We start from the raw sequence: 55735 nt of genomic DNA on the forward strand, positions 1-55735 counted from the left end.
TAATCCCGTTCCTTCTCGTATCTCTCCTGAAGGTATTCGAGAATAAGCCCCAGCGCTTTCTGGTCGGGGTCCTTCCGACTCATCCGTTCCAGCCAATCGATAATCGGCATTCCAAGTCGATCCAGCAGCTTTTCAACGATCGTGATGTGCGGGAAATAGTCCTCATTTTCAATCCGTGAGATCATACTGCGGGTACAAATGCCCTCGGAAAGCTCCTTTTGCAGCATCGGGACGGCTTCGCGTCTGGAGCGAACGAGCTGTCCGAAATGATCCAGGTTCATAGCAAGCTTCCCTCCTTATCCGCTCCGATCATCCATAGATTGCTGCAGTACGATTTGGTGATCCAATCGAGCTTGGCATACGTCTCTTGAGAGACATGACGGCTTCGCGCGCCGGTCATGGATCGGATCTTCAGCCCACAGTCCAAGAGCAGCCGATGCAGCTCGACCGGCATCAGCATATTGTAATTAGTCGGCTCGCCCCGCAGACGCTTCAGCGCATCTTCGTGCGGCAAATTGCCGGGACCCAAACAAGCGATAACTATGCCGCCTCCCGGCTTGATCACCCGGGCCATTTCGCGAATCATTCCGTACGGATTCCGCACCCACTCCACCACCGTGCAGCAGAAAACATAGTCGAAAGTCTCGTCTTCCTCAGGAATCGGGTCGCAATCTGATAAATACGCCTCGACCTGCCTTGCCTTGGCACTTTCGACCATGGCCGGAGAAATGTCAATGCCCGTCGCGAGAAAGCCCATCTCGTTCAAGCGCTTCGTACCGATCCCCGGCCCACAGCCGACGTCAAGCACGCGCCGCCCTCCATCCCGGACCGCAAATTTCGCAAAATATTTCAGCAGCAGGCTTCGGCTGCCGTTATCCCACAAGTCTTCATTCGAAAAGAAGGCGCTAAATTCGTCCCACCACGCTCCACTATATACGTCAACCGTCATTAGGCGTATCCTCTCTTTTCCCCAGATCATCGCTCCATCCGGCTTCGGACCGAGCCGTTCCTATGCCAAAACATGGCATAAAGTCGCTTGAAGTTCAGCATGGACTCTTGTACACTGTAGCTTTGGAGCAAATAGCCTGCTTTGGTTACGTGCAGTCCACTATCTCTAACACTACCAAAGTCTAGGCTTCTTTGCCATGATTGCTTGAACGAAACGTAGTGATGGATTAGAGCGTTTGTTGAAAAGCAGAAAAAAATTGAATATGGCATAAGGAAGTGCAACGTGGAGCATCTTGGTCTTTTTACTGTTTTATGCTTAATGTCAAACCATTGGATTTATTGTTCTGCAGCCTGGCTTTACCGTTCTTTGCTTCTTTCTTTTTTTCAGGCTTCGACTAATGCATGCCCTTCTAGTCACTCTCATTATTTATTTGTATACAATCACCTCCGAGATGTTGCTATATGTTTTGGGAGGCCGTTTTCATATCGAAACCATAATGATATTACTTAAAGAAAGTAAAGTCTTACCTTTTTCTTAAGCAGTTTAAATTTGTCGATAACAGGAATTCTTTTAAATTACGCATCGGCTTTACTTTTATCTCGTTCAATCATAAAAAACGTCATACAAGCAACCGTTTGACTAAAATTTTATTTTTATTACTAAGCGTCGGTCTTATAATAATGATGCTTATTATTTCTTCCGTGTTCTTTTGGGGGACACAAATATTTCCAACTTTTTGGAATTTGAACTATTCTATTAATAGGACTAATACATTACTTGTACGTTAAGGAACTGTCGGAAATGTAGATGTTTCTATCAATCTGATCTCTTTCAAACACAGTTTCAATATATTCACAGATCAATAGTAGTCCAATATTAATATACAAAATTCGACAAATGATGACTTGTTAAGTGGATAAATGTGTAATAAACTATAAGCAAAATAAAGAATTTTTTATAATTAACCAGACAATAATCTGTCGCGACTTTTTATCTATGCCTTAATTACTATTTAATAATTCATAATATACGAAATGAGGCTTAGAGATGAATTTGTTTCTCAAATTTTTATTTTTTTTCCTTGAGTACGGCTCAGTAATTGTTTTGTCTTTGGCTGCTTTTCGTTTAAATATTCGCTATCAGCTTCATAAAATTGCTGTAAGTTCTATTATGATGTCAATCGTCTCTATCTATATAAGAGATTATCTAAATCAAACTACTCTTGCTTTCCTTCCAACATTAGTCGTTGAGATTATTTTTTTTGTAATCCTGTTTCGACTTCCGATTCTTTTTTCATTTCTTATTACTTTATTAGGGACTTTAGCAAGTTCAACATTGGAAATAGCCTCTGGCTGGATACTTAATGAAGCTGCCCTTGTTACATACGAAATGCTTCAAGAAAATCCTATTCCTGTTCAACTATCAACTTTTATTTTAAATCTACTGATCGCCAAATATATTCTGTATAGAAAAATTGGATTTCATTTCACTACCAGAGATTCGCTAAAAGGATATAATTTTTACTTGTCAGCCAGTTTGGTCATTGCAGTTGTTTTACTACAAATTAATATATATTTTATTGAACAGAATTATGTTAATTCGATTATTTTATTAACATCTGCAACTGTGTTATTAATTTGTATATACCTTTCTTATAAACACAATATACGGTTATGGAAAGAAAGACGGGAACGGCTGGAAAAAAGATGAATTTTATTGATAGATCCACCTCATATTTGGTTCGATTTATTAGAAAAAATAATCCTGATGCAGCATCAGAAGCAGTTTTAAAATATTCTCTTTCACTACTAATTAATACTGGTCTTGCGATCTTTCTTTCCCTAAGTATTTGTACAATAACTGGTCATTTTAAAATTGCAGTAATTTCAATAATTTACTTATTAATTCTGAGGTATGTAAGCGGGGGAATTCATCTCTCATCATCTTTAAGTTGTTGTTTACTTACTATATTTATGATAATAACAATCTCCCACTTGAAATATGCTTATTCAACTATCGGAATTGCATTTGATATTTTTTCAGCGATTGTTTTTTTAATAACTGCACCCAATGGGATCAAGGGGCTCAGTTCAATAAAGTCCAATTATTATCCTTTACTAAAAATTTCATCGCTAGTGCTTGTTGCTTCAAATTTTTACGTTCAATCTTCAGTTCTTTCGACCGCTAATATCGTTCAAGCTTTCTGCACTACATCTTTTGCTTACCATTTAAAGGATTTAGCAGAAAGGAGAAAAAAATGAAATCACGCATAGCTTATTTTGCAAATATTTTTTTGGTTTTTTTTGCAACAATGGCTGTTAGTACTAATTCGTTGATGTGGCACCGCCCAGAAACACCAGATGAACTTCTTAAAAAATAACGCCTTAGTTTTCTGGTTTACCCCGGACAAACAATTTTACTTTCCTTCGAGATGCCCCCTCCTCCGATAACGCCCCTGAATTAGCCCAAGATAAACGGACGATTACCAACTTCTCTCTACGAAGCAGACATGTGACCTAATGGCAATCGTCTTTTTAAATTGGACCGCCCTAAAGTCATTCCGGCATGTCATGAGATTCATGGGTACATTTTAAGTTTTCTTTCATGCAACTTTTTTCGCTGTATTTCGTTTATAAAGGAGGATGGAGTCTAACCATATCCATGGAAAGGATTTGAATTATGTCCGTACCGATGCCCGGCAGTCCTCGTACTCAGACGACCGCTGCCGCTGCCGCAAAGAAAAAAAAGAAGCCGGTTAAAAAGAAGAAACGGCGTTCGTCCACCTTGGCTTCAATTACACTTTATACGTTCTTTTTCATGTTTTTGTTCGGAAGTGTGTTCAGCTTGTGGTTTTTTCTAACGGAAACCGGCACGAATCTGCGCTTGATGATGGCTGATACGATCATTTCGACACAGCACCGCGATTGGGCGAAATACCTCATCGGCGAGGAAGAGCTCAAAAAACGGGTTGACCGGTATTGGGCGCAGTTCGACACGTATTCCGAAATCAAGGATAAGGACCTTGTGCGCGTTGACCATAAACCGGCGACAACAGTGGTCGAAAAAAAGCCGCCTGTTGAGGTACAAGACATTGAAGGAAAAAATTTTAAAGGCAAGCTGCTGATCGTGAACGATCCGAAAACGCTGCGTATCGCCGTTCCGGGCACACGCGGCAAGGGAGAAAAGGTTTCCTCGATGGTTAAACGACTGGGGGCCATTGCCGGCGTTAATGCAGGCGGGTTCGTCGATCCGGAATGGAAAGGCAACGGATTTCAGCCGACCGGCCTCGTTATGTCGGGAGGCAAGATCTTCTACAACGACGGCGGCATGAACACGCGCAATCACATCGTAGCCATCGATAAGGAAGGCAAGCTGATCGCGGGTAAATATACGCCGAACGAGCTGATCAAGATGGGCGTTCAGGAAGCGGTCACCTTCGCTCCGAAGTTTATCGTCAACGGCGTGGGCATGATTAAAAATCAGGCTGACGGCTGGGGAATCGCTCCTCGCACCTCGATGGCGCAAAAAGCCGACGGCACCATCATGTTCGCCATCATCGACGGACGCCAGCCGGGATACAGCATCGGGGCGACGTTGTACGATATTCAGAACATTTTTCTGGAGCATGGCGCGGTGACAGCGGCTAATCTGGACGGCGGCTCCTCGACCGTACTGGTCAAGGACAACCAGATCTTGAACAAGCCTTCCAGCGAATACGGCGAACGGTATTTGCCTACCGCCTGGCTGGTGTTCGAAGACCCGGCCAAAGCGAATATTAAAAACATTTGGGAAGGACTCGACCCAAGCAAGATCGATCCGTCCAAATGGTAAGCATCTGCTAAAAACCAAACGGGATCTTGGGCATAGCGCCGAAGATCCCGTTTTTTTTGCAAGTCAAGCTTTAATGCTCCTCGCGTTCGACCGTCGTGGCTGCGATAGACGCTTCGGCTGCGGCCACATCGTCTGTACCGTTTTCCGGTTTGCTGCTTCGCCACGATTTCACTTCCTGACCTACTTGAGCTGCCGCCAGCTTCGCTTTTCCCGCCATCTCCGACGTCGTGCGTCCTATGCTTTCCGCCGCAGTCTGCGCTTTTTCCGATACGGCGGAGACGATCCGCTTCGATTTTTCCGCAACGTCGCCTGCAATTTGCTGCGTCTTCTCGCTCACCTGATGATAGCCCTCTTTCAAGTCGGCGCGCAGCTCGCGTCCGGATTTAGGCGCAAACAGCAGTGCCGTCACCGCGCCAAGCACACCGCCGATTACAGCTCCGACGAGCAAATCCTTATTTCTTTTTTCCGCTGCCATCGTTCTTCACTCCTTTGATTTCATGGGTCTGGAAGCTTGCAGGCGATGCCAGAGCTGCAGGCCAGCGGCTGTCAGCTCCATCAGGTCATTTGCGGCATCCCGATGGCTATGTAACGCTTTGCGCGCCTCAAGTGCCGTGTTCTCAATGGCGAGTGACGCGGACTTCACGATTCGGGATACCCGCTGCACCGCTTCTCCCGTCTCCTCTGCCGCTGCAAACCAAGCGTCGACCGCTTGCATTTTGCCTTGCAGGTCCTGCATGACCTCGGTTGACACCCGAAGCAAGCTTTCGGTGCTCTCTGCAGTTTGCTGTACTTGCTGCTGCATTGTGTCAAGCGCAGTCTCGGCATGCCTTAGGGCACAAATCGCCAAATACGCGAAACGTATAGCCAGCCCGATGAGCACCAGAAAAGCCAAAATACAGACCGCCGCACCCCATTGCCACCACATGACCTTCACCTCCGTCATCCCAGCCGCTTCTAGACGAATGCCTATGAGATAGTACAGTATAAGACGGAGGCGCCCATTTTGACACAACTTCCGAAAAAAAAGGACGAGGAGCTTGGCAATATCGCTGTGCCTTTGACTGCGGTTATCCTCTTTCGCAGTCACTGTCGGGAACGAGATAGCTAATGAAAAGAAGACGACCCCCACCCCATAATTGGGAATGAAGGTCGCGTGCTAACGTTTGTCGCATGAGACTGCTCATAAAAGCTGTAAGTTCTTCAGTGGCCTCACTGCTACAGACTTATTTTTTCTCTTTAAGCTTTGCATAACCTGCAGAACCGGGGCCGCCGCTTAATTGAATATAGTACTCCCCGGTTTGAATGTATAAATCGGTCTGAAGAGACTCTCCGGGTCGCAAAGTGAATTCAAAAATCGTTTTATCGACAAGGTACTTTATGACTCTTACAGTTAATGGTTTGGTGCTATTAGGATCTGTATAAACGGAAAGCGCATAATATCTCCATATATTATTGACTAAAATTCCCGATGCCGTATATTCCTGTTTCGATTCTTTTGTAACAGAAATAGAATTTTCTAGCGATTTGCCCGCCGTAGCAGCATCATTCCATGCCATGCTGTTGATCGGAGCATGATTGGTTCCGGCAAAGCTTGCCGTCGGTGCCAACACGCTTGCTAGTAAAGCTGCTGTAGTACCTAATGCTATAAGTGTTTTCTTCATGCTATGGTTCGGCTCCTCCTTAAGCGTTTTAATTGTGAATTACGGCTGCTCTTGGGCAGTTTTACTAATTTACTTTAATATAATAGACGGCTATGAGCTCTCGGACGTCATCATAAACTTTAACTGTGGCAGATCCCTTGGAAAGTCCCTTAACCTCTCCGTTTTTGCAATCCACTTTGACGACATTTTTATCAGAATTAGTACATTTTGCTCCGGAATCAATGCTGGCTTCCATTCCTACGCCAATACCAAGCATATATTCCGGGGCTTTAGCCAGAGATCCATTGATTGAGTTGGTATGCCCGGACGCTTGCGCTCCGGTGCTCTGAAAGCCCAAAATGAGAGGAAGAGCCAGTGCCGATGCTAAAAGAGTATATTTCAGATTCATAGTATAAAAATACCTCCTTTTTTTTGAGACGCATCCATATGATAAACGAAATATCTTTATGAGTGGTTATTTCAAATAATCCCGCATGAAATCAGCAATATGTTGCACAAAAATTGTCGAATAAAAGCGAATTTTGAAGGGCTATCTTTGGATTCAGCCGTTTTTACGTGTTCAAGAAATGATTTATGTCTTCTATTCGGACGGGTCAGACGTTCTTTTATTGGCTCGTCTCTCCCCTGCGCTTCCCCCAAAATGTCCATCCGGTAAACCTTGTCATAGAGCGCTTGGAATCTACGCTTCTTGTTCTCCTGACCGCATGAGTTAGTTTCTCTTGGTTGTTGAAGTTTTCCTTTGGTGTTGTTTACGGCTTGGCATGTCGCTCGCCCTGTCTCCGGGTATGCAAAGCAGAAAAAAAGCCTGGTTGCCCAGGCTTTAAAGTTCGGCTTAAAACAGCCGTTTCAGCTCTTGTTCGATTCGCTGCACCGCTTCATCCGCATGACGGACGCGGAGTCGGATCGGCTCCGTGGTATAACTTTCTTCCGCGTGCTCGTAGCGCGGATCGTAGTAATATTCGAGCAGCAGCCCCGCGGCTTCCTCAAATTCATGGTTCAGCAGATGCTGTTCGATTTGCGCGGCAACCGGCGTATGAAGCCGGCGGTGAATTTGCCGAAAAGCGGCGAGGCAGGCGTCCGCGTGCTCCTCCGGCCGATATTCCTGCACAATGTGCCGTATCCGTTCTTCCAACGGTACCTCGATCCGGATCGGGATGCCGCTTGTTTTGGCTTCTGCCAAAAAGCCGGGCATCACCACCCGGCCGATTCGGCGGCTTTCGGCCTCCATCAGCACGAAAGGCCGGTCCTGATAGCGCAGCAGCTCGTGGACAAGCAGCGATTCGAACGTCTTTTGGTTGTTCGGCACAAGTCCGATCTGCCCGAAGATGGAGCCGCGGTGTCCAGCCATCTGCTCAAGATCGAGCACAGGGTACCCCCGCTCGGCTAGCTTGTTGAGGATCAGCGACTTGCCGGTGCCGGTATGGCCGGCGATAACGACGACCTTGGGCTTGAGCTCGAACGACTCAAGCGTCTGTACGACCCACTGACGGTAGGCCCGGATGCCTCCGGTTAGCCGATAGGCGCGGATGCCCATGAGCGACAGCAACGTGGCCGACGTCCGGCTTCGCATACCGCCCCGCCAGCAGAAAACGGCTTTGTTCGGACCTAGCGCCTGAAATTCCCTAATGAAGGCCGGCAGCTTGGCAGACACGATCTCAAGCCCTCGCTGCTTGGCTTCTTCGATGCTGATCTGCTTATAGGTTGTGCCGATCTCCGCCCGCTCCCGGTCATCGAAAAGCGGTATGTTCAAGCTGCCGGGGATCGTAAATTCTTTGAATTCTCCCGGAGAACGGACGTCGACAAGCGTCAGCTCCCGTTCCTGATGCAGGCGCAGTAGCTCCTGCACGGTTATGTCTTGTTGCAACGCGTCCTCGCTCCTTTGGCTTCATATGGGGCGTGCTGCGGCATAGCTGCACGTCCTAGGCGGCTGCTTACAGCGATTCCAGGACGCGGATTTCGCCCGGATGGCCGGCGGTCGTCTCGCCGATGATCGCAGCCTCGACGCCTGCGCGGCGCAAGTCGCCCAGCAGGGCGTCTGCTTTGTCCGCGGCGACGGCGATCAGCAGCCCGCCGGAGGTCACAGCGTCGCAGAGAATCCATTGATCAAGCTGATCGATGGATTCGGCGAAAGCCACGGTACCTTCGAGGTGGGCATAATTGTTCTTGGTGCCGCCCGGGACAAAACCCGCCTCGGCCAGCTCACGGACGCGCGGCAACACAGGCACCTGAGTCTTCCCGATGCGCACGCCTACGCCGCTGCCTTTGGCCATCTCGGCCGCGTGGCCGAGCAGTCCGAAGCCGGTCACGTCGGTACAGCCGTGCACGTCGTACGGCTCCATCGTTTCCGCAGCCGTCTTGTTCAACGTGGTCATTACCTTGGTGACCCGTTCGATTTCTTCCTGGCTTAAGGCGTCTTTCTTGATCGAAGTCGTCAAGATGCCGACGCCGATCGGCTTGGTCAGGATCAGCTTGTCCCCTGGTTGGGCCCCTGCATTCGTCTTTGCTTTGGACGGGTGCACCAGTCCGGTGACGGCGAGACCGAACTTCGGCTCGTTATCGTCAATGGAGTGACCTCCTACGAGCGTCGCTCCGGCTTCTTTGACCTTATCGCCCGCGCCGCGCAAGATGTCGGCCAGTACCTGCTTGTCCAGCTTCTTGATCGGAAAGGCCACGATGTTCAGCACCGTCAGCGGCTTCCCGCCCATCGCATAAATGTCGCTGAGCGCATTGGCCGCCGCAACCTGACCGAAAGCGTAAGGATCGTCGACGATAGGCGTAAAGAAATCGACGGTTTGGACCAGCGCCAGCTCGTCCGTCAGCTTGTATACCCCGGCATCGTCGCTCGTATCGAGGCCGACGAGCAGGTTTGGATCGGGCGTCGCCGGAGGAAGGGTCCGGATTACCTGCTGCAGATCTGCCGGACCGATTTTGCAGCCGCACCCGCCTTTCGTAGAGTAAGAGGTTAATTTGATCGGTTCGTTAACACTCATCTTTCGGATCAGCTCCTAAACATGATTTCCATAAAGTACAGGTTAGCACAGTTGGCATTTAAAAAAAAGCAGGTATAATGAAGTCATGAAATGGCGGCCTATCTCTGCGACAACAGGATAAAAGCAGGTCATAACAGGAGGATACAGCGGATGAATCGGGAACAAGGACTACAGTTGATCGAGAAAGTGAAGATCGTCGCCATTGTGCGCGGCGTGGAGGAACGGCATATCGAGGGATTAGCAGATGCGCTGGTCAGCGGTGGAGTGCCGGTCATGGAAGTGACGCTGAATACGCCGGGAGCGCTTGGCATGATCGAACGGCTTCAAGCCCGGTTCGGGGAACGGATGTACATCGGCGCAGGGACCGTCGTGGACGTGGACGACGCGCGGCAAGCGCTGGAAGCCGGAGCGTCGTACTTGGTGACTCCGAACACGGACGAGCAGGTGATCCGTTACGCTGCGGAGCGCGGCGTTCCGATTTTCCCGGGAGCGATGACACCGACGGAAGTTGTAAAAGCATGGAAAGCCGGGGCGACGGCGGTGAAAATATTTCCGGGCGCCAGCCTCGGAATTGGCTATTTCAAGGAATTGATGGGCCCGCTGAATCACATCCCGATGATGGCGGTTGGCGGCGTGAACGAGGATAATATCGCCGAGTTTATGAAGATCGGCTGCTACGGGGTCGGCATCGGCGGCTCACTCGTGAACCTGAAAGAAATCGCCGCCGGTAACTTTGGCTGGGTGCGTGACAAAGCGGCCCGGCTCGTAGAGCGGTCCAGAAGCTGAATCGCATCGGAGAGGAGCCTGCTGACTCATAGCAACATGCGCATTAACCTCATCGGCACTTCCGGCACAAGTGATTAAGGGTTCCTAAGCGATGAAAGTTAGAAATGGCGAGTTGTAGAGTTATAAGCTGCATTAGGCTTTACATGTGGCGAGTGGCAGGTTACAAATTGAAGCGTTAAGCGATGGGTATCACAGCGGACGGTTACAAGTGCCGATCTACAAATGGCGAATTACGAACCGAGAGAGTTATCGGCCGAGAGACGGGATGGCGAGCGGCGGCATGCTCTTGGGCGCATGTAACTTGGCCCCAAGGCAAAATAGCGGAACTGCCGTGCGTTATTCGATTGGATTTCGTCGGCATATCCTCGATAGCGGAACCGGAAGTACCTTAATGCCTTCGTTCTCGGCAGCTTGAACATTTTTCGACAAGGTTAATGCACTTTGAGTTCCGCTATGTACTCGTCAACGGCCCAAAGCATTCAAATAACTCATCCGGGTTCCTCTATTTTTAAGCCCTACCGACAGCCCCCTTGCTGGCATCCCGGATTTCGCATAGTGAGGACAGGTAAAACGTACCCTGTCGTGAAAAGGAAATCAAGCCGATGGCCCGCAGGAAGCCGAAAATGAGCTGCATACTCTAAAAAAACGGCGGCCCTCCATAGCTGGAGGCCGCCTTTTTGCACATTTATGCTTTTAACACGTCATGGTCAACATACCGTTCGCCGTTCAGCTCGCTGATCAAATTGATCGCAACCTTGGCCCCGTCGCCCGCGGTAATGATCGTATGCACGCTCACGCCCGCTGCGGTCCCGGCCGCCCAAATGCCCGGCACGTTCGTCTTCCCCTCCGGGGTAGCGTCGACTACGGTCTTGATCCGCGGCTCGGTTCCCGGCTTCGTATTCACGCCAATCTGCTGTGCCAGCTCGGCGTTCAGCCCCGTGGCGAGCACGACATGCTTCGCTTCGTAGCTTCCGTTCTCCGTCTCCAAGCGGAATCCTTCGCCTTCCTTCGCAACGGCGACGACTTTGCCTTGCACCAGCTCGGCTCCGAACTTGGCCGCCTGCTTCTTCCCAATCTCCACCAGATCCGGCCCGGTAATCTCGGCTACGCCGTAGTGGTTCTCCACCCAAGCGCGCTTCGTAATGCTCTGATCGCTATCAATCACCAGCGTCTTCTTGCCCGCCTTCGCCGTGAAGAGGGCCGCGCTTGCTCCTGCAGGTCCTGCTCCGATAATCGCTACATCGTAAGACATCATTCATCCTCCCTTTCCAGAAAGTGAAAAAGTCGAACGTGCGAATGGATGCGGATTCGCCCCGATCTTTTCCATTATCCCCCATTGGAATCGGGCTTGTCAAATGACGTGCCGGGTGCTTCCGCCCCTTGTGCTTCGGCCTCTTCCAACGGCAACCGGACCGTTACCGTCGTTCCTTCCCCTTCTGCCGAGTCGAGCCGAATCGAGCCTTGGTGCAGGTCAACGATTTCCCGGCAAATGGCGAGTCCGATGCCGGTTCCTTCCGCTTTCGGGTCCGCCTGATAAAACTTCGTTTGGACGTTCCCCAGATGCTCGCGCGATATCCCGATACCGTTATCTGCAATGCGCACGACGGCGTCCCGGTCCTCCCGTTCCAGAAAAATGTCAATGCTTCCGTCCGGCCTGGTAAATTTGATCGCGTTATCGATCAAATTCAAACAAACCTGCTTCAGCCGATTCGTATCCCCGATGACCGTCACAGGTTCGGAAGGTACGCTCAGTCGAAGGTCGATCCGCTTTTGCTCCGCCTTGGAACGCATTTGCAGCACCGCCTCCCCCAGCAGCTCGTTCATCGGCACCCGGGCGAGATCAAGGGTAATGCTTTTCTGGTGCAGCCTGGAGAAGTCAAGCAGCTCCTCGACGAGACCGATCAAGCGGTCGGTTTCCTTCGCGATAATGCCGAGCCCGAGCCGCGTCTCTTCCTTATCGTCCATACCGCCGGTCAGAATCGTTTCGCTCCAGCCCTTAATGCTGCTCAGCGGCGTCCGAATCTCGTGAGAAATCGAAGAAATAAAATCGTTCTTCAGCGCTTCGCTGCGCACGATCTCACGGGCCATATAATTCAGCGTCCCCGCCAGCTCGCCGATCTCATTGTCATACGATTCATTAACCCGTACATCGAAGCGGCCTTTGGCCATCTCGGCAGATGCGGCCGTCATCCGTTTGATCGGCCGGACGATCGAATTGGCGAAGGGAAGGCTGACGAGCAGCACCAGCAGTAGCACGACACCGCCGACGCCGGCCGATACGGCGTAAATCGTGCGCAGCACCCGGTCTACCTCTGTCAAGGAAGTTACATACCGGATCACCGCCAGCGTCTGCCCTTGATAGACGAGCGGATTAGAGACGGCCATCACGCGCTCGTTGGTTACCGCTTGATTCCCGGTCCATACCCCCGTCCGGCCTTCCCAAGCCTCCTTCACATCGCTTGTCCGAATGCTCTCCTGAATGGCAAAGCCGCTGGATGCCGCCAGAACCGTACCATTACGGTCCACAATTTCCAGCTCCGCCGTTTCGTATGCAAAATACTGCACCATGCGGTTCAAATGCTGGCTCAAATTATTGTAAAACAAATCCCCCGCAAAATTGGCGTAAAAGTTCGCCGAGACGACGGCATGGTTGGTCAGCACATTGGCGATGCCGTTATAATAAAACTGGCGGACGGCAAAGAAGAAGACGCCTTCCATCAGAAGGAGCGTCAACAGAACGATCCCCAAAAAGCGCATGACGACCTGCCGCCTCAGACTTCTCCGCAGCTTCATGTCGAGGCGTCCCGCCCTTGCCAGCGGTAGCCGAAGCCCCATACCGTCTCGATAAATTTCGGAGCGGACGGGTCCTCCTCTACTTTTTGACGGAGCCTGCGGATGTTGACATCGACGATTTTCGGATCTCCGATGTATTGGACGCCCCAGATCTCATCGAGCAGATCGTTTCGGCTCAGTGGGGAACCTTCTTTTTCAATTAGACGCTGAATCAAAGCAAACTCGGTCGGAGTCAGATCGATCCGTTCTCCATTCTTGCGGAGCTCGACTTTCTCCGGATGAATTTCGAACGGCCCGGAGCGCAGCGTGCCGCTGTCCTCCCCGCCAGCCGGCTGCCTGCGGACACGGCGTAGCAGCGACCCGATACGCGCCATCAGTTCCCCCGGACTGAACGGCTTGCCGATATGATCGTCCGCTCCGAGCGACAGCCCCATCACTTTGTCCTGCTCCTGTACCTTGGCAGTCAAGAAGATGATGCCGATCCGCTCGTTAAACTCCCGCACCCGACGGCACACCTCGAAGCCATCGATCCCCGGCACCATGACGTCGAGCAGCGCAATATCGAAGCTGTCGTCCTGCTTCAGCAGCGCCAGCGCCTCGTCCCCGGTAACCGCCTCCGTAATGTCGTACCCCTGCCGCCTCAAATTGACAACGACAAAGCTGCGAATCGAATCTTCGTCTTCCAGAATAAGTATTTTACTCATTCGTCAGGCTCCCCCCTCCGGCTCTTGCTTCCGATAACAAGCGGAAAAAGCTTCGATAAGCCGCCCCGTTCGCATCGATGGCATATACTTGATCCATCGTTCGGCTCAACACGATCCATGACTTGTTGTCATCCGTCCATTCCGCCTGCGGGAATACCCGAATCTCGGCCAGCAGCTTCCCGTCTCCGGTATCCACGAAACGAACGGAAGTCTCCGACTTCTTCACTGTAAACCGGCCTTTCCACTCCGGCGGAATATCAAAGGTATACCCGTATTCGCCGCTATAGTAACGTTCCAGCCCCGTCGTAAGTCCCCGTCCGCCATCCCATTTGGCAAAGGTCTCGATCCAAGGGATGTTGGCCATCGCCTCGTTCTCGTAGCCCGGCGGATCGTACATGCCGGATATTTCGATGATGCCGTCACCGTCGGCGTCTTCGCTTTTGCCCGAGTAGGCTTTGTAAGTCGTTTGTGGATTAAGCGCCCGCTTGAGCTTCCCTCCCTCGTACACAAGCAGCTCGGTATACGAGGAATGAGCGCCTACCGAAGCATCGAGCACGACGCCCCGCTTGTCCGCCGACACGCGCCCTCCGAGCACGTTATAATAATCGTTCACGGTCGAATCCAAACGGACGCTTCCCAGCTTGCGAAGCTCGTTATCATATTGGTAGAGGGTTGCGTTGGACGATACTCCCCTGTCGTGTACAATGACCGTTACATCTTTCTTTCCGTCTCCGTTCAGATCGTCGATGACATAGTCCGTATAGGGCAGCTCCACCTTTTTCACCATCCGTCCGGCCTCCCAGGAATAGACCGCCAAGCCTTTGGCCGATTCCGCTCCCGTCGAATAGCCCGCGATAACATCCTTCCGGCCCTTCTGCACCACATCGTCGAACGTCAGCGAATCCAGCTCGAAGCCGGCGCCCTCGAACCGGTCAAGACGCTGCCACGAGCCGTCCTTTATTCTCCATATTTCGCCATTCAGCTGTTCCTTGTTTTTGATCTTATAAAAGAATACCGCTTCCTCGCTGCCGTCACCGTCCAAATCGATCAGCGAGAACGCTCCCTTCTGCTCCGCCTTGCGGGGGCGGATCAACGCCGCGCCTTCCGGCAGCGACCGTTCGATCGTCAGCTTCAGCGCCTCCTGCTCGGCCGGTAGCTTCGGCAGCCGCATATATGCCCCCGGCTGCTCCATGAAGCCGCAGCCCGTACAGCCTAAAACCAGCGCCAGCCAAGCCGCCGCCGCTTTTCTCTTCATTGTCATATGTCACTCCCCAAGCGGTGGTCCGAACGTCGGGTTTCGTTTTTTTTCACATGATAGCCTTTCCTTCTGCAAAAATCAATCGACGTGGCCGGAATACGTGTGATTCGGTACGTGTGATTCGGCTCATTTTAGGGTAAAAAAGAGTACCTCTCCCCATTGTAATCGTTTGTCGAAAGAAGAAGGTAACAAAACGATGACAAAAGAATTGGCGAATTTTTAATATTTTTGTAACCTTTTGCTCCATGTTTTGCGTTATTATGTTAGACAGTGTTTCGAAAGAGCCTTGACAGGAGGTTGAATGATGGTTCCTTCCCGACAAAATCTAACGATCAAACCCCGCAAAACGTTGCGGAATGTCATTATAGGTCTTTCCCTGCTTGGCGCAGGCGCTGTTGCTTACGCCGGGTATCTGCTGCATCAAGCCGACAAGGCGCTTGAAAATATGTCCGTTGCCCCGCCGGTAAAGACGACCCAGCAAGGATTGAACGGTCTGGTTGGTTCTACGGAGAACTTCAAGCCGATGACCTTTTTGCTGACAGGGATCGACAGCCGCGAAGGCAGCGGCGGCACGCTGAACACCGATGTGCTGATGCTTGTCTCGCTGAATCCGGAGACCCGCTCCGCTACAATCGTTTCCATCCCCCGCGATCTGGAGATGAAGCCGAGGGAGTTCGGCCTTTCCAGCCAAAAAGCGAACTACTATTACGCGTACTATTACATACAAGACAAGGACACCGCGATTCAGAAGACGAAAGAGCTGTACGGCAACATGTTCAACGTGCCGATCGATTATATGGCGGCGATCAATTTCGACGGCTTCCGCAATGTCGTCGACGAGCTCGGCGGAATCGAAATGAACGTCGATATGGATATGCGCTACGTCGATGATGAAGACGGTACGGATATCAATCTGAAAAAAGGGTTTCAGACGTTAAACGGCAAGCAAACGCTCGATTTCTTACGTTACCGCAAATCCAACCGGGGCACCGAAGAGTCCTCGGACCTCGCCCGCAACCAGCGCCAGCAGGAAGTGCTCGATAAGCTGCTGCAAAAAATGACGTCGTTCAGCGGGATGACCCAATGGAGCGGATTGCTGAAAATCGCCGGAGAAAGCGTAAAAACGGATATCCCTGCTGACGAGCTTCGCCGGTTTGTGCTCTCCTTCCAAAAGCTGAAGCCCGACCATATCGAGTTCATCCATCTGGACGGACGGTGGGACAGCCCTTTCATTGTCGTAAAAGAAGACGAGCTTACCGCAGCGATCGCCTCTTTGCGGACGCAGCGGGGCCTTCCGGCCGAAATCCCGGGGACTACCGTGACCGGTTCGACCTACAGCTTGTACAGCAAGCGCTTCGGAATCGATCCGGCTCCCATGAAAATCAAAGAAAAGGAAACCGATACGATGACCAAGAACGGCAGGTCCCGCTAACCGCGGCAGACCTGCTGTTTTTTTATCTATTTTCTATAAATTAGGCGCTATGATTATAGAAAACGGAATCCCCGGTGCATAGCTATATAGTATAAATTTACAGGCGTGATAGATGATAGTCAGCCGAAGGGAGGTCCATCCCATGCTAGTCAATTTACTGGTCATCTGCTTAGCGGGAATTTCGATATATGTTCTGCTGAAACCACCGTCCGCGAAGCGGCACAAGCAGTCCGAGCCGTCGGGGATCGTCGCCGATGAACGCCCCGCCTTCGAACTCGCGGCCGTCCATTTGAACGAGCTTTCCGCCGCTCCCTGTCAACAGCTCGGCTCAGAAAGCATTCCGTTGAACAAGTAACCGCCGGAATTCGAACATGCGTTCCAGTACTAGATGAAATTAGTACTTATCCCCTCCCCCCCGTTCCCTTACAATTATTGTAACTAAGTACGGAACACGATATCGGGGGAGGAACGTTAAGCATGAAAGAACGGCTGTGCAGGTTGCCGTCATTTTGGCCCGGAGCCGTGGTGATTCTGGGAGTCTTTCTATACGGGCTCTACCTTACGCTAGGACAAGGGCCTCCGTCGGGTACAGGCATGCTGGCCACTGCGGCAGGGGCCAGCTGGATCGCCTTCAGATGGCGGTTGAGACTCCTCCTGAACGTAGCGCTGCTTGGAGGATGGCCGGCGCTCCTCATTGTAAGCCCCGCCCCGGATGAAGGCTGGATGCTCTGGGCCGGCTTATTGGCATTGAATGCCGTCTATTTTTCCCTCAGTCTCCGGCTCGATTGGAACGAGCTAAAATTCACCGCGTTTGCAGGCACTTGGCTGTTGTATTTCGTATTTTATTTGAAGCTCCAGCCGGACGCCGCCGAAGGCTGGAGCCTTGCGTACCGTTATGCGCTTCTGATTTATATTTTTTACTTTGGCGCCTTGTCTGTATCGATATGGAAGAAACGGGCAGAAGAAGGCACCGACCTGTTCCTGAGTATCGCGAATGCCGCCGTCTTCGGCTTCTGGGCGTTCGTCTTGTGGGAACGGGTTGTGCCGATTGCCTACCCGATGCTGTTCATGGGGATGCTGTACGTCATCCTGGCCTGCCTGATCCGACGCTGGTTACCCGAATTATCTACGATCGTCCTGATGAAGCTGTTCGGCGGGATGATGCTCATCCTCCTCGCATCGCTCCACTTTCTCAAGGAACGGACCTTGGAACCGGTCACCCATGTATTTCTGTGGCTTCCCTCCGCTATCGCCATGTTGGGACTCAGCGCCGTAAAGCGATGGGATGCGCTCCGAGCGGGAGCGGCCGTCGTCTGGCTTGGCGTCTTCGGCTACTGGCTTTTTGGCGCTTGGAACGCTGCTGAGGCGAACCCGTTCGGCAATCCCTCCCCGTTCGCCCACGGGAATATGCCGGCTTGGGCGCTGCTGGCCGCCGTAGGTTTTTATTTGTCGGCCAAAGGACGCTTCGAACGATTGCGGGAAGACGACAACCGGATGCTATCCAACGGCTTCGCCTTCCTCAGCCATCTGGCCGTCGGCGGAGGACTTGCCTGCGGAACATATAGCTTCTTTGCCTATTACGGGCTATCCCCACGGCTTAACCTGCAGCTTATCCTGTCGGCCGTTTGGGGCTTGTATGCGCTATTGCTGCTGCTGTGGGGCGTTTACCGGAAGCGAAAGCCGCTGCAAGCCTTGGGCTCCTTGACGCTGATCTGCCTCGTTGTCAAAACGATACTGTTCGATCTATCCGGAAGCCCGGCTATGGACAAAATTATCGCGTTCTTCCTATTCGGGCTGCTGTCTGCCGGCATTACTTATACGACGAACCTTCGAACGGCCCAAACCAAGCGGCCCAAGCCCGAAAACGAAGCGGCGCCCCCTTCCTGAAACGGCAAAAAACCATCTCTTGCGGAGATCCGGCAGTCATTGCGGAGATCCGGCAGAAGAGATGGTTTTTTATTGGTTTGGCCGAATGGCATACGTACATTTGCCGCCGCCTTTGGCGAGACATTCCGTCCGTTCCACTTCGGCTTCCGGACCGAGCAGACGCTGAAACATCGCGAGCTCGCATTGGCAAGCGTGGTTATATTGATTGGCTACCTGAGAGATCGGGCAATTGTACTCCTTCAGCAGATAACCGCCGTCCTCCGTCGGCTCCAATTCGACCATGTAGCCATTGGCATTCTGAATCTCAGCCAGCTCTTGAACGCGTCCGTCGAACAGCTTGTCTTTCATGCGCTCTCCATAGCGGCCGATCAGCCTCTCCTTGCGCCGCTCGAACAGCAGGTTCACGTTGTTTTCCCCCAGGGAAGCTTCCAGCTCTTCCAGCAGGTCCAACGCGAGATGCTGATACTTTTTAGGAAATAAGTCGTCGGCAACGGGTGTCAGCGAATACAGATGCGAAGGTCGTCCCATCGCCTGCCGCACCAGCTTCGATTCGATCAAATTATCCCGTTCCAGCGTGTTCAGGTGCCGCCGCACCGCCATTTCCGTGATGCCTAGCTGCTTCGACATGTCCCCTACGCTAAGCGCTCCTTTGGTCTTGAGCATCGTGAGGATGACGCGTCGCGTCGATACGTCCGTTTCCTGGTTCATGCGGTCTCACCGTCCTTCTTGTATGCAGGCCGCCTGTTTCATTATGGCGGAAGCTATGCTGTACCGTATGAATAAGCATATTGTATACGAAATGATACGATAAGTAAATTAATATACTACTATGTATGTAAAATACTAACCGAGGAAAAGGCTGGCGGAGAAGAAAACGGAGAAAAATTCGAAGCTGTTCCGCTACGCTGACAATAGGTTGTCAGGGATAACCCGTTAAGCTGGAGCTATATCCTATTCGAAACGAAGAGAGGACGTGCGCGAATGGACAAGCTCGATCTTGCCAAAACGTACAAAACCTATTACAAATCCGGCACGGAGCCGGAGCTTGTTGGCTTCGGCGAAGCGCCGTACTTGACGATTTCCGGGCAAGGCGACCCAAACGGCGAGCGGTTCGCCCAGGCTGCCGCGGCGCTGTACGCAGCCGCTTATGGCGCCAAAGCGCTTGGCAAAGCGCACGGAACCGATTTTACGGTACCGAAGCTGGAAGGGCTGTGGTGGGTGGAATCCGACAAGCCCGTTCTGGAAGTGCCGCGGCAGGAATGGCGCTGGAAGCTGCTCATCCGCATGCCCGACTTCGTCACCAAGGCTCTGGCAGCCAAGGCCAGGGAGAAGACGGCCTTGAAGAAAAAAGAGCTCGCCGGCGACATCGCTCATGTGGCGTACGAGACGATGGCCGAAGGGCTGTGCGTGCAGATGCTTCACGTCGGCCCTTACGAGACAGAACCGGAAACGGCGGAGCGCATGCACGCTTACATGGAGGTACGCAGACTGGTTCAAAACGGTTTGCATCATGAAATTTATTTGACCGATCCCCGAAAAACCCCGCCCTCCGGCTGGAAAACGATTCTGCGCTTCCCGGTAGAACAAAGGGACCTGTCCTGATCCGGACGGTCCCTAATCTGCAGCAGCGCCGCTACAGCATTTCTTTGCGGATAAATGCCGGTACGGCTGCGGCAAAAGCGCTCAGCGCCCCCGGCAGCTTCGCAATCATCGGATGCAGCCCGCTGCGCGGCAGCGTGTTGTACTCCTGCGTCAGCGGACGGCGCAGCTTCACAAGCTCCGTCAGCACGAGCGCAACGTCGGCCCCGAATACGCCTTCGCCGGCGAGGATCTCGACGATATCCTCATAGCTGCTGGCGTCCCTCATCATGAACGCGTCGATCAGCAAGCTGCCGACGTCGGTCACCGTCTCAATCGCCAGATGCAGCGTCCGCTCCTGCGCCAGATGCAGCAGCAGCTCCGAATCCGCTTCCGGGGTCGCCCAAGCGGACTCCAAGGCAGCGCAAGCTTTCAATAAATCCGGCACGAACGCCAGCCGGGCATCGATTTGTTCCTGATTGACATAGTACATATCGCTTATCTCCGTTTCTTCTTTTTCCACTTGGACCATAGCGCGATGGCAGGGAAAAAGGCGATGAGCAGGACGATGAGCAAAACCGCCTGCATCAAGTATTCGTAACTCATGATATAGGATGCTCCTTCGTCTGCTATTCGGCCGTGACGCGCTCGCGCACGTACGCCCAATGGTTTGTCGGACCGTGACCGGCGCCGATGCCGAGCGTATGCCGGATGGCAAGCGTAATAAATTGCTTGGCCGTATGGGCGGCCTCCAGCAGCGTCTTCCCTTTGGCAAGCTCCGCGCAGATAGCCGCGGAGAACGTACAGCCTGTCCCATGCGTATGACGGGTCTCATACCGCTCGGCCGTCAGCAGGTGGAACGCCTCGCCGTCGTACAGCACGTCTGTCGGCTCGCCACTGCGGTGTCCGCCTTTGACGATCGCCGCGCCTGCGCCGAATTCCTTGACGATACGCTGCGCGGCTTCCTTCATGTCCTCTATCGTCGTAATCGAAAGGCCGGTAATAACTTCCGCCTCCGGGATATTAGGCGTCACAAGCGCGGCCAACGGCAGCAGCTTCTCGCGCAGCGCGTTCTGCGCATTGCCGGCGAGCAGGCTGGCTCCGCCCTTGGCGACCATCACCGGGTCGACGACAAGCCGCTTCAGCCCGTGCTTGCGGATGCATCCCGCGACCAGCTCGATAATTTCCGGCTGCGACAGCATGCCGGTTTTGGCCGCGTCCGCTCCGAGATCGGACAACACGGCGTCGATCTGCTTCTCGATCCCCTCCAGCGGGATATCGTAAATGCCGTGAACGCCCAGCGTGTTCTGCGCGGTGATCGCCGTGATCGCGGACATCCCGTACACGTCGAGCATTTGGAACGTTTTCAAATCCGCTTGAATCCCCGCTCCGCCTCCGCTGTCCGAGCCTGCGATGGTCAATGCTTTGAATATCGTCATGCTGCACCTGCCTCCCGAGTCGCTATACCTTCCATAAGTTTAGTCTTCTCCTTCCCGACCGTCAAGAAGCCCGGCAGGGTCGCGGCCCCGGGTTCGTGATCATTTTATGACAAGTGGGACAAACGCTTTGACGCCGCGGAAGCGAAAGCGTTATGATGAAACTACATTTTAATGGAGAAAAGGAAGGTCCGATCCCGTATGTCCCGGAGAACCCATGCGCTGCACGTTATTACGACCGGCCGGCAGGAGCTGGAAGAGGTGGCCGCCATTGTGTCCCGCTGTCCGTTTGAGCTGGTGGACGCGCTGCACATCCGCGAGAAGCACCGCAGCGCCAGCGAGCTGGTGCGCTGGTATGCGCGGCTAAAGCCACTGCTGCAGCACACGGCGGTCCTGTTGAACGACCGCCTGGATGCCGCCTTGTCCGCCGGGGCGGACGGCGTGCAGCTTACCGGCGGCAGCTTGTCGCCGGCCGAGGCGCGGGCCATCGCTCCGCGCGGCATGACGCTCGGCTGCTCCGTCCATTCGGCTGCAGAAGCGGCCGAAGCTGGTCGGCAAGGAGCCGATTACGCGCTCTTCGGCCATGTGTACGCAACCGGCTCGAAGCCGGGCCTGAAGCCGCGCGGCCTGGCCGGACTAACGGAAGCCGTGGAAGCGGCGGACGTGCCCGTGCTGGCCATCGGGGGCATCGAGCCACAGCTCGTGGACGACGTCTTGTCCACCGGCGCAGCCGGCATTGCCGTGTTGTCCTCGGTGCTGCTGCACGCGGACCCGGCGGGACAAATTGCCGCATTCCGGGAAGCTCTCGATCGGACGAAGCATACCCCAAGGAGAGGATTGTCATGAGTACGGAGTCAAGTCATACGGGCACCAAACCGACCGTTATCATCGTCGGCGGCGGCATTATCGGCTGCAGCGCAGCCTACGAGCTTAGCAAGGCCGGCTTTGCCTGTACGCTGATCGAGAAAGGGGCGCTGAATCAGGAGGCGTCCACCGCCGCCGCAGGGATGCTGGGGGCTCAATCCGAAACGCACCAGCCCGGCCCTTACTACGAGCTGTGCCGACTGAGCCAGCAGTTGTACCGCGCTTGGACGGACGAACTGGAGCAAGTCAGCGGCCTTACGGGGCAGTATGTCGCCGAGGGAATCGTCCGCGCGGCCCTTACGGAAGAAGATGAGGCCGAGCTGCGCGGCCGCTTGTCGTGGATTCGGGACGCCGAGTGGGTACAACCTGCGGAGATGCTGAAGCTGGAGCCCGAGCTGACCGCTGCCGTGCGCGGCGGGCTGTATTTGCCTGCCGATCATCATGTGCACCCGGTATGGCTCGCCAAGACGCTGCAAGCCGCGATAGCCAGGCAGGGCTGCACGATCCGCGAGTGGACACCGGTCATCCGGCTGCTGACGGAGCCCGGAAGCGGCCGAATCCGCGGCATACAGACGTCGGAAGGCCCGCTGTACGCGGACCTCGTCGTGCTAGCTGCGGGCGCTTGGAGCCCGGCGTTGACCGAGCCGCTCGGACTGAGCCTGCCTATGTTCCCGGTCAAAGGCCAATGCATCTCGCTTAAAACCGAAGCGCCGCTCATCCGCTCCACCGTCTTCACCAAAGGTTGCTACGTCGTGCCGAAACGGGACGGCAGCTACATTGTCGGCGCCACCCAGACGGAAGCTGGCTTCGACAAGCGGCCGACCGCCAAGGTTATCGGCGAGCTGCACGCCAAAGCGGCGGCGCTGCTGCCACGGCTGGCCGATGCCGAATTCGTCTCCACTTGGGCGGGACTAAGGCCCGGCACGCGGGACGCTCTGCCGTTCCTCGGCACGTGGGACGCTGCGCCCGGCTTGATTTTCGCTACGGGCCATTATCGCAACGGCATTCTGCTCGCGCCGGCCACCGCGCGGATTGTCGCCGAGCTGGCGCAGGGCCGGCCGACTTCGGCGGACTTGGCGCCATTCACGCCCGCCCGGGCCGCCGCAGATACTGCCGCCGTCTTATGATTTCATACGGGCGAGAAGCGCCCAGCGCCGTTCATGGCGCCGCTTGTATTTGGGAAGCCCCCGGTATAGTTCCACCGCTTCGCGGAACGCCCGGCGGGCTTCTTCGTTTCGCCCGAGCCCCCGGTACAGCAGACCGAGCCGGTAGTACGCTTCGCAGGATGAAGAGTTGACTTCCCCGAACCGTTCCAGATACCGGATCGCCTTCTCCGGATCACTTCCTGCGAACGCTTCACCAAGCCGCAAATAAGGCTCGCCGTATTTGACCCGCGGGTTCAGCTCCACCGCACGCAATAAGAGACGCTCTCCCTCCTCCGTCCGTCCCAGCTTCAACTCGCAAATGCCCTGCTCGCTGAGCACGTCCGCTGAATCGTCCATCACTTTCGCCACTTCAACCAACAGTTCGAGCGCCGCGCCGTATTTTTTTTGCTCCATATAAATTCGGGCGATTTCCAGCTTGGTCGACGTATGATGCGGACTGAGCCGCAGCTCATCCTTCAGGCGGGACAGACGCCGCGCCCGCTTCAGCGGCTGGAAAATGCTCGGGGTCAAGCCGACAAACCGGCGGTCAACCATATACAGGATGATCAGCAGCACGAGAAAGGCCACGAACGGATTTCCGGTGACCCACCATAATAAAGAAAAGATGAAAATTTTGCTCACGCCTGGACCTGCCTTTCGCTTGTTCTCCCACCGATTGTACCACAAATTGCCATAAACGGTCAGGCAAAAAATCAGTTGTGAACGTTTCCCGAACAGGCAGGAATTTACCGGCTGCTTCGCGAATGGTTTGTCCATGAAGCAATCGGGGGGAACAACCAGTCCATGAGTACAACAAATGAAGACAAAGCCGCCAAGTGGCAAAAAACGCGGCAGTTGGGCAAAGCGAGATATGTCATGTACTACGGCGTTGCCATGTGGGGGATCTCGCTGGCGGTGCTGTTTACGGCAATCGAATGGCTGACGCAGCAAACGCTTACGCCATCCTGGTTTACGATCCGCATTATCGTATTCGGGATTATCGGCTTCCTTGTCGCGAACTTCCGATGGGACGGCAACGAGCGCAAATATGCGCCGCGCCCGCCGAGCAAGAAACGCTGAACTGCGCAAAAAAAAGAAACAGACGGCCCGCCTCAAGGCGCAGACGTCTGTTTTTTGTTTCCCTGCCGTACGGCTTACACCTTCTGCAGCCGCGCTTCCCCTAGCTTCAGCCGGATCTGCTCCCGAACGTCCCCGAAGCTCAGGACCTGCTCCTTGAACGCTTCCCTCGGATTCCAATGCGTCTCTCCCGCTTCGTCCGCAAACAGCTTCTCCGTGACATCGACGTATGCGGCATGCAAATCGTTGTCGTACCAATCGATATCGCGGTCCGTGTCTTTTTCCAGCACCATCACCATATCGTAATCGTTATCCTGCGACTCCGCGAACAACACCACCAGATGGTTGTCCCGCCCTTTAACACGAACTTCGACATCCGCGCATAGCTGGTCGCCGCGCTCCAACACCCGGCGGCATACCGCATGTTCAATCGGATTCATAACCATTCTTCCTTTCGTCACTTCGCTGCAGTTAGCTTCCCACTTCCGGAAACCGGCTATACCTTTTTATTTTAAAATTAAAATAACACTTGACTTTAGTAAGTTACATGTTTTATTATACTTACATAAAGTAAGTTATTAATTTTGATTGACCTTATCCCTTTTTCGTCAAATTAAAGGAGGCTTTATTTTCATGTCCAACGTACTGTTCATTAAAGCAAACGACCGCCCGGCCGATCAGGCGGTTAGCGTAAAGCTGTATGACGAATTCCTGAAATCGTACCGCGAAACGCATCCGCAAGACCAAATTACCGAGCTCGACCTGTTTGCAGCCAACCCGCCTTATTACAATTCCGTCATGATGACCGGCTTGTTCAAGCAAGGTAAAGGCATGGAGCTGACGGCGGAAGAAAAAGCGGCAGCCGATGTCGCCAACGCTTATCTGGATCAATTCCTGGCTGCGGACAAAGTCGTCTTCGCGTTCCCGCTCTGGAACTTCACGATTCCGGCTCAATTGACAACTTACCTGTACTACCTCTGCCAAGCCGGCAAAACATTTAAATATACGGAGCAAGGGCCAAAAGGTCTCGTAACCGATAAAAAGGTCGCTCTGCTGAACGCGCGCGGCAGCGTTTATTCCGAAGGACCAATGGCGTCCATTGAAATGTCGTTGAATTATGTGAAAACGATTATGGGCTTCATCGGCGTAACGGATCTGACTACGGTCGTTGTCGAAGGCCATAACCAATTCCCGGATCGTAACGCAGAAATCGTGGAAACTGGTCTTCGTCAAGCTGCACAAGCCGCATCCACGTTCTAATTTCATCGCTGCCATACACCGTCGGCCCCTGCTCAAGGGGCCGATTTTTTTGGCTTTGAGCCTAAGTTGCGCTCCAGGCGAATAGGATGTCCTATGGGACAAATCAGAAAATTTCCTCAATTTTTTGTACCTTTTCGCAAACTCGTATATGATAATGATGGGGCCTTCTTGCCCTCCTTCCACAACTTCACATTGTTTCGCGAATCTGAATGAGAACTAAGGTGCGTGAAAAACTATGTCTGAAGCCAACCCCAACATTTTGATTTTATATGCCAGCTACGGCGACGGACATCTACAGGTCGCCAAGGCGCTGCAGCAGCGTTTTTCCCGCTTGGGAATCGAGCGTGTCAAGCTTGTGGACCTGCTTGCGGAGGCCCACCCCTTCATGAACGCCGTCACCCGTTACGTTTATCTGAAAAGCTCTACCCTGGGGCCGGATTTATACGGCTGGAGCTTTTATTTGACCCAGCATTTAAAGCACGATACGGCGTTTACCAAATGGCTCAACCGCTTCGGTGCGCGCAAGTTCAAGCAGATGCTTCAGGCCGAGCGGCCCGATGCGATTATTTATACGTTTCCGCTGCCGGTCGTTTCGGGGCTCACGTCCCACAATGGCACGGCCGTCCGGACGTATACGATATTAACCGATTTTGTCCTGCACCAACGCTGGATTCATCCGGACATTGATAAATATTACGTAGCCACGGAGCAGCTTAAGCGGCAGATCGCCGCTTCCGGCGTGCCGGAGCACCGTATCGACGTGAGCGGCATCCCGCTTCGCAGCGCGTTCAGCGAGCCGATCCGGCGGCAGGACGTCTGCCGGGAGTACGGTCTTGAGCCTTCCAAGCCCGTCGTGTGCCTGATGGCCGGAGCCTACGGCGTCTTGAAGCATATCAGCGGGATGGGGCATGCGCTGCTCCAGTCGGACGAAATCGAGCTCGTCTTTGTGTGCGGCAGAAACAAACCGCTCAAGGAGCAGATCGAAGCGTCGTTTGACGGGCATCCCCGCGTCCGCATTCTCGGATACGTGGAGAACATTCACGAGCTTATGGCGATCTCGTCGTGCTTAATTACGAAAGCCGGAGGCATTACGCTCTCGGAAGCTCTTGCCATGCGTCTGCCGGTTATCATCTTCCGTCCCCTCCCCGGCCAAGAGAAAGAAAATGCCCGTTTCTTGGCGCAGCAAGGAGCAGTTGAAATTGCGCAGCGCCCGGAGGAGTTGACTTCACTCGTGAAGCGGATCGTCTCTCTCCCCGGGCAAGCGGAACGAATGAAGGGAGCCATGGAGGAATTGTCCCGCGGAGATGCGGCGGAGGCGGTCGTCTCGGATGTGCTCGAAGGTCTCTCCCGGACCAAGTCCGGACTTTTCGGCTAGAACAGATGCACGGCTTTGGCTTGTCATTCAGGAGGTGTATGGATCAGGTGCTGCGAAAAATCGCAATGGACAAAGACGTACTACCGCTTGCGTTCATTTTGTTTTTGGTCGAATTCGTTCGGGGCGCCTATCTGGTCTCCTTTTTGCCGACTTATGCGACGGGTATCCTCGGTCTTTCCGTGGCCGTGGTCGGCGCCGCCGTGTCCGTCCATTACGTCTCGGATACGGCGATCAAATGCTTGGCCGGTTATTTGCTCGACCGCTTTTCGCTGCGGCTTATTCTTCATTCCGGATTGTTCGTTTCGCTGCTCGGGCTGCTTGCCATGTACTACTTCCATCAGGCATGGGTGCTTATTGCAGCGGCCGCCGTATTCGGCATTGGCGTCTCTCCGGTATGGCTTGTCTGCCTCAGTAAAATTAAGGAGGAAAATCGGGCGTCCCAAATGGGTATCCTTTATACGATATGGCTGGTCGGCTTAGGGTCCGGACCGGTCGTTATCAACTTTTTGATCGATAAAGGATACCGGCTCTCCTTCTGGCTGATGGTCGGCTTGTGGGCTCTCGGATGGGTGCTTGCGCTGCGGTTGAAAAACGAAGTCTCGTCCAAGCAGAACTACATCCCGCTAAAACGTCAGGCCGAGCTGCTGTGGGAACGAATGAAAACGATGAAGCCGCTGCTTCCGGGCATGATTCTGCAAACGGCGGCCGCCGGCATGCTCGTGCCGATTCTGCCGAGCTTTGCCGCTAATACGCTGGGCGTCAGTCACAGCGGCTACTCGCTCATCCTGATGGCCGGCGGCGCTCTAACGGTCCTATTCCTGATTCCGATGGGAAAATGGTCCGACCGCCTGGGACGCAAATGGTTTCTCATCTTCGGATTCGCGGCGATGGCCGCCGCTCTCTTTCTTCTGACCCGGGTTACGACGCTGTCTGCCGCCGTCTTGATCGCCGCGGTCCTCGGCTTCGCCTACTCCGCCGTCCTTCCCGCGTGGAACGCCCTTCTGGCGGACTATGTGCCGAAAAACCAGCAGGGCCTCGGATGGGGATTGTTTTCGAGCGTGGAAGGGATCGGTGTCGCCATCGGTCCGGTGATCGGCGGGTGGCTGGCCGCCGCGTTTCATGAATCGGCCGCCGTATTGACCAGCGCAGCTCTGCTAGGGGGGATTGCTTTGTTTTATTGTTTCGTTCCTGTAGAAAGAGTGATGGAACATGGCTGAATCAATCACGATTCTCGTTATCGTCCTTACTTTATATACGCTGATCCCTACATTTCTCATGCGCGTCTTCTCGCTTGGCGCGTATCCGAAAGAAAACACCGAGCACGGCATTGCGCTCACCTTCGATGACGGTCCGGACCCGAAATATACACCGATTCTGCTCGACCTGCTGGCGCGGCACGGCGTCAAAGCGACCTTTTTCGTGCTCGGCTCCAAGGCGGAGCGTTACCCCGAATTGATTCTGCGCATGCACAATGAGGGCCACCTGATCGGGGTTCACAACTATGTCCACCGCACCAATGCCCTGATGATGCCTTGGAAGGTTAGAAAGCAAATTAACCGGACCGCTGAGGTGATCGAAAAGATTACCGGCAAGTCCCCTCAATTTTATCGTCCGCCTTGGGGGGTTGTGAACATCTTTGACTTTTTCCTGTCCCGGCGATTCCGCATCGTGCTCTGGTCGCTGATTGTCGGGGATTGGCTCAACCGGACCGGCAAGGATAAAATCAAGCAGCGATTGTTCGCCCAACTTCAGAGCGGTTCAGTAATCGTGCTTCATGACAGCGGCGATACGCTCGGGGCAGACCCGGATGCGCCGAAGCTCATGATCGCCGCGCTCGACGAATTTTTGAAGGAAACGGCGCGCCGCGGCTTTACGTTCGTCCGTATCGACGAGCGGTTTCCGCTGAACGAGCCGGAGGATCGCCTGCCTGCGGATCGGCCGAAGCGAAAACGATGGATTGCTGCGGTCTGGCTGCAGTGGGAACGGTTCTTTCAATGGCTGCTTCATGTGCGGCCGATCGATCCGTGTAACGCGCTGCTCCAGTTTCGGCTGTGCCGGTACCATGGCAAACGGATTCCGCTGAATGACGGACAATTCATCGAACCGGGCGACCGCGTCATGGAACTTCACCTCGACAATGCGACGCTGCTAGACTTTGGGACGAAGACCAGATCAACGATGCAACTGGCCGTGCAATTGATCCGCGCGATGGAGCGCTGCTTGCCGCACGTATCCGAACGGTTGGCAAGCGATCCGACGCTCCATGACGTGAAAGGCTTATACGGCGTCTCGATCATTCATCGTGGCGCTTCCCAGCTCGGATTTACCGTCTCCGATCTGCCCAAGGGCATCTTTTTATTTTGCTCCAAGCTTTATTTACGGTGGCTGCTGTACGTCATCCACCCGCAGGGCAAACGACGGCTGGACACGAAGACCGCGCTGCTGACGCCGAAAATGATCGCCATTTCTGTAAACGAGGTGCGCCGAAGATACCCGTCGAGCAGCTTCCACAATCCGGAGGTGACCCCGAACCCGCTGACGGCCGGAAGAGGCTACGACGAAAGCATGTATCAAGGGATGTAAACGCCAAAAACAAAGAGCCTGCAATCGGGAAGATTGCAGGCCGTCAAGGAATGTATATATTAAAAAGGGGGTCGATTGTTATTATAGGCAAGGAACGTTAACGCAGGATGAAATTCAGATTACAGTTTTGTTACATTTGAATGATTGCTGGAACTAGGCGTCTGCGTCTGGGGCCGGGTCGCCGCCGATCTTTTTCTTCATGATCAATTGCGCGAAAAACAGCAGCACCTCATTATTCGCGAACGAGACGCCCAGGCCGAACAGACCGAACATCCGGGAAAACTGCTGTTCGGAGCCCGCAAAGGCCGACGACCACCACCAGACCGCACCCACCGTCAGCACAATGTTGACCGCCGTCCCCGCCAGAAACGAAAGCAGCAGTTTTTCCGTCTTCCACATCATCAAAATTCCAACGAGTCCCGTGATTACAAATCCGGCTCCCAGCATGAGCCAATAAATCGTATCGTATGTCAAGGCAAGTCCCACTCCTGTTCCGTCGCATGTTTATCCCTTCCAAGGTTACCATGAATGAAGAAGCGGTACAACCGGTTGCGTAGTTCGCCGCAAAACTGTCAAACTCCTGCCGTCTGGTCATCTTCCTTCAAGAAGCGTATAATAGAATGGATTACCCATCAGGAGGTGCCGACATGGCCAAAAGTCAAGCATGGAAAAAACGGCGGAAGCTGGAGCGCGAAGGCTCTCGCAATCCCGAGCTGAACCGCGGAAACTGGCATGGCGTCGTTCCCGTCGAACGCACGACCCCGACGCTGCACGAGAAACAAAGACGTTTAGTGGATAAGCACAAAAAGAAATGGAACCGTACGCTGCCCCCGGACAGTAACGGTTCCATTTTTTGTTGTTATACCATATCGGTTCCGTTCAGACGCTGCTTCGCATACAGTGCGCTGCCGACGATGCCCGCATCCTCAATCCGTTCCGCAGGCTTGATGACGAGATCGTCCAAGTAGAACGAAAGCGTGGACCGCTCGATTTCTTTGCGCATCGGCGCGAACAATCTCTCACCCGCCAGCGAACCGCCGCCGCCGATCACGATCGCCTCCGGGCTGAACAGCGGAATCGCCGCAGCCAAGCCCCGGCCAAGCAGCGTCCCCGTACGCTCCATCACGGCAATCGCCGCAGGGTCTCCTTCGTCGTACGCGCGGGACACGTCCGCAGCCGTCAACTGCTGGAGGTTGTCTCCCGCAAAACGCTCGGCCAATATCGTCGATTCGCCCCGCTGTACCGCTTCCCTCGCTTGCCGGGCAATGCCCGTTGCCGAAACGGCCGTCTCCAGGCACCCGACCATCCCGCAATTGCAATGGTATTCAAGGCCCGGAACGGGAATATGTCCGAATTCACCGGCGCGTCCGCCGCTGCCGTAATACAGCCTGCCTTCGTTCACCATCGCAGCCGCAAGACCCGTCCCGACCGTAAGACCAAATACGTGCTTGTAGCCTTGTCCGGCCCCGGCGACCGCCTCGCCGTAGACATACATCCGCACATCGTGGTTAAGGTAAACGGGCAGTCCGCCGAGATGCTTGCTTAGCTCTGACGTTATCGGGACGTTTTTCCAGCCGAGGTTGACGGCGAGCACCGACACTCCGTTCACATGGTCGACAAAGCCGGGAATCCCGATGCCGACCGCCTCCGGCGTTACGCCGGCTTCCGCGATCAAGCCGTTCACGGCTTTCCCCAGCCGTTCGATCACGTCCTCGCTGCCCCGCTGCGCCTCGGTCGCCACCTTCGCCATGCGCAGCGTCCGTCCCGTCTCGTCCGTCAAACCGCAAACCATATTGGTACCGCCGATATCGATTCCTACGTAATGTTTCACCGGATCTCCTCTTTTCTATGCGTTTCGCTCTAGTCATTTCCCCATCAGAGGACGGGTGCCGCCGGCTCCGCCAAGTGCAGCGCGATCCCCTGCTCTTCCAAATGCCGCTTCAGCTTCTCGTCGGTCGGCTGGTTCGTAATGCAGCCCTGCACGGCCGTCAGCGGCGCGATGCTGAACAGCGAAGTACGGCCGACCTTCGTATGGTCGAAGACGGCCACCGTCCGGCGCGACCGCTTCAGCATCAGCCGGGCGATGTCGGCTTCCTGCTCGGAGAAGGTGGTCAAGCCCTGCTCCACAGTAACGCCGTCCACGCCGAGAAACATCACGCCGATGTTGACGCTATCCACAATTTTCTCCGCGAGCGGGCCGCACAGCTCGAAGCTGTTGCGCCGCATCACTCCGCCGGTCAATACCACCTGAATGCCGTCGCTCTCAGACAGCTCCATGGCGATGTTCACCGCGTTGGTTACGACGGTGATGCCCCTGCGCAGCTTGAGCTCCCGGGCGATGAGAAACGTCGTCGTGCCCCCGCTCAGCCCGATGACGTCGCCTTCCTCCACCAGCGAAGCGGCCTTGGCCGCGATGGCTTCCTTTTCCAGCCAGAGCAGCTCCTTCTTCTCGTTGAAGGGGACTTCCCTGCCGGCAGACGGAGACGGCGTATCCAGCTGTGCGCCGCCCAAGCTGCGGATCAGCCCGCCCTGCTTCTCCAGCAGGTCCAAGTCGCGCCGGGCGGTCGCTTCCGAGCAGGCGAACTTGTCAATGATCTCTTGAATCGTAATTTTTCCTTGGCGTTTCAGCAGGTTCATAATCTGCTCGCGCCGCCGGTCGCCTTTGCTGAGCAGCTTTCCGCTCATGGCGTCCCCTCCTGTCGTTCCCATCCGTTTGACAATCTAATGAAATAATAAATCATTTTTTTGACGATATCAATCAATTTCAATCAAACGGGAAGAAGGAGGGCTTTCCTCGTGAGCGAACGCTTCCAAGCTGTTCCAAGGAGCGGAGGAGCAAGTTGAGACTAGCTTATTGCACCATGTCCCACTCGTGAATCTCATAGCGGCGGGCGCCATGGAGCACGTACGGATCGTTCTCCGCCCAAGCCGTCGCTTCTTCCAGCGACTCGGCTTTGTAGACGACCATGCCGCCGGCGCCGTCCGTAAACCGTCCGCTGGCAAAAATGCGCCCTTGCCCGCGCTGCGCCTCCAAATAAGCCAAATGCTCGGGACGGTAAGCTGCGCTCTTCGCTTCATCCAGCATCGGCAAAAACACAACGAAATGCTTCATTCTGGAATACCCCGTTTCTTTATTATAGTGACGGGCCGATTATTCCGGCACCGTATGAACGGGCTTTCCTTCAAGGAAAGCCCGGACGTTCGCGCACGCCGTGTTCATCAGGCGGGCCCGCGCTTCCTTCGTCGCCCAAGCAATATGCGGGGTGACGAGGCAGTTCGGGGCCGCGAGCAGCGGGTTGTCCGGGTGCGGCGGCTCCGCCGACAGCACGTCCAGACCCGCGCCCGCAAGGCGGCCTTCGCGCAGCGCCGCGGCCAGGTCGCTCTCGACGACGAGCGGGCCGCGGGCGGTGTTGATCAGCATCGCCGAAGGCTTCATGAGGGCGATGCGGTCTTGGTTGATCAGCCCGTGCGTCGCGGGCGTGAGTGGGCAGTGCAGGCTGATGACGTCAGCCTGCTGCAGTAGCTCCGGCAGCGTCACCCATTCCACCCCCTCCACGGGGGTGGGCTGGGTGCGTCCGCTGCCGACGGCGATGACGCGCATGCCGAACGCTTCGGCGATGTGCGCGGTTTGCCGCCCGATGCGGCCGAGCCCGATCAGGCCCATCGTTTTCCCCGCCAGCTCCACGAGCGGCGTCTTCGTGAAGCTGAAATCCGGGGAAGCGCTCCATTCCCCGGATTTCACCGCTTCGGCGTGCCGCCCGACGTGCTGGCACAGCTCCAGCAGCAGGGCGAACACGAACTGCGCCACCCCATGCGTGCCGTAAGCCGGCACGTTGGTAACGACAATACCGCGCGCCGCCGCCGCTTCAGTATCGATTATGTTGTATCCCGTCGCCAGCACTCCGATGTAACGAAGGTTCGGCAGCCGCGCAATCGTATCCGCCGACAGCGGCGTTTTGTTCGTCAGGACGATGCCGGCGTCTCGCGCCCGATCGACAATCTCCTCGACCGGCGTCCGGTCGTACAGAGCGACCGATCCTAATCGTTCCAGCCCTTCCCAGCTCAGATCGCCGGGATTCAACGTATAGCCGTCAAGTACGACAATCTGCTCCATTCCAGCCCTCCATGTCAGCCCTAAGCCTCAAGTCCCGTATCGCCTACTCTTTCGACAGGACGAAGCCTGACCCAATTATCTCCATCATACCGCTTTTTCCACGAGGCGTAAATTGAAACCGCCCCCGTTCTCCGCTTCATTCTTCAACGAAAAAAGTCCCGCCGCAAAGTCTATTTAAGACCATGCAGGCGGAACTTTATGTCAAGTCTGGAGCCATATCCGGTTACGGCTGCTGCATCGTACCGATGAGCCGGCGGGCCGGACCGTACGGTGTATCGACCGTTTCATACACCCGCAGCGTCAGCGGATGATCGAATTGATCCGACGGTGTGTCGGTAAAGTAAATCGACTGTTCGCCGTTCTCTACGCGTCCCTCGCCCGTCAAGCTGAGCGTCTGTCTGGCCACTTCTCGGGTATCGCTGCCCTCGATCACCAGCTGCAGCTTGGAATACCCCGCGTCCACGATGACCGGCTCGGTCGTCTTCAGATCGACGTTCCACTTCAGCTTGTACGTATAGGTGTAAGACCTCGTGGTCGGGTTCGTACCGGTCGTATAAGTCAGCGACCAGTCTTTCACGTTAAGATCATAAGGATAGAAAGAAAATGCCGCATCGTCGTTCTTCGTCTGATTCACGTTCAAACCAACCTGTCCGATTGCCGTTTTGTACGGTGCGGCGGTTTTGCTATCGCTGAACTTCAATGTAAAATGATCCCCGTCACCGGCAAGCGGCAGCATGAAAGTGTAATTCATGACGTACGCCGTTCCGGGCAGCACCTCCTGCGCCGCCGTCTTTTGCTGGCTGCCCGTATACGAGGAGCCGCTCGCGCCGATCAGTTCTGCCGCCAGTTGAGGCACTGGCAGCGGCTTGTCGCTGCGGTTATCCAGCTTTAGCTTCACGACGCCGGTCTGATAGCTCTGCCCTTTGTTTTCGTACAGCCGGAAATCGACTACCGATACGGCGAGATCGGGATGCACCGCGTTGTTCAGCGGATCGAACGCGAGCCGCGTACCAAAGCCTTCTACCGTAGGAAGAGCACTTGGGCTGCCTGGCTGCGTCTCGGGAAGCGCGATGCGCAGTCGGCCGACGGAATAGCTGACGGCTGCCGCCGCATCCGTCCGGTTCGGAATTTTGTAGCTTTCCGGTGTCTGGACGGTCAAGCTTTCGAGCGGCTTGTCGGCTTCGTAAGGAATCGAGATGTATAAATACTTTTTCTCTTTCGGATCGACACTGACGGCCGCTTGCTCCTGGCGGGACCCTTTGTAGATTTGACCTGCGGCCTTGCCGTCCACCGTAAACGCCGGAACCGTCTCGGTCTGGGTACCGTTATTGGTTACCAGCAACTGAAGCAGCTCGACAGGCGCCCCGTCCTTGAATTGTTTGGTCATGCCGACCGGCGTATACTCCAAGGAAGATTCGATTCCCGGGATGATAAACGGCGTTCCCCATGCTTTGACGGGAATCGAACCGTTATCCGCCGCGTCCCCATACCAGACTAAGCCGCTTACCGGCAGCTTTAGCATGGAAGTCTCCACCTTCGGGTAGACGTCTTTGTTCACGTCCACCCATACGAGGTCGGTCGGCTGCACCGCATCGGTACGGTCGATTTGCGCCATATAGCTAAGCTCGACCGAAGAGGACGCGGGTATGGAGCCGGGATTGTCTGCGCTTGGCTTAAGTACATAGCTGGTACCCGCCGACGTAACGACGCGTAGCTCGTAATCCGGCACGCGGGCCGCACTCGCCCAAACGTTATACATTTTCACAACGACTGCGATGCGCGCGCCGCCGTTCGCCCGTTCGCTGAGCAGGCTCTTCACCTTGACTTGCACCGGACCGGACAGCACGGCCGGATACCGCACATCGATGGCCGGCTGCGGATTTTCCGCCCGTACGGCCCCTTGAAAAGACAAGGCCAAGGACACAATCAGCGCCGTAGAAACTACTCTTTTCCATGTATTCATAGGATGTCCTCCATTATTCGTAAGTCGTTCGTTTGCCGCCGCGCCATTAGTTGCGGACAACCGCTTTGTCTTGATCCTTCAGCTCCCGCTGCCCGGATACGATCACCTGCTCGCCTTCCTTCACCCCGCCGAGCACCTCCCGGTTCGCTCCGCTTTCCCGTCCGAGCGTTACCTTGCGCTTCTCGGCATGGTCGCCCGCCAGCACGAAGACGAAGCTATCGTTCCCTTCCTTCACGATGCCCGAAGTCGGCACGCTCAGCGCCTCTTGCTTCGCATCGCCGCCGAGCTGCAGCTTCACCCGCATGCCCGGCTTCAGCTTCCGGTCCGGGTTAGGCGCGGTCAGCTCCAGCACATAGGTTTTGCTTTGCGGGCTCATCACATCGGCCATATAAGCGACGGTCCCCGTCATTTTCTCGCCCGTGTCCTGGATGACGAACGGAATATCCTTTTTCCCGCGGACAGTCTTCGCCGTCGTCTCGGTCACGTCGGCATGCAGCTTAATCGGATCGATCTGCTGAATGATGCCCGCGACATACCCGGGGGCGACCGTCACGCCCTGCTCGGGATACAGGTCCGTCAACAGACCGCCAATCGGTGCCTTCACGTCAAAGTCGGACAAATTCTTTTCGATATCCTGCATCGCCAGATCCGTGCTCTCGATTTGGATTTGCAGCGGAGCGAGCGGATCGGTCGCTTCCAGATTCGCAAGCTGCTTCTTCGACGTGTCCAGATCGAGACGGGCCGTTTTCAACTGGCTCTCCGCTTTGTCCACCTGCGATTTGGGAGCCGTGCCCGCATCGTAGTCGTTGCGCGCGTTATTGTACGCTTTTTCGAGATCCGCGATTTGCAGCTCCAGCTTCTCGATCGTATTGTTCAGGACGGCTTTATTGGTGGCAATATCCTTGCTTGTTTTGTCCAATTGCGATTCGAGATTTTGCCGGGACAACCGGTTTTTCTCCTTATTGCGGACGGCATCCGTGGAATCGAGCCGGAACAGCACTTCGCCCGCCGCTACCGCGTCCCCGCGTTTTTTGAGCAGCTCCGCCACGTCGCCATTCGCTTTGACGACGACATTCGCCTGCGAGGACGGAACCGCATCGGCGTCCTGCTCCGACGAACCGTCCAGCTGCATCTTCGAGACGGCGGCCACCTTCACGGGCTTGGGCCCGCTCTCCCCCGCGTTCGCCGTCGAGCAGCCCGCGGCTGTGGCGGCGGTCAGCAAAATAGCCAGCCCGGCCAGCGCGCTCCGCTTCCAGCCGGCGGTTTCTTTATTATTATAGGTCATGGAATTCCCCGCTCCTTTGCTTTGCCGAACGTTCGGCCGTCCGTTCGTCCTGTTATGTTTATTCGCCCATCATATGCACGCCGCCGGCCCCGCCTTTGGCTTTTGCGCCTTTGAGAAACAAGCTAAAAACAACGGCAAGCAGCGAAAGTCCGGCGGTCAAATAAAAGACGTCGTCCAGCGCAATGATCGTCGATTGAATCTGCACCTGTCCTCCGATATAGTTCAGGGCGCTTATTTTGGCCTGCGCGGCCGACTGCCCCATTGCAATAAACTGATTTTGAATTTTCGTTACTTGGTCGATCACCGTGGTCGATACCATATTCAACTGATCGGACAAATAAGCCGTATGAAAATCTTTCCGGTCCCCGAACAACAGCGACAGCCAGGCGATGCCGAACGCGCCGCTCACCTGCCGGATCGTATTGGAAAGCGCGGTCCCTTGGCCGACCTTTTCCATCGGCACGGTATTCATGCCTACGGTCTGTACTGGCATCATCATGAGCCCCATGCCGACCGCACGAAGCGTCAGCCAGAAAATGATGGTCGCGCGCGAGGTCTCCATGCTCAGATTCGAGGTCAGAAACAGCGCCGCCGCCGTAATCAGCAGCCCGATGACCGCCAAGGGACGCGCCCCGAATTTATCGAACAGCCCGCCGGCGATCGGCATCATAATGCCGGAGGCGATCGCTTGCGGCAGCAAAATCAAGCCGGTCTCGACCGCGGACAAGCCCGAGATGTTCTGCAGAAAAATCGGGAGCAAAAACAGCATCCCCATCATGATGACGGTCACAAGGCTCGAAACGAGCAGCGACAATGTATACATGCCGTTTTTCAGCAGGCTTAAATCGAGCATCGGGTCCTTCACAGTCAGCTCCAAAATGACGAAGGTCACCAGGAACACGATCCCTATGGTAAGAAATACGACAACCTCGCTGTCGCCCCAGCCCTTCTCCGACACTTTGCCGATGCCGTAAAGCAGCGTGGCCAGCCCGGTGCTGGACGTGATAAATCCCCAGACGTCGAACCGCTTCTTGGCCTCCATCTTAAATTCCTTAAGCACGGCCATGGACAGGAAAATGTCTACAATCCCGATCGGCACGTTGATCGTAAAAATAAGCCGCCAGTCCAAATATTCGACGATATAGCCGCTCAGCGTCGGGCCGGTAGCCGGGGCGAACATGATCGCGATCCCGAACAAGCCCATCGCCATGCCCCGTTTCTCGACGGGGAACATGCGGAAAATCATCGACATGCTGATCGGCATCATTGCGCCGCCGCCGACCGCCTGAACGATCCGGAACACAATCATGCTTTCGTTGCTCCATGCGATGCCGCACAGTCCGGAGCCGATCGTAAAAATGATCAGCGAAATGACATACATCCGCTTATAGCCGAACCGGTCGCCCAAATATCCCGTCGCTGGCACGAGCGCCCCGCTGACCAGCGAATAAGCCGTGACGACCCATTCGATCTGCGATTGGCTGACGCCGAAGACGTTCATCATTTTAGGGATCGCCACGTTGACGATGCTCGTATCGAGAATAGCCATGAAGACGCCGAGAATAATGGCCAGCATGGCGAGTCCGGACCCTTTGGAAGAGGCTTTAGCCTGATCTGTGGCTTGGTCGTTCATTCCGAGTGTTCCTCCTTCCGTTCCCGGATGCCCCTATTTCTCGATTTTGACGGTTGCATTCAAGCCCGGAATGAGCCGTTTCCCGTGGGTATCGTCCAGTGCGATTTTGACCGGAATCCGTTGAATCACCTTCGTATAATTGCCGCTGGCGTTAGAGGAAGGAAGCAGGGAAAAAGAAGAATTGGTCCCGAGTCCGATCCGCTCCACCCGTCCCGTAAATTCCGTATCCTTGAACGCGTCGATCCGGATCGTCACTTTGTTGCCCACTTGGATGCTCGTGATTTCCGTTTCCTGTAAATTGGCCGTAATGTACAGCTGATTCAGGTCGGCGCTCAAAGCAAGCGTCCCGCCCGGCGCAACCGTCTGATCCTTCACCGCGTTCGATTGGATGATCGTTCCGGCATCTGCCGCAATGATTTCCGTGGTCGTGGCCGGGGTCGTTCCTTTGGCTGGCGAAGTTTCCACGATGCCGAGCACGTCGCCTTTGCCGAACGAGTCGCCTTCCTTATAGCGCCACTCGATCAGTTTACCGGCAGCCAACGAGCCGATAGCTCGAAGATCGCCCTGCACTTTCGCATCCTCCGTCGTTATGTACTTGCTAGCGATATTGTAGTAGTACGCACCGGCGGTCCCTCCCCCCACCAGCACCAAAGCCAGTACGGTCAGCATAATGATTTTTTTCTTCATTCGGATGAAGCTCCTTTCCCAAGGTCCCGTGTCGGTGTCTGTGCATGCTCAAGCCAGCGTGGAGATCATTTTGCGGACCAATGCGATAAACTGCTCCGTCTCTTCCTCCGTCAAGCCGCCGAACATTTGCATCAGCAGCTTTTGTTTAAACAGCCGAAATTCCTTCATATGATTGACCGCCTCAGCGGACGGCTCAAGCCAAACGACGCGGCGGTCCGTTTCATCCCGGCTCCGTTTCACAAAGCCGGCTTGCTCCAGCCGGTTCAACGCAATCGTTGTCGCGCTCGCCGATAGCTGCAGTTCCTCAGCCAGTTCGGTTACGGTCACCCGCTGCTTGCCGCACAAAGCATGCAGCAGCTGGATTTGCTGCTTCGACAAGTCTGCGTCGGGCGGCGACCAGCGGCGGGCGTGGCGTACAGCGACGGCAATCAGTCCTTCCAGCTCCGTGAGCTTTTGCTCCAAATTACGCAAGACTTCCCTCCTCATCTATTTTTAGTTTAAAATAGTTTTATAGTGCAATGATTTAACATTAAATAAATTATCACGGAAAATTTTGAACGTCAATCAAAATTTTTCACGGCAAACCAAAGCGCGGAAAACTTTTTGAAACCAAAGGGGGCAACTTACGTATTACTTAATATTTTGTCGAACTCTATCTTTACCGGTAACAATTTAAGGGGGCTATTATGGTACACCGACAAGATTTATATGAGCTGGAGGAAGCGTTCCGCTTAATGTTTCGCAAAGTGAAAGCCAGTTGGACCCGTTTTGAAGCGCACGGCGTCTCCGCCTCGCAAGCGGTTATTCTGGAGAAATTGCAAAACGAAGGTCCGCTGAAGGTCTCACAAATCGCCGACGCGCTCTGGATCACGTCGGGCGCGGTGACATCGCTTTCCGATAAGCTGATTTCCGGCGGATTTGCTGAAAGAACCCGCTCTGAGGAAGACCGGAGAGTGGTCTATATGGAGATTACCGATAAGGGAAGAGAAATTATCGAGGAGCTTCACCTGCACCGCCAGCGAGTGGTCGAGGAATATTTCGGAAAGCTGCCCGATGAGGACATTAAACATATGACCCGCATCTGCAAAGCGATATTAACTGAAACGCAAGAAGTGAATGTGTAAGCGGCGAAGGCAACCCGATCGGGAAGCCTTCGTTTTGCTTTTCTATCATTTTTTCGCGAAACGTTCATAAACTGGTAGCATACGGCAGGAAAGGATGCGATCATCTTGGTTCATACGATCTCGTTTCTCATGTGCCTGGTGTTGCTCGGCATGATCATTGTCGCTTTTATGGCTGCGCTGCTGGAGTTCGTTCTGCACGATACGACGGATTACGATATGGAATTTTTATGGAACCATAAGTACACACTGGAGGATTTGCATCTGGACGGACGGAAAGAAGAAAAATAACAGGCATCGGACATTCGCAGAAAGCATAGGAGGCTCCCGGGCGGCGATATCGCTCGGGAGCTCTCGTCTTTATAACGCGCTTCTTTCGCAGCGGAGAAAGCCGCACAATTTCCCGCGTCGCACATGTCTTGCCTGCGAAACGAAGACGTGCTATATTATCCAATATACCAATCATCGGATGTTTGGAGGTTTACATGATGGAACTGAAACAAACAACGCGCTCCACGCTGGTGGAACAGGTCGTTTCCCAGATGGAATCGCTTATCGAATCCGGTCAATGGCCGGTCGGATCGCGCATCCCGGTCGAGCCCGAGCTGGTCAAGCAATTGGGCGTCAGCCGGAATACCGTTCGCGAGGGAGTCCGTGCCCTGATCCATGCCGGACTTCTGACGGCACGCCAAGGCGACGGCACTTACGTGCGCTCTTCGAGCAGCCTCGGCCCCGCTCTCGTGCGCCGCCTTCGCCGCTCGAACGCCACGGAGACGCTGGAGGTGCGCTGCGCGCTCGAGCAGGAGGCGGCAAGGCTGGCTGCCATACGCCGTACGCCGGAGGAGGTCGAGACGTTCCGCTCCCTGCTGTCGGCATGCGATGCCGCCGCGGCGGCGCAGGACATCGAAGGCTACATCGAAGCGGACCTGAAGCTGCATCATGCGATCGTCCGGGCAACCGGCAATAGCGTCTTGATCGACCTATACGAGCATATGACCGATGCCCTGGAATCGTCTATCGACCAGACCCTCGACCTGTCGGTCATCGTTGACGGAGCCTCTCGCTCGCACTGCCAAATGGTTGATGCCATTGCCGCCCAAGACCCGGATTCAGCCGCCGAAGCCGTGCGCCGCTATATCCGGGAATCGCTGAATCTTCTGCAAGAAGATGTGAACAAGGAGGGTTCCTTATGATTCCGGCTCAAGATGCCGTCAACTCCCGAGTACAGACCCGTACCGGTCTAAGCCTGCTTATTCTCGGCATCGTCCTGATCGCCGCCAACCTGCGGGCTCCGTTAACGGCCGTCGGGCCGATTATCGGAGAAATTCGCGGGGAAACGGGGATTTCCAATACGTGGGCGGGCATGATGACCACCTTGCCGCTGCTTGCTTTCGCGCTCCTCTCGCCGCTCTCGCCACGGATCGCCCGGCGGCTGGGCATGGAGCATACGCTGTTTGCCGGACTGATCGTCCTGCTGGCAGGTATTTTGCTGCGCTCGGTGTCTTCGGTCACGGCGCTGTTTGCAGGCACGGCGCTCATTGGTGTCGCCATTGCCATCAGCAACGTGCTGGTGCCGGCCTTGATCAAGCGGGAGTTCCCGAACAACGTCGGAACGATGACCGGCATTTATTCCGTCTCCATGAATCTGTGCGCCGCCATCGCTTCGGGGGTCAGCATTCCGATTTCGCAGGGGCTAGGCTTGGGGTGGCGGGGAGCGCTCGGCAGTTGGGCGCTTCTGGCCATCGTCTCCCTCGCCGCTTGGCTGCCGATGCTTCGTTCGCGCCAGCGTCCGCAAGCGGTACAGGCAAGTGCCGACGCCAAAAAAAGCGATTCGCTCTGGCGCTCTCCGCTCGCTTGGCAAATTACGCTGTTCATGGGACTGCAATCGCTGTTCTTCTACGTCAACATTTCCTGGTTCCCTGCCATATTGCAGGATCGCGGCATGAGCGCGGTGTCCGCCGGTTGGATGATTTCGATCATGCAGTTCGCAAGCCTGCCGGCGACGTTCTTTATGCCGATCCTTGCCGGGCGGCGTTCCGATCAGCGGGGCTTGGCCGTCGGCGTCGCTTCCCTATTTTTAGTCGGATATCTCGGGCTGCTGCTCACCGATACGGATTGGCTCGTTCCGCTCTGGGTCGTTCTCGTCGGCGTTGGCGCAGGGTCCGGCTTCGGCCTGGCCGTCATGTTCTTCGCCCTGCGCACGAAGTCGGTTCGTCAATCGGCGGAGATGTCAGGCATGGCCCAATCGTTCGGGTATTTACTGGCCGCGGTCGGCCCGACGCTCTTCGGCTTCATTCACGACGCCACAGGCGGCTGGACCCTTCCCCTGATCCTGCTGCTCATCGCCGCAGTCGGGCTGCTGTTAGCCGGTTTGAAGGCCGGGAAATACGGGTACGTGGCCGCATCAGATTCGAAGGAAGCGGCTGCTGCCGAGGGAAATCACTGAGCCTTTACGTCAAAACGCGGGAAGTCCGGGAGGGCTTCTCGCGTTTTTTCATGTGAGCGCCAAAAAAAGCCCGATACGATCGATTGGGAACGATCCGTATCGGGCGATATCTATTTATTTCGGTCAAGCCGGCTGCACTTGCCCTGCGCTTTGCGGCTCCGCCGCCGGCAGCTTGCCTTGACGGACGAGCACCCTTAGCAGCGCATGGGCAACCTCCGGATCGAACTGCGTCCCGCTGTGCCGCCGCAGCTCTTCGGCCGCCGTCTCCGTCGACAGCTTCGCCCGGTAGGACCGGTTCGTCGTCATCGCGTCGAAGGAGTCGCTGGCCGCGAGGATGCGCGCCCCCAGCGGGATTTCTTCGCCTTTTAAGCCCATCGGATAGCCTTTGCCATCCATCCGTTCATGATGGTGCCGGACCATCTCGGTGACGCCGAGCTCCTGCAGCCGTTTGATGCCTTTGACGATTTGGTAGCCGTCCTCCGCATGCCGCTTCATGATGTCGTATTCCTCTTCGGTGAGCCGGCTCTCCTTCTTGAGAATCGACTCCGGCGTGCCGATTTTGCCGATATCGTGAATGAGTCCGGCCAGATGAACGGCTTCCGTCTCCCGTTCGGACAAACCCAGCTCTACGGCGATTTCCCGGGCGTAATCGGCCACATTCTTCGAATGGAACGCCGTGTACGGGTCGCGCGCGTCGATGCTTTTGGAGAACGAGAGAATCGTGTTCATGAACAGCTCCTCGTACTCTTCGCGCTGCCGGAAGTTGCGCCGGGACACGACAACGACCCGCTGCACGAGCAAAGCGAGCAGCAGCAATCCCCCCGCTCCAGCCAAACCGGGCCATCCGGCTCCTGTAAAATACACCCACAGCGCCGTAACCCCCGTCGAAAATGCGCCGACCAAATAAACGTTAAACACGAATAAAGCAAATATGAGCACGGGAACCGCGTATAACCCGAGCAGCGCCGGCGATTGGACATTCGTATTGATCCAGACCGCGGCGAGCAGGCTGATGAACATGACCAGCCACAGCCCGTAGCTGATTTTCCTTCCCAGCGATACCGGACAAAAATACGTATTGCCACCGATTCGAATCCCCGTATGCCATAGCTCTTCGGACGCCATAGCCTCCGTCCCGGATTCGGACTTGATCCACTCCATCTTCACCATCGTTCCCCTCCCGTAGTATGGATTGGCAGAACCGGGTAATTCGACCTACATTACCCTAAGCGTACACCCCGGGATGGGCCTTGTCAACGACAGGTGCGCGACGAAAGTCTCAGGAATGGGACAAGAGAATACGACGGAGGCCGGATTAACCGCTTACGGATTCGGCAAAGAACGCTGGTACTCGTTCCACAGTGAAAGGACATCGGAACCCGTCAGCGTTTGGAATACGCTCTCGTTCCACTCCACGCCATCGAATGGCGACAGGCTCTGGTTCAGCTCCCGCAAAAATCCGGGGCGCTTATGCTCGTCGATCCAAACGAAGAAATTGCCCGTCACCCCGTAGCTGTCCTTCCAGGTGCCTCCTTTTCTCACTGCAAGTCGGTCGTGATAGCCAACTTTGAAGCGGATCGCATCAGCCATGCCTTCGATCATATACCCGATCTGATCGTAGCGGTCATCATCCAATTGATAAAGATGCGTCAGCTCATGATACAAAATGCCCAAAATCTCATGCCGCAGCGGCGTGCTGGAATTGCTGACGTTTTTCAGATGCCGCGAGCTGATGGTGACCTGCCCCCCGCCGGCCCAAGCGACCCCATCCTCGTCTTTGATGAAAATGACGACCTTCTTCGGGCCCACGTCCATCCGGTTCGGGTGTCCGTACAAAATTTCATTTAGTTTCAAAATAATCAACTTGATTTGCTCCTGCGCATCCGGAAGAGCTTGATCGAACAGCTTGCCGTTGCCTTGGGCATCCATATTGCGGATTTCAATGCTGGGCACGATGCTTTGTAACGGGCTGTCTTTAGGAATGAACTCGATTTCCGCAAGCTGCAGCTCGTTGCCTCCGTTGGCTTTCATATCTAGCTTATAATAGGTGTATTTCGCGTCGGAACGGACGCTGTAGCCGGTCCGCTGATAGCGGTATCGGAACTGCTCTCCCTTGCGGGTATCCAACGTGACCCACTGCTTCCCGTCGTTTGACGCTTGAAGCGTCCATTCGGCCGGATCGCGTTCCTGGAAGTCGTTAGCCGAAGTCAAAGCATAACCGTCGATGGCCGTCGGCCGGTCGAAACGATAAGTGACCCAGCCGGACTTCTGGAAGGTCAGCCATTTGGTCAGACTGGACCCGTCGTTCAGCTTGTCCTTGCCTTCATCCGGCAGGTTTTCGCCGCTTGCCGTAATCTGCGCCTTGGCCGGTTCGGGCCACTGCTGCGCATCGTAAAGCTTCACCTCGGCGAGTTGAAGAACCGACCCGCTATGGTTGCTTAATTCCAGTCGATAATACTTATACGACGTTTGGTTCGGGATATTGTACGTCTTCGTCTGGTACCGCCAATCGAAATTTTCATTCTGGCGGGTATCCAGCACGGTCCAGTCCGTTCCGTTATTGGAGCCTTTCAAGGTCCAATCTTTCGGGTCCCGCTCCGGGAAATCGTTTGCAGAGGTAATCGAGTAGGAAGTAATCACATAAGAGCTTTGGTTTGGAAAAGCATACTGGAGCCACCCTGTGCTTTGAAAGGTCAACCACTTGGTCTTCAAGAGATTATCGAACGCGTTCTCCTTCTCCTCATTGGCCGGGCTTTGGCCGTTGGACGTCACCGTGCCGCCTTGCGTTCTCTCGATGGGAAAGGCGGCCGCTTGAGCGGAAGCATCGGCAAAGACCGACGTGGCCGCACCTGCAAACATCATGGCGGCTAACAAAAAAATCCGACTCTTCTTCATCCCTAATACTCCTCCTTATCGTATACTCGGCCTTTCAGCCTTAGAAAGCGTATGAAACGATGATCGCGCCCCCCTCCTCTCTGCACAAACGAAGCTATTAATATATTAACAAAAATACTATATTATTCCAATACATGAAATGACCTTTCTGCCGCCATCCTAAGAAGGCAAGGCCGATTTTTACCATGCCTAAAGGAGCTGAATTGCGATGAGCCATTCGAAACGCCGCAAGGAAAACCAATGGAAAATCCGCAAGCAAACCCAGCAGCCGCACGGTAAAATCAAGTCCTTGGCTGCGTATTCGGACGAGTACGACGCGCAGCAGTCCGGCCGCTAAAAACGCGAAAGACCCCGCAGACGGCATGTCCGCGGGGTCTTCCTTCTAGGCTTGCTCTCTCCCCTGTTCAATCAAACGTTTCGCCCGCTCCATCTCCCGGTCGCTTGGCGTCGGCACATGCTCCAGCGGATAGGCTTTTCCGAGCTGCTCCCATTTGTAGACACCCATCCGGTGGTAAGGCAGCACCTCTAATTTATGCACGTTGCCCAGCGACCCGATGAAGCGGCCGAGCTCCAGCAAGTCCGCCGCGTCGTCCGTGACGCCGGGGATGAGCACATGGCGGATCCAGACCGGCTGTCCGCGGTCCGACAACCATCGGGCAAACCGGAGAATTCGTTCGTTCGGCTGGCTTGTCAGCGCCTGATGCTTGTCGCTTCGGATATGCTTGAGGTCCAGAAGGACGAGATCCGTCACGTCCATCAGTTCCCCCGCATGCTCCGGCTCGCAGAAGCCTGACGAGTCCAGCGCGGTATGCAAATTCCATCGTTTCTTCGCTTCCCGAAACAGCGCGGCCACAAAGGGAGCCTGAAGCGTAGGTTCGCCGCCGGTCACGGTCAATCCGCCGTTCGAGCTGCGGTAATACGGAAGAAACGGCTCGATCTCGTCCAGCACGGATGCGACCTCTACCACACGGCCTGTGGCCGTCTCCCATGTATCGGGATTATGGCAGAACCCGCACTGCAGGGCGCAGCCCTGCATGAAGAGCACGAAGCGGATGCCCGGCCCGTCTACCGTGCCGAACGTATCGAGCGAATGGATGCGTCCTTTCATCCGATGGATCCGTGGAACGTCCGGTTGATGACGTCAAGCTGCTGCTCCCGGGTCAGCTTGATGAAGTTGACGGCATAGCCCGATACGCGGATCGTCAGCTGCGGATATTCCTCCGGATGCTCCATGGCATCGAGCAGCTGCTCGCGGTTGAACACGTTCACGTTCAAATGGTGGCCGCCGCTTGTCGCGTAGCCGTCCAGCATCGCGACGAGATTTTGCGATCTCACGTCGGTCTCCCGGCCGAGCGCCTTCGGCACGATGGAGAACGTGTTCGAGATGCCGTCGAGGCAATGCTCGTAAGGCAGCTTGGCTACCGATGCCAGCGAAGCGAGCGCGCCTTTGCGGTCGCGGCCGTGCATCGGGTTCGCACCTGGGGCGAACGGCTCGCCGGCTTTGCGGCCGTCCGGCGTGCTGCCGGTCTTCTTGCCGTAGACGACGTTCGATGTGATCGTCAGCACGGACATCGTAGGCAACGCGTTGCGGTATGTCTTATGCTTGCGCAGCTTGTTCATAAAGGACTCGGCCAGCTCCACGGCCATCCGGTCGACTCGTTCGTCGTTGTTGCCGTACTGCGGATACTCGCCGGTAATCTCGAAATCGACGGCGATGCCTTTCTCGTTGCGGATCGGCTTCACCTTGGCGTAACGGATGGCGCTCAAGCTATCCGCCACAACGGACAAGCCTGCGATGCCGCAAGCCATCGTCCGCAAAATCTCCCGGTCGTGCAGTGCCATCTCCAACCGCTCGTAGCAGTACTTGTCGTGCATGTAATGAATCACGTTCAGCGTGTTCATATAAAGCTTCGCGAGCCAATCCAGCATTTTGTCGTATTTGCTCATGACGTCGTCGTACGAGAGCTCATCCGACGTAATCGGCACCGACTCCGGCCCGACCTGAATGCCCAGCTTCTCGTCGACGCCTCCGTTGATCGCATACAGCAGCGCTTTGGCCAGGTTCGCGCGCGCCCCGAAGAACTGCATCTGCTTGCCGATCCGCATCGCGGATACGCAGCAGGCGATCCCGTAGTCGTCGCCGAATTGCAGGCGCATCAAGTCGTCATTCTCATATTGAATCGAGCTCGTCTCGATCGACACTTTGGCGCAATATTGCTTAAAGGCATCCGGCAGATCGGCCGACCACAGCACGGTCAAGTTCGGCTCCGGCGCCGGGCCCAGGTTGTAGAGCGTGTGCAAGAAGCGGAAGGAGTTCTTCGTTACCCGCGTCACGCCATTCATTCCCATGCCGCCAACCGATTCGGTCACCCAGGTCGGGTCGCCGCTGAACAGTTCGTTGTAGTCCGGCGTGCGCAAAAATTTCACGATCCGCAGCTTCATGACGAACTGGTCGATCAGCTCCTGTGCTTCCTCCTCCGTCAGCGTGCCGTTCTGCAAATCCCGTTCGATGTAGATGTCAAGGAAGCTGGAGACGCGGCCCAAGCTCATCGCGGCGCCGTTCTGTTCCTTAATCGCGCCGAGGTAAGCAAAGTACAGCCACTGTACCGCTTCCTGCGCATTGGTGGCCGGGACCGAGATGTCGTAGCCGTACGATTGCGCCATCCGCTTCAGTTCGTCCAAGCTGCGGATCTGCTCGGACAGCTCTTCCCGAGCGCGAATGATGTCTTCCGTGATCGAGTCGGTTTCGAGCTGGAGCAGATCGTTCTTCTTGTCCGCGATCAGTCGGTCCGTACCGTAAAGCGCTACGCGGCGGTAGTCGCCGATGATGCGGCCGCGGCCGTAAGCGTCCGGCAGCCCGGTGATGATCCCGGCCTTCCGCGCGGTCTTCATCTCGGTCGTGTAAGCGTCGAATACGCCCTGGTTGTGCGTTTTCCGGATGTCGGTGAACAGCTGCACCAGTTCTTGCGGCAGCTCGAAGCCATAAGCCTTGCAGGCGTCAACCACCATGCGGATGCCGCCGAACGGCTGGACGGAACGCTTAAGCGGGGCGTCGGTCTGGAGACCGACGATCCGTTCTTTTCCTTTGTCAATGTACCCCGGCGCATGCGAAGTAATGGTGGAGACGGTGTGGACGTCAATGTCCAGCACCCCTCCGTTTTCCCGTTCCTTGCGCATCAGTACGCTAAGCTGCTGCCACAGATCCGTCGTCGCTTCCGTCGGTCCGGCCAGGAATTCCGAGTCTCCCGTATAAGGAGTAATGTTGCGGTCGATGAAATCCTTCACGTCGATCCGATGCTGCCACTTGCCCGGCGCGAACTGGCGCCAAGCCTCCGTTTGTTCGGGATTCCGGTTCATTTCCGCTTCTTTCAAGCTCATAGTTGGGTCTCCTCTCCAAGAAGTCGTCTCTTTTTATTCGAATTTCCCGTAGAACGCATTACGGTAAACGTCCGCCAGCTCCGTCACGAGCGGCAACCGCGGATTCGCTGTCGTACATTGGTCCTCGAACGCGCGGTCCGCGAGCCCATCGACCTTCGCTTCGAAGTCTGCCGGATCGAAGCCGAGATCCTGGAATCTCTCCGGAATGCCAAGCGATTGATTCAGCTTGCGCACCGCGGCGATCAGGCTGTTCACGCCTTCTTCCGTCGTTTTCGCCGGCAGGCCCAGCACTCTAGCAATCTCGGCGTACCGTTTGTCCGCGATGAAATGATTGTATTTCGGGAACGATGCGAACTTGGTCGGCTTCTGTGCATTGTACCGGATGACGTGCGGCATCAGAATCGCGTTTGTGCGGCCGTGCGCCGTATGATATTCGCCGCCCCATTTGTGCGCCAAGCTGTGGTTGATGCCCAAGAAGGCATTGGCGAAGGCCATACCGGCAATCGTCGAAGCGTTATGCATTTTTTCCCGTGCCAGCGGATCGCCGGTATGGAACGAATTTTCCAGATGCTCGAATACAAGCTGAATGGCTTTCATTGCGAGTCCGTCCGTATAATCGTTCGCCATCACCGAGACATACGCTTCGATCGCATGCGTAAGCACGTCCATCCCCGTATCCGCAACGGCCGTTTTCGGCAAGCTGTAGACGAATTCCGGGTCGATAATCGCCACGTCCGGCGTCAGCTCGTAATCGGCAAGCGGGTACTTGGTGTTGCCTTTATGATTATCGGTAATGACTGCAAAGGAAGTTACTTCCGACCCGGTGCCCGATGTCGTCGGGATCGCGACGAACTTCGCTTTTTGACCGAGGCGCGGATATTTGTACACCCGCTTGCGGATGTCAAGAAACTTCTGCTTGAGCGAATCGAAGCTTGTGTCCGGATATTCATAGAACAGCCACATCGCTTTGGCCGCGTCCATCGGCGATCCGCCGCCCAGCGCGATAATGCAGTCCGGCTTGAATGCGGCCATGCGGGCCGTACCGCGGTCTACCGTATCGACGGAAGGATCAGGTTCAACCTCGGAGAACACCTCGATAGCAACGGGCTGCTTCCGCTTGCGCAGGTAGTACTCCAAGCGCTCTACGTAGCCGAGCTTCACCATCATTGCGTCGGTGACGATCATCACCCGGGTAATATCGGGCATTTTCTCCAGATATTGCGTCGAGCCTTTTTCAAAATATACTTTCGGCGGCACCTTGAACCACTGCATATTGACCGTCCTTTCGGCGACACGCTTCAGGTTGAGCAGGTTGACGGCGGAAACGTTGGCAGTCGTTGAGTTATGCCCGTAGGAGCCGCAGCCGAGCGTCAGCGAAGGCAGGTTCGTGTTGTAGATGTCTCCGATCGCCCCGTGAGTCGACGGCGCATTGACGATGACGCGTCCGGTTTGCAGTCGAGCCGCGAATGCCTGAATGATTTCCTCGTTCTTGGAATGGATGACCGAGGAATGCCCCATGCCGCCGAAGGCGACGATTTCTGCCGCGCGTTCAATGCCGTGCGCCGCATTTTTCACTTTATAGCAAGCGAGCACCGGGCTCAGCTTCTCCGCAGACAGCGGGTAGGCGTCGCCTACGCCCTTCAGCTCGGCTACGAGTACCTTCGTGTCGTTTGGTACCGTAAGGCCGGCCATGGCTGCGATCTTCGCGGCTGGCTGGCCGACGATGACCGCGTTAACCGCGCATTTCTCGGGGTTAATGACCAGCTTCGATACCGCTTCGGTTTCTTCGGCGTTCAGGAAGTAGCAGCCGAGCTCCTTCATCAGCTTTTTGGCTTGCTCGTAAATCGGCTCTTCCAGAATAACCGCCTGCTCGGAAGCGCAAATCATCCCGTTGTCGAATGTTTTGGAAAGAATCAGGTCTGTTACTGCCTGTGGCAGATCAGCCGTCTTCTCGATAAAGCAAGGCACGTTGCCCGGTCCTACGCCAAGCGCCGGTTTGCCGGTGCTGTAAGCCGCCTTCACCATGGAGGAACCGCCCGTTGCGAGCACCAGCGCTACGTCCGGATGATTCATCAGAAGCTGGGTCGCCTCGACCGACGGATTCTCTACCCACTGAATCGCATGCTCCGGCGCTCCGTGCTTCACGGCCGCTTCCAGCAGCGTAGAGGCAGCTGCGACACTGGAGCGCTGCGCCGACGGATGGAACGCGAAGATGATTGGGTTGCGCGTTTTGGCGGCGATCAGCGATTTGAACATCGTCGTCGACGTCGGGTTCGTGACCGGCGTCACCCCGGCGATGATCCCGACCGGCTCAGCCACCGTCTTGTAGTGCTCGTACGGGTTGTTATCGATCACGCCGACCGTCTTGTTATGCTTGATGCTGTGGTAGATGTACTCGGTCGCGAAGATGTTTTTGGTGATTTTGTCTTCGTATACCCCGCGGCCGGTTTCTTCTACCGCCATTTTCGCCAATACCATATGCCGGTCGAGCCCGGCAAGCGCCATATGCTGCACAATATCGTCCACTTGGGATTGGTCCAGCTTCAGATATGCTTCTTGCGCTTTTTTTGCCCGGGCTACGAGCTTGTTCACTTCCTCGAGCGCGGCTGCTTTTGCGTCGGCTTTCACTTCTTTAACGGCCATTGATTCTTCCTCCATTCGTGTCGCTTGCGTTATTGTGGCTGATTTGGGTCCCGTTTGTCCGGATTGGACGGTGGAACAACACGGCAGTCGTTGCAAATCCATGAAGTACCCGCCGGGCCTTCGCCCTTCGTCTTGCCGCATTGCTCACAGGTGATGAGATTCATCGGCATCCCCCCCCTCCTAAATATATCCTGAATCTATGCTGTATGTTAAGAAAATAAACTATCGATATCGTCAAGAATCTGTTCCGCCATCGGATAAACGACGTCTTCCTCCAGATTCAGGTGCTCGTTCAGAATGAGACACGCCTGAATCAGATGCGAGCTCGTTTCGCGGATCGCTTCCCGGCTTGGCAAGGACAGCCGGTCTACCGACTCAATAAAGGAATCGATGAACGTTTCCGCAAGCTCGTGATCTTTTTCCATCACCCAGAAGGACGGCATCATGGACGGACCGGAATATTTATTGAAATAACTGCAGAGTAAAGGGAACAGCTCCCGCTCCTCCCAGGTCGCATGCCGGTCCAATTCGGTGCGGAAATCCGTAATTTCCTCCCGCAGCTGCTGGAGAAGCGCCATCGCTTCCGGAACAGTTTTCATCTTTCCGACCGATTGAGCCTTGGCCTGCACCGCGGACAGCCGGATTTTTAAGGCGTCGTGCTCTTCCTTGAGACGGTCCACCGCATCCATAAACCGGGTCGGACGCGCGCTTTGAACGCTGGCTTCCGTTATCGTACTCATTGAAACAATCCTCCTCGTATTGGGATTGACTTCATTGTAACCGCGATGGAAGAAATACACTGTGAAAAAAATCACTAGTCACAAAAGGGACATATTCCGACAACAAAATCCGACACGGGCCCGGTTCATTTTCCGTTGATAAACACGGTAATATCCACTTATATCTCCAAATTCCTGTTTACTCACTTCAATATATTTCGATATCATTCGACAATTTTAAAAAATTAAAAAAACGTTATCGCAACCGACATCCACCGAAACGCCCCCTCGATGAACAATCCAAGGTTCAACTCCACCGCATGGTCTATAGTAAATTTTCAGCACAACAAAAAAGAGCTCGGTCACTTCACTGCAGACCGGCCCTTTCGGATGGAGCTTGGTTTTCATGCGGTTGTTCTGCGGGTCAGCGTTTAGCCAACTGTTCTTGGGCGAGCCGAATCATCTCGCGCACCATGCTTCCGCCGATCGGCCCGCCGATCTTGCCCGCTTGCTCGGTCGAGAGCTGGCCGTTATTTCCGGGGCTCAGCGGAATGCCAAGCGTCTTGGCCACCTCGTATTTCACCAGATCCGGGCGGTTCGGATCGACGGCATAGCCTTGCCGGCGCATAACCTCCGACTTCAGCCGGTCCAGCGCCTGATTCGCTCCGGGCACGACCGGCGTGCGGCTGCGTCTTCTTGCCATCGTAACTCCTCCTTTGTTTCCCAGTTGCAGGAACGTTTGTTCCCATGTATACTTTAAACCAATAAACAGAACGTATATTCGTGTATTTGTAACTATGGAGGTGTTCGCCTTGCCGCTGCAAACCCGATACGAGCCTGTCCGCGCCAAGCAACTGCTGAATCCCGTTAAAGCCCCGTCCATGCCGTTCGATTGGTCGATCAATCCGTACCGCGGCTGCCAGCACGGCTGCAGCTTCTGCTATGCCCGTTCGACCCACGCCTTCCTTGGAATGGAAGCCGATGATACGTTTCAGCATCACATCCTGTACAAAGACAATGCGCCGGAAGCACTGCAAGCGCAAGTCGAACGCATGCTGCGCGCCAAGGGCGGACGAAGCAGGCTGGGCCGAATCGCAATCGGTACCGCTACGGACCCTTACCAGCCGCTTGAGGGCCGCTTGAAGCTCACGCGCCAATGTCTCGAAGTGCTGGCCGCCTACCGGCTGCCGGTCAGCATAACGACGCGCTCTCCCTTGATTTTGCGCGATATCGATCTGCTCCGCAAGCTGCCCGGAAGCTCGGTCAACATCAGCCTGAATACGCTCGATAAGCGCATTTGGCGCAGCTTCGAGCCGATGTCTCCCGCTCCGGCCCAGCGGATCAAGGCGCTTCAAGGGCTAAGGCAGGAAGGTATCGAAGCCGGAATTTTTATGGCTCCGATTCTCCCCTTCCTGACCGACCAAACGGAAGACATGGAACAGGTCGTAGAGCAAGCCGCCGAAGCCAAAGCGTGCTTCGTCATGGGATCGGTGCTCCGCTTGAACACGGCCGAAGTGAAATCGTGGTTTTTCGGGACACTCCGGCAAGCGTATCCCCGCTTGGTCGGCTCGTATGCCGATTGGTACGGACATTCCCCGACCGCCCCCAAAGCGTACCGGGAGCAGATCCGCTCGCAGCTTGCCCGGCTTCTTGAACGGGCCGGCATTCCTGCGTACATGCCTGAGAGCGGAGCTAAGCCGATTCAAGCGGAAAGCCCCGAAGACGATAAGCCGGTGCAGCTCGCTTTTGCGCTTGATCTATGAGGATTTTCGGAGCCCTTTCCACAAGCGGTACAAAAAGAACAAGACCACGCCCCAAAAAAGGATGCCGAGAAGCGAGAACCCCCCATGTACCGGCGCACCCCCTCCTCCGAACACGCCGAACGGGTTCAAGATGCTGCCGAAAAGCGCGCCGGCCGCAAAGCCCCCAAGGATGCCGCCCAATCCGCCGCGGACAGGAGACGGCGCCGGAGTCGCGGGGGTTGTGCGGACATTGCCAACAGGCGTCCTTGTGCCGGGCGTCGGCGTATATCCCCTTCGGCCACTGGAATAGCCCCCTCGTCCCGAGCGGTAAGCCTCCGTCTGGTAGTTACCCTGGGGACCGCCCAGCATATCGATATCTTCCTGACTATAAGGAATCGGCAGATTCCGATCCTGCGCGCTCGCCGGGGTGGACAATACGCATAGAAGTACGATCCATAACGAAAGCAGCAATTTTTTCATGCCACACCTCCTTCGGTTCAGGCAGCGATAGGTAAAGTATCCGTCCGAAGGATGGCGGCTATGCATGATGGGCCACAAAGACGCAGGTAAAAGCCGTCCACATGGTGCGACCCGGCCTTCTTCGGCGTTGATCCGCTTCTGTTCCGCATCCGCTCTCTCCCTTTTACCGCACCAGGCCGTTCCTTCCCCCAACAACGTCATGAGACTAATTACCCAGCCGTTAGAGCATAGGAGCTTTCTTTCCCTATCAACCATGTTCCTGCAACAAGAATCCCAAGCAAACTGCCCCCAGAAAAGTCAAGAAAAAATAAACTAAACTAACAAATCTTGTTAGCATAATCCATGTAGAAAATGGATGTATTAGGAGATTGCCGCAGAAAAATAGCAATGTATTCGTTTTATTGAAATTTGTAGCAGTTTTACACGAAATGGTTCGTCCACTATGATAGCTAAAAAGGACTATTTTTTACAGAAAAAGCCTAGTCCTAAGCCAAGCAGGCTTGCCGTTTCACCGCAAAATACAGATAAAGAGAAAGTAGAGGGAGTAGGAGATGCAGTACGTTTTATATGTCACAACGATCGTGTTCCTTGTCTTTCAGCTGTTGTACACGGTTATTCCCTTGCTGTTCGGCAAGGTGAAGAAGCTCGACGAAAGCCTGCCCGAGAAGTCCATTTCGGTGTTGGTTCCCGCCTACAACGAAGAGCTTACGATCAAAAATTGCATCGATGCGATGAACGGCCTGAACTACTGCAATCACGAGGTGATTATCGTCAACGACGGCTCCAAGGACGACACGCTGTCGAAGCTGCATGAGCTGTTAGTTCTGGAGTCCCGGCATCGGGAGCCCGGCGGACAGCTTGTCTACAAGCCGCTCAAAGGCTTCTATCAATCGGCGAAGTACCCCCATATTTTCGTCATCGACAAGCATAACGGCGGCAAAGCCGACTCGCTGAACGCGGGCATTGATTACGCCGTATCCGACATCGTAATTACGCTTGATGCCGACAGTATGCTTGAAG

General features: G+C 55.1%; 59 protein-coding genes (2 of these 59 only partly in view). 24 read left to right on the forward strand and 35 right to left on the reverse strand.

Features of this window, described 5'->3' with window-relative positions; translation table 11 throughout:
* Together PEL01S_RS00540 and PEL01S_RS00545 are read right to left on the reverse strand one after the other, a co-directional pair.
* A protein-coding gene (locus PEL01S_RS00540; protein ID WP_127458869.1) for a helix-turn-helix transcriptional regulator crosses the window boundary here: on the reverse strand, positions 1-281 show its start. 979 nt of this gene lie to the left of the window's left edge; 281 of the gene's 1260 nt are visible here — the first part of the coding sequence; its start codon is at positions 279-281; its stop codon lies beyond the left edge, outside the window.
* Positions 278-949, reverse strand: coding sequence for a class I SAM-dependent methyltransferase (locus tag PEL01S_RS00545; protein ID WP_127458870.1), 672 nt, complete (start codon positions 947-949; stop codon positions 278-280). The genes PEL01S_RS00540 and PEL01S_RS00545 overlap by 4 nt, the downstream gene beginning before the upstream one ends.
* 1047 nt (positions 950-1996) lie before the next feature.
* On the opposite strand from PEL01S_RS00545, the gene PEL01S_RS00550 reads away from it, so the two are divergent.
* From PEL01S_RS00550 to PEL01S_RS00565, 4 genes are all read left to right on the forward strand, one after another.
* Positions 1997-2659 (forward strand): hypothetical protein, encoded by a 663-nt coding sequence (locus tag PEL01S_RS00550; protein ID WP_127458871.1) that lies wholly within the window; start codon positions 1997-1999, stop codon positions 2657-2659.
* Complete coding sequence (locus PEL01S_RS00555; RefSeq protein ID WP_163767887.1) at positions 2656-3210, forward strand: accessory gene regulator B family protein; 555 nt, start codon at positions 2656-2658, stop codon at positions 3208-3210. The genes PEL01S_RS00550 and PEL01S_RS00555 overlap by 4 nt, the downstream gene beginning before the upstream one ends.
* Entirely contained in the window at positions 3207-3329 is a 123-nt protein-coding gene (locus PEL01S_RS00560; RefSeq protein ID WP_127458873.1) for a cyclic lactone autoinducer peptide, read from the forward strand. The genes PEL01S_RS00555 and PEL01S_RS00560 overlap by 4 nt, the downstream gene beginning before the upstream one ends.
* 299 nt (positions 3330-3628) lie before the next feature.
* Positions 3629-4780, forward strand: a complete 1152-nt coding sequence (locus tag PEL01S_RS00565) for a phosphodiester glycosidase family protein (RefSeq protein WP_127458874.1) — start codon at positions 3629-3631, stop codon at positions 4778-4780.
* Positions 4781-4850: 70 nt separating this feature from the next.
* Here PEL01S_RS00565 and PEL01S_RS00570 read toward each other — a convergent pair whose 3' ends face one another.
* From PEL01S_RS00570 to selD, 6 genes are all read right to left on the reverse strand, one after another.
* The gene (locus PEL01S_RS00570) at positions 4851-5255 is read right to left on the reverse strand and encodes a YtxH domain-containing protein (RefSeq protein WP_063179801.1); all 405 of its coding nucleotides are present in this window, start codon (positions 5253-5255) and stop codon (positions 4851-4853) included.
* 6 nt (positions 5256-5261) lie between these two features.
* Positions 5262-5705 (reverse strand): DUF948 domain-containing protein, encoded by a 444-nt coding sequence (locus PEL01S_RS00575; RefSeq protein ID WP_163767890.1) that lies wholly within the window; start codon positions 5703-5705, stop codon positions 5262-5264.
* Between the two features lie 298 nt (positions 5706-6003).
* Positions 6004-6441, reverse strand: a complete 438-nt coding sequence (locus PEL01S_RS00580; protein WP_063179805.1) for a hypothetical protein — start codon at positions 6439-6441, stop codon at positions 6004-6006.
* A 64-nt stretch (positions 6442-6505) separates the two neighbouring features.
* Positions 6506-6829: an Ig-like domain-containing protein gene (locus PEL01S_RS00585; protein WP_063179807.1), complete on the reverse strand. Its 324-nt coding sequence runs from the start codon at positions 6827-6829 to the stop codon at positions 6506-6508.
* Between the two features lie 444 nt (positions 6830-7273).
* The gene (gene mnmH / locus PEL01S_RS00595; protein ID WP_127458876.1) at positions 7274-8305 is read right to left on the reverse strand and encodes a tRNA 2-selenouridine(34) synthase MnmH; all 1032 of its coding nucleotides are present in this window, start codon (positions 8303-8305) and stop codon (positions 7274-7276) included.
* 67 nt (positions 8306-8372) lie between these two features.
* Positions 8373-9431, reverse strand: a complete 1059-nt coding sequence (gene selD, locus PEL01S_RS00600) for a selenide, water dikinase SelD (RefSeq protein ID WP_127458877.1) — start codon at positions 9429-9431, stop codon at positions 8373-8375.
* A gap of 150 nt (positions 9432-9581) precedes the next feature.
* Here selD and PEL01S_RS00605 point away from each other — a divergent pair, with 150 nt between their 5' ends.
* Positions 9582-10217, forward strand: coding sequence for a bifunctional 4-hydroxy-2-oxoglutarate aldolase/2-dehydro-3-deoxy-phosphogluconate aldolase (locus PEL01S_RS00605; protein ID WP_127458878.1), 636 nt, complete (start codon positions 9582-9584; stop codon positions 10215-10217).
* Between the two features lie 685 nt (positions 10218-10902).
* On the opposite strand, the gene PEL01S_RS00610 is transcribed toward PEL01S_RS00605, so the two are convergent.
* The 4 genes from PEL01S_RS00610 to PEL01S_RS00625 form a co-directional block, all read right to left on the reverse strand.
* Entirely contained in the window at positions 10903-11469 is a 567-nt protein-coding gene (locus PEL01S_RS00610) for an NAD(P)/FAD-dependent oxidoreductase (protein WP_063179815.1), read from the reverse strand.
* Positions 11470-11543: 74 nt separating this feature from the next.
* Complete coding sequence (locus PEL01S_RS00615) at positions 11544-13010, reverse strand: sensor histidine kinase (protein ID WP_063179817.1); 1467 nt, start codon at positions 13008-13010, stop codon at positions 11544-11546.
* The gene (locus PEL01S_RS00620; protein ID WP_127458879.1) at positions 13007-13714 is read right to left on the reverse strand and encodes a response regulator transcription factor; all 708 of its coding nucleotides are present in this window, start codon (positions 13712-13714) and stop codon (positions 13007-13009) included. The genes PEL01S_RS00615 and PEL01S_RS00620 overlap by 4 nt, the downstream gene beginning before the upstream one ends.
* Positions 13707-14969, reverse strand: coding sequence for a hypothetical protein (locus PEL01S_RS00625; protein WP_127458880.1), 1263 nt, complete (start codon positions 14967-14969; stop codon positions 13707-13709). Before PEL01S_RS00625 ends, PEL01S_RS00620 begins: the two co-directional genes overlap by 8 nt.
* Positions 14970-15276: 307 nt before the next feature.
* Here PEL01S_RS00625 and PEL01S_RS00630 point away from each other — a divergent pair, with 307 nt between their 5' ends.
* The 3 genes from PEL01S_RS00630 to PEL01S_RS00640 all read left to right on the forward strand — a co-directional run bounded on the left by PEL01S_RS00630 (position 15277) and on the right by PEL01S_RS00640 (position 18291).
* Positions 15277-16404 (forward strand): LCP family protein, encoded by a 1128-nt coding sequence (locus PEL01S_RS00630; protein ID WP_127458881.1) that lies wholly within the window; start codon positions 15277-15279, stop codon positions 16402-16404.
* A 142-nt stretch (positions 16405-16546) separates the two neighbouring features.
* Positions 16547-16759: a hypothetical protein gene (locus tag PEL01S_RS00635; RefSeq protein WP_127458882.1), complete on the forward strand. Its 213-nt coding sequence runs from the start codon at positions 16547-16549 to the stop codon at positions 16757-16759.
* A 122-nt stretch (positions 16760-16881) separates the two neighbouring features.
* Positions 16882-18291, forward strand: coding sequence for a DUF2339 domain-containing protein (locus PEL01S_RS00640; protein ID WP_127458883.1), 1410 nt, complete (start codon positions 16882-16884; stop codon positions 18289-18291).
* Between the two features lie 69 nt (positions 18292-18360).
* Here PEL01S_RS00640 and PEL01S_RS00645 read toward each other — a convergent pair whose 3' ends face one another.
* On the reverse strand, positions 18361-18999 hold the full coding sequence (locus tag PEL01S_RS00645) for a helix-turn-helix transcriptional regulator (protein ID WP_108529952.1): 639 nt from the start codon (positions 18997-18999) through the stop codon (positions 18361-18363).
* Between the two features lie 273 nt (positions 19000-19272).
* Between PEL01S_RS00645 and PEL01S_RS00650 the strand changes: the two genes are divergently transcribed.
* Positions 19273-19893 (forward strand): GyrI-like domain-containing protein, encoded by a 621-nt coding sequence (locus PEL01S_RS00650; protein WP_127458884.1) that lies wholly within the window; start codon positions 19273-19275, stop codon positions 19891-19893.
* Positions 19894-19924: 31 nt separating this feature from the next.
* On the opposite strand, the gene PEL01S_RS00655 is transcribed toward PEL01S_RS00650, so the two are convergent.
* Both PEL01S_RS00655 and thiD read right to left on the reverse strand, forming a co-directional pair.
* Entirely contained in the window at positions 19925-20362 is a 438-nt protein-coding gene (locus tag PEL01S_RS00655; RefSeq protein WP_127458885.1) for a DUF86 domain-containing protein, read from the reverse strand.
* A gap of 136 nt (positions 20363-20498) precedes the next feature.
* Positions 20499-21308, reverse strand: coding sequence for a bifunctional hydroxymethylpyrimidine kinase/phosphomethylpyrimidine kinase (thiD, locus tag PEL01S_RS00660; protein WP_127458886.1), 810 nt, complete (start codon positions 21306-21308; stop codon positions 20499-20501).
* A 198-nt stretch (positions 21309-21506) separates the two neighbouring features.
* Between thiD and PEL01S_RS00665 the strand changes: the two genes are divergently transcribed.
* On the forward strand, positions 21507-22151 hold the full coding sequence (locus tag PEL01S_RS00665; protein WP_127458887.1) for a thiamine phosphate synthase: 645 nt from the start codon (positions 21507-21509) through the stop codon (positions 22149-22151).
* Positions 22148-23296, forward strand: coding sequence for a glycine oxidase ThiO (thiO, locus tag PEL01S_RS00670; RefSeq protein WP_127458888.1), 1149 nt, complete (start codon positions 22148-22150; stop codon positions 23294-23296). The genes PEL01S_RS00665 and thiO overlap by 4 nt, the downstream gene beginning before the upstream one ends.
* Here the strand turns inward: thiO and PEL01S_RS00675 are convergent.
* Positions 23291-23956 carry a tetratricopeptide repeat protein gene (locus tag PEL01S_RS00675; RefSeq protein ID WP_127458889.1) on the reverse strand — a complete coding sequence of 222 codons (666 nt, stop codon included), beginning with the start codon at positions 23954-23956 and terminating at the stop codon, positions 23291-23293. The two genes, thiO and PEL01S_RS00675, sit on opposite strands and share 6 nt — an antisense overlap.
* A gap of 162 nt (positions 23957-24118) precedes the next feature.
* On the opposite strand from PEL01S_RS00675, the gene PEL01S_RS00680 reads away from it, so the two are divergent.
* Positions 24119-24394 (forward strand): hypothetical protein, encoded by a 276-nt coding sequence (locus PEL01S_RS00680; protein WP_063179840.1) that lies wholly within the window; start codon positions 24119-24121, stop codon positions 24392-24394.
* A gap of 74 nt (positions 24395-24468) precedes the next feature.
* On the opposite strand, the gene PEL01S_RS00685 is transcribed toward PEL01S_RS00680, so the two are convergent.
* The gene (locus PEL01S_RS00685) at positions 24469-24831 is read right to left on the reverse strand and encodes a hypothetical protein (protein ID WP_063179841.1); all 363 of its coding nucleotides are present in this window, start codon (positions 24829-24831) and stop codon (positions 24469-24471) included.
* Between the two features lie 193 nt (positions 24832-25024).
* Here PEL01S_RS00685 and PEL01S_RS00690 point away from each other — a divergent pair, with 193 nt between their 5' ends.
* The 4 genes from PEL01S_RS00690 to PEL01S_RS00705 all read left to right on the forward strand — a co-directional run bounded on the left by PEL01S_RS00690 (position 25025) and on the right by PEL01S_RS00705 (position 29609).
* The gene (locus PEL01S_RS00690; protein WP_063179842.1) at positions 25025-25651 is read left to right on the forward strand and encodes an FMN-dependent NADH-azoreductase; all 627 of its coding nucleotides are present in this window, start codon (positions 25025-25027) and stop codon (positions 25649-25651) included.
* Positions 25652-25886: 235 nt separating this feature from the next.
* Complete coding sequence (locus PEL01S_RS00695) at positions 25887-27026, forward strand: MGDG synthase family glycosyltransferase (protein ID WP_127458890.1); 1140 nt, start codon at positions 25887-25889, stop codon at positions 27024-27026.
* A 38-nt stretch (positions 27027-27064) separates the two neighbouring features.
* Positions 27065-28243, forward strand: coding sequence for an MFS transporter (locus PEL01S_RS00700; protein WP_127458891.1), 1179 nt, complete (start codon positions 27065-27067; stop codon positions 28241-28243).
* Complete coding sequence (locus PEL01S_RS00705; RefSeq protein ID WP_127458892.1) at positions 28236-29609, forward strand: polysaccharide deacetylase family protein; 1374 nt, start codon at positions 28236-28238, stop codon at positions 29607-29609. Before PEL01S_RS00700 ends, PEL01S_RS00705 begins: the two co-directional genes overlap by 8 nt.
* Before the next feature lie 153 nt (positions 29610-29762).
* Here the strand turns inward: PEL01S_RS00705 and PEL01S_RS00710 are convergent, their stop codons facing one another.
* A complete protein-coding gene (locus tag PEL01S_RS00710; RefSeq protein WP_063179850.1) occupies positions 29763-30083 on the reverse strand; it encodes a hypothetical protein in 321 nt (106 codons plus the stop codon).
* Positions 30084-30256: 173 nt separating this feature from the next.
* Here PEL01S_RS00710 and brfA point away from each other — a divergent pair, with 173 nt between their 5' ends.
* The gene (gene brfA, locus PEL01S_RS35860) at positions 30257-30577 is read left to right on the forward strand and encodes a ribosome rescue factor BrfA (protein ID WP_127458893.1); all 321 of its coding nucleotides are present in this window, start codon (positions 30257-30259) and stop codon (positions 30575-30577) included.
* Here the strand turns inward: brfA and PEL01S_RS00720 are convergent.
* The 9 genes from PEL01S_RS00720 to PEL01S_RS00760 all read right to left on the reverse strand — a co-directional run bounded on the left by PEL01S_RS00720 (position 30469) and on the right by PEL01S_RS00760 (position 39762).
* Positions 30469-31440, reverse strand: a complete 972-nt coding sequence (locus PEL01S_RS00720; protein ID WP_127458894.1) for an ROK family protein — start codon at positions 31438-31440, stop codon at positions 30469-30471. The two genes, brfA and PEL01S_RS00720, sit on opposite strands and share 109 nt — an antisense overlap.
* A gap of 44 nt (positions 31441-31484) precedes the next feature.
* Positions 31485-32294: a DeoR/GlpR family DNA-binding transcription regulator gene (locus tag PEL01S_RS00725; RefSeq protein ID WP_063179851.1), complete on the reverse strand. Its 810-nt coding sequence runs from the start codon at positions 32292-32294 to the stop codon at positions 31485-31487.
* Between the two features lie 166 nt (positions 32295-32460).
* The gene (locus tag PEL01S_RS00730; protein ID WP_063179853.1) at positions 32461-32721 is read right to left on the reverse strand and encodes a YciI family protein; all 261 of its coding nucleotides are present in this window, start codon (positions 32719-32721) and stop codon (positions 32461-32463) included.
* Between the two features lie 39 nt (positions 32722-32760).
* The gene (locus tag PEL01S_RS00735) at positions 32761-33723 is read right to left on the reverse strand and encodes a D-2-hydroxyacid dehydrogenase (protein WP_127458895.1); all 963 of its coding nucleotides are present in this window, start codon (positions 33721-33723) and stop codon (positions 32761-32763) included.
* 223 nt (positions 33724-33946) lie between these two features.
* Positions 33947-35686: a hypothetical protein gene (locus PEL01S_RS00740; RefSeq protein WP_127458896.1), complete on the reverse strand. Its 1740-nt coding sequence runs from the start codon at positions 35684-35686 to the stop codon at positions 33947-33949.
* Positions 35687-35732: 46 nt separating this feature from the next.
* Complete coding sequence (locus PEL01S_RS00745; RefSeq protein ID WP_127458897.1) at positions 35733-36971, reverse strand: efflux RND transporter periplasmic adaptor subunit; 1239 nt, start codon at positions 36969-36971, stop codon at positions 35733-35735.
* A gap of 58 nt (positions 36972-37029) precedes the next feature.
* On the reverse strand, positions 37030-38604 hold the full coding sequence (locus PEL01S_RS00750; protein ID WP_063179863.1) for a DHA2 family efflux MFS transporter permease subunit: 1575 nt from the start codon (positions 38602-38604) through the stop codon (positions 37030-37032).
* Between the two features lie 33 nt (positions 38605-38637).
* A complete protein-coding gene (locus PEL01S_RS00755; RefSeq protein WP_010491661.1) occupies positions 38638-39291 on the reverse strand; it encodes an efflux RND transporter periplasmic adaptor subunit in 654 nt (217 codons plus the stop codon).
* A 48-nt stretch (positions 39292-39339) separates the two neighbouring features.
* Positions 39340-39762 (reverse strand): MarR family winged helix-turn-helix transcriptional regulator, encoded by a 423-nt coding sequence (locus tag PEL01S_RS00760; RefSeq protein ID WP_010491663.1) that lies wholly within the window; start codon positions 39760-39762, stop codon positions 39340-39342.
* Between the two features lie 215 nt (positions 39763-39977).
* Here PEL01S_RS00760 and PEL01S_RS00765 point away from each other — a divergent pair, with 215 nt between their 5' ends.
* The 4 genes from PEL01S_RS00765 to PEL01S_RS00780 all read left to right on the forward strand — a co-directional run bounded on the left by PEL01S_RS00765 (position 39978) and on the right by PEL01S_RS00780 (position 42858).
* Entirely contained in the window at positions 39978-40415 is a 438-nt protein-coding gene (locus tag PEL01S_RS00765; protein WP_036682329.1) for a MarR family winged helix-turn-helix transcriptional regulator, read from the forward strand.
* A 105-nt stretch (positions 40416-40520) separates the two neighbouring features.
* On the forward strand, positions 40521-40703 hold the full coding sequence (locus PEL01S_RS00770; protein ID WP_063179867.1) for a hypothetical protein: 183 nt from the start codon (positions 40521-40523) through the stop codon (positions 40701-40703).
* A gap of 197 nt (positions 40704-40900) precedes the next feature.
* Positions 40901-41605 carry a FadR/GntR family transcriptional regulator gene (locus PEL01S_RS00775; RefSeq protein ID WP_127458898.1) on the forward strand — a complete coding sequence of 235 codons (705 nt, stop codon included), beginning with the start codon at positions 40901-40903 and terminating at the stop codon, positions 41603-41605.
* Positions 41602-42858 (forward strand): CynX/NimT family MFS transporter, encoded by a 1257-nt coding sequence (locus tag PEL01S_RS00780; RefSeq protein ID WP_127458899.1) that lies wholly within the window; start codon positions 41602-41604, stop codon positions 42856-42858. The genes PEL01S_RS00775 and PEL01S_RS00780 overlap by 4 nt, the downstream gene beginning before the upstream one ends.
* A gap of 123 nt (positions 42859-42981) precedes the next feature.
* On the opposite strand, the gene PEL01S_RS00785 is transcribed toward PEL01S_RS00780, so the two are convergent.
* Positions 42982-44028, reverse strand: coding sequence for an HD-GYP domain-containing protein (locus PEL01S_RS00785; RefSeq protein WP_127458900.1), 1047 nt, complete (start codon positions 44026-44028; stop codon positions 42982-42984).
* 153 nt (positions 44029-44181) lie between these two features.
* Entirely contained in the window at positions 44182-45753 is a 1572-nt protein-coding gene (locus PEL01S_RS00790; RefSeq protein ID WP_127458901.1) for a basic secretory protein-like protein, read from the reverse strand.
* Between the two features lie 208 nt (positions 45754-45961).
* Between PEL01S_RS00790 and PEL01S_RS35045 the strand changes: the two genes are divergently transcribed.
* On the forward strand, positions 45962-46090 hold the full coding sequence (locus tag PEL01S_RS35045; protein ID WP_220389012.1) for a DUF6254 family protein: 129 nt from the start codon (positions 45962-45964) through the stop codon (positions 46088-46090).
* A 45-nt stretch (positions 46091-46135) separates the two neighbouring features.
* Here PEL01S_RS35045 and pflA read toward each other — a convergent pair whose 3' ends face one another.
* The 5 genes from pflA to PEL01S_RS00815 all read right to left on the reverse strand — a co-directional run bounded on the left by pflA (position 46136) and on the right by PEL01S_RS00815 (position 53196).
* Positions 46136-46861, reverse strand: coding sequence for a pyruvate formate-lyase-activating protein (gene pflA / locus PEL01S_RS00795; protein WP_127458902.1), 726 nt, complete (start codon positions 46859-46861; stop codon positions 46136-46138).
* Positions 46858-49131, reverse strand: a complete 2274-nt coding sequence (pflB, locus tag PEL01S_RS00800) for a formate C-acetyltransferase (protein WP_108529929.1) — start codon at positions 49129-49131, stop codon at positions 46858-46860. Before pflB ends, pflA begins: the two co-directional genes overlap by 4 nt.
* A gap of 33 nt (positions 49132-49164) precedes the next feature.
* A complete protein-coding gene (adhE, locus tag PEL01S_RS00805; RefSeq protein WP_127458903.1) occupies positions 49165-51789 on the reverse strand; it encodes a bifunctional acetaldehyde-CoA/alcohol dehydrogenase in 2625 nt (874 codons plus the stop codon).
* 194 nt (positions 51790-51983) lie between these two features.
* Positions 51984-52514 (reverse strand): hemerythrin domain-containing protein, encoded by a 531-nt coding sequence (locus PEL01S_RS00810; RefSeq protein ID WP_063179882.1) that lies wholly within the window; start codon positions 52512-52514, stop codon positions 51984-51986.
* 403 nt (positions 52515-52917) lie between these two features.
* Positions 52918-53196: an alpha/beta-type small acid-soluble spore protein gene (locus tag PEL01S_RS00815; protein WP_063179884.1), complete on the reverse strand. Its 279-nt coding sequence runs from the start codon at positions 53194-53196 to the stop codon at positions 52918-52920.
* Between the two features lie 100 nt (positions 53197-53296).
* On the opposite strand from PEL01S_RS00815, the gene PEL01S_RS00820 reads away from it, so the two are divergent.
* Entirely contained in the window at positions 53297-54256 is a 960-nt protein-coding gene (locus PEL01S_RS00820; RefSeq protein WP_231884617.1) for an SPL family radical SAM protein, read from the forward strand.
* On the opposite strand, the gene PEL01S_RS00825 is transcribed toward PEL01S_RS00820, so the two are convergent.
* Complete coding sequence (locus PEL01S_RS00825; RefSeq protein WP_127458905.1) at positions 54251-54715, reverse strand: hypothetical protein; 465 nt, start codon at positions 54713-54715, stop codon at positions 54251-54253. The genes PEL01S_RS00820 and PEL01S_RS00825 overlap by 6 nt on opposite strands.
* A gap of 551 nt (positions 54716-55266) precedes the next feature.
* Here PEL01S_RS00825 and PEL01S_RS00830 point away from each other — a divergent pair.
* On the forward strand, positions 55267-55735 hold the 5' portion of the coding sequence (locus tag PEL01S_RS00830; RefSeq protein WP_127458906.1) for a glycosyltransferase family 2 protein. It continues 857 nt past the right edge of the window; 469 of the gene's 1326 nt are visible here — the first part of the coding sequence; the start codon lies at positions 55267-55269; its stop codon lies beyond the right edge, outside the window.

The organism is Paenibacillus elgii NBRC 100335 (assembly GCF_004000865.1).
GTDB lineage: Bacteria > Bacillota > Bacilli > Paenibacillales > NBRC-103111 > Paenibacillus_G > Paenibacillus_G elgii.

Excerpts from the sequence above, each read along its gene's own strand:
- pflB (WP_108529929.1), bottom strand. The coding sequence starts at position 49,131 with ATGAGCTTGAAAGAAGCGGAAATGAACCGGAATCCCGAACAAACGGAG.
- PEL01S_RS00735 (WP_127458895.1), bottom strand. The coding sequence starts at position 33,723 with ATGGAGCAGATTGTCGTACTTGACGGCTATACGTTGAATCCCGGCGAT.
- PEL01S_RS00815 (WP_063179884.1), bottom strand. The coding sequence starts at position 53,196 with ATGGCAAGAAGACGCAGCCGCACGCCGGTCGTGCCCGGAGCGAATCAG.
- PEL01S_RS00750 (WP_063179863.1), bottom strand. The coding sequence starts at position 38,604 with ATGAACGACCAAGCCACAGATCAGGCTAAAGCCTCTTCCAAAGGGTCC.
- PEL01S_RS00690 (WP_063179842.1), top strand. The coding sequence starts at position 25,025 with ATGTCCAACGTACTGTTCATTAAAGCAAACGACCGCCCGGCCGATCAG.
- PEL01S_RS00610 (WP_063179815.1), bottom strand. The coding sequence starts at position 11,469 with ATGTCTTACGATGTAGCGATTATCGGAGCAGGACCTGCAGGAGCAAGC.
- PEL01S_RS00625 (WP_127458880.1), bottom strand. The coding sequence starts at position 14,969 with ATGAAGAGAAAAGCGGCGGCGGCTTGGCTGGCGCTGGTTTTAGGCTGT.
- PEL01S_RS00545 (WP_127458870.1), bottom strand. The coding sequence starts at position 949 with ATGACGGTTGACGTATATAGTGGAGCGTGGTGGGACGAATTTAGCGCC.
- brfA (WP_127458893.1), top strand. The coding sequence starts at position 30,257 with ATGGCCAAAAGTCAAGCATGGAAAAAACGGCGGAAGCTGGAGCGCGAA.
- PEL01S_RS35045 (WP_220389012.1), top strand. The coding sequence starts at position 45,962 with ATGAGCCATTCGAAACGCCGCAAGGAAAACCAATGGAAAATCCGCAAG.
- PEL01S_RS00570 (WP_063179801.1), bottom strand. The coding sequence starts at position 5,255 with ATGGCAGCGGAAAAAAGAAATAAGGATTTGCTCGTCGGAGCTGTAATC.
- PEL01S_RS00810 (WP_063179882.1), bottom strand. The coding sequence starts at position 52,514 with ATGAGTACGATAACGGAAGCCAGCGTTCAAAGCGCGCGTCCGACCCGG.
- PEL01S_RS00775 (WP_127458898.1), top strand. The coding sequence starts at position 40,901 with ATGGAACTGAAACAAACAACGCGCTCCACGCTGGTGGAACAGGTCGTT.
- PEL01S_RS00700 (WP_127458891.1), top strand. The coding sequence starts at position 27,065 with ATGGATCAGGTGCTGCGAAAAATCGCAATGGACAAAGACGTACTACCG.
- PEL01S_RS00790 (WP_127458901.1), bottom strand. The coding sequence starts at position 45,753 with ATGAAGAAGAGTCGGATTTTTTTGTTAGCCGCCATGATGTTTGCAGGT.
- PEL01S_RS00705 (WP_127458892.1), top strand. The coding sequence starts at position 28,236 with ATGGCTGAATCAATCACGATTCTCGTTATCGTCCTTACTTTATATACG.
- PEL01S_RS00585 (WP_063179807.1), bottom strand. The coding sequence starts at position 6,829 with ATGAATCTGAAATATACTCTTTTAGCATCGGCACTGGCTCTTCCTCTC.
- PEL01S_RS00665 (WP_127458887.1), top strand. The coding sequence starts at position 21,507 with ATGTCCCGGAGAACCCATGCGCTGCACGTTATTACGACCGGCCGGCAG.
- PEL01S_RS00725 (WP_063179851.1), bottom strand. The coding sequence starts at position 32,294 with ATGAGCGGAAAGCTGCTCAGCAAAGGCGACCGGCGGCGCGAGCAGATT.
- PEL01S_RS00730 (WP_063179853.1), bottom strand. The coding sequence starts at position 32,721 with ATGAAGCATTTCGTTGTGTTTTTGCCGATGCTGGATGAAGCGAAGAGC.
- PEL01S_RS00555 (WP_163767887.1), top strand. The coding sequence starts at position 2,656 with ATGAATTTTATTGATAGATCCACCTCATATTTGGTTCGATTTATTAGA.
- PEL01S_RS00740 (WP_127458896.1), bottom strand. The coding sequence starts at position 35,686 with ATGAATACATGGAAAAGAGTAGTTTCTACGGCGCTGATTGTGTCCTTG.
- PEL01S_RS00645 (WP_108529952.1), bottom strand. The coding sequence starts at position 18,999 with ATGAACCAGGAAACGGACGTATCGACGCGACGCGTCATCCTCACGATG.
- PEL01S_RS00605 (WP_127458878.1), top strand. The coding sequence starts at position 9,582 with ATGAATCGGGAACAAGGACTACAGTTGATCGAGAAAGTGAAGATCGTC.
- PEL01S_RS00680 (WP_063179840.1), top strand. The coding sequence starts at position 24,119 with ATGAGTACAACAAATGAAGACAAAGCCGCCAAGTGGCAAAAAACGCGG.
- PEL01S_RS00825 (WP_127458905.1), bottom strand. The coding sequence starts at position 54,715 with ATGAAAAAATTGCTGCTTTCGTTATGGATCGTACTTCTATGCGTATTG.
- PEL01S_RS00785 (WP_127458900.1), bottom strand. The coding sequence starts at position 44,028 with ATGGTGAAGATGGAGTGGATCAAGTCCGAATCCGGGACGGAGGCTATG.
- PEL01S_RS00650 (WP_127458884.1), top strand. The coding sequence starts at position 19,273 with ATGGACAAGCTCGATCTTGCCAAAACGTACAAAACCTATTACAAATCC.
- PEL01S_RS00640 (WP_127458883.1), top strand. The coding sequence starts at position 16,882 with ATGAAAGAACGGCTGTGCAGGTTGCCGTCATTTTGGCCCGGAGCCGTG.
- PEL01S_RS00765 (WP_036682329.1), top strand. The coding sequence starts at position 39,978 with ATGGTACACCGACAAGATTTATATGAGCTGGAGGAAGCGTTCCGCTTA.
- PEL01S_RS00565 (WP_127458874.1), top strand. The coding sequence starts at position 3,629 with ATGTCCGTACCGATGCCCGGCAGTCCTCGTACTCAGACGACCGCTGCC.
- PEL01S_RS00630 (WP_127458881.1), top strand. The coding sequence starts at position 15,277 with ATGGTTCCTTCCCGACAAAATCTAACGATCAAACCCCGCAAAACGTTG.
- thiD (WP_127458886.1), bottom strand. The coding sequence starts at position 21,308 with ATGACGATATTCAAAGCATTGACCATCGCAGGCTCGGACAGCGGAGGC.
- thiO (WP_127458888.1), top strand. The coding sequence starts at position 22,148 with ATGAGTACGGAGTCAAGTCATACGGGCACCAAACCGACCGTTATCATC.
- adhE (WP_127458903.1), bottom strand. The coding sequence starts at position 51,789 with ATGGAGGAAGAATCAATGGCCGTTAAAGAAGTGAAAGCCGACGCAAAA.
- PEL01S_RS00575 (WP_163767890.1), bottom strand. The coding sequence starts at position 5,705 with ATGTGGTGGCAATGGGGTGCGGCGGTCTGTATTTTGGCTTTTCTGGTG.
- PEL01S_RS00655 (WP_127458885.1), bottom strand. The coding sequence starts at position 20,362 with ATGTACTATGTCAATCAGGAACAAATCGATGCCCGGCTGGCGTTCGTG.
- PEL01S_RS00685 (WP_063179841.1), bottom strand. The coding sequence starts at position 24,831 with ATGAATCCGATTGAACATGCGGTATGCCGCCGGGTGTTGGAGCGCGGC.
- PEL01S_RS00580 (WP_063179805.1), bottom strand. The coding sequence starts at position 6,441 with ATGAAGAAAACACTTATAGCATTAGGTACTACAGCAGCTTTACTAGCA.
- PEL01S_RS00620 (WP_127458879.1), bottom strand. The coding sequence starts at position 13,714 with ATGAGTAAAATACTTATTCTGGAAGACGAAGATTCGATTCGCAGCTTT.
- PEL01S_RS00615 (WP_063179817.1), bottom strand. The coding sequence starts at position 13,010 with ATGAAGCTGCGGAGAAGTCTGAGGCGGCAGGTCGTCATGCGCTTTTTG.
- pflA (WP_127458902.1), bottom strand. The coding sequence starts at position 46,861 with ATGAAAGGACGCATCCATTCGCTCGATACGTTCGGCACGGTAGACGGG.
- PEL01S_RS00695 (WP_127458890.1), top strand. The coding sequence starts at position 25,887 with ATGTCTGAAGCCAACCCCAACATTTTGATTTTATATGCCAGCTACGGC.
- PEL01S_RS00755 (WP_010491661.1), bottom strand. The coding sequence starts at position 39,291 with ATGAAGAAAAAAATCATTATGCTGACCGTACTGGCTTTGGTGCTGGTG.
- selD (WP_127458877.1), bottom strand. The coding sequence starts at position 9,431 with ATGAGTGTTAACGAACCGATCAAATTAACCTCTTACTCTACGAAAGGC.
- PEL01S_RS00635 (WP_127458882.1), top strand. The coding sequence starts at position 16,547 with ATGCTAGTCAATTTACTGGTCATCTGCTTAGCGGGAATTTCGATATAT.
- PEL01S_RS00780 (WP_127458899.1), top strand. The coding sequence starts at position 41,602 with ATGATTCCGGCTCAAGATGCCGTCAACTCCCGAGTACAGACCCGTACC.
- PEL01S_RS00560 (WP_127458873.1), top strand. The coding sequence starts at position 3,207 with ATGAAATCACGCATAGCTTATTTTGCAAATATTTTTTTGGTTTTTTTT.
- PEL01S_RS00745 (WP_127458897.1), bottom strand. The coding sequence starts at position 36,971 with ATGACCTATAATAATAAAGAAACCGCCGGCTGGAAGCGGAGCGCGCTG.
- PEL01S_RS00550 (WP_127458871.1), top strand. The coding sequence starts at position 1,997 with ATGAATTTGTTTCTCAAATTTTTATTTTTTTTCCTTGAGTACGGCTCA.